Source organism: Flavobacterium ginsengiterrae, assembly GCF_039539785.1.
Lineage (GTDB): Bacteria > Bacteroidota > Bacteroidia > Flavobacteriales > Flavobacteriaceae > Flavobacterium > Flavobacterium ginsengiterrae.
The window spans coordinates 461371-519041 of record NZ_BAABDU010000006.1; the positions used below are offsets into that span (position 1 = coordinate 461371).

General features: G+C 34.4%; 45 protein-coding genes (1 of these 45 running past the window's edge). 13 read left to right on the top strand and 32 right to left on the bottom strand.

Going from position 1 to position 57671, the window contains the following annotated elements; genetic code table 11:
- The 14 genes from ABD859_RS18240 to truA all read right to left on the bottom strand — a co-directional run.
- On the bottom strand, positions 1-444 hold the 5' end (the start) of the coding sequence (locus ABD859_RS18240) for a hypothetical protein (protein ID WP_345146034.1). It extends 519 nt beyond the left edge of the window; the window shows 444 of its 963 coding nt (coding positions 1-444); its start codon is at positions 442-444; the stop codon falls past the left edge of the window.
- A gap of 13 nt (positions 445-457) precedes the next feature.
- Positions 458-700 carry a hypothetical protein gene (locus tag ABD859_RS18245; protein WP_345146035.1) on the bottom strand — a complete coding sequence of 81 codons (243 nt, stop codon included), beginning with the start codon at positions 698-700 and terminating at the stop codon, positions 458-460.
- Positions 700-1653, bottom strand: coding sequence for an SPFH domain-containing protein (locus ABD859_RS18250; protein WP_345146036.1), 954 nt, complete (start codon positions 1651-1653; stop codon positions 700-702). The genes ABD859_RS18245 and ABD859_RS18250 overlap by 1 nt, the downstream gene beginning before the upstream one ends.
- Before the next feature lie 137 nt (positions 1654-1790).
- On the bottom strand, positions 1791-1973 hold the full coding sequence (locus tag ABD859_RS18255) for a SymE family type I addiction module toxin (RefSeq protein ID WP_345146038.1): 183 nt from the start codon (positions 1971-1973) through the stop codon (positions 1791-1793).
- A 573-nt stretch (positions 1974-2546) separates the two neighbouring features.
- On the bottom strand, positions 2547-3374 hold the full coding sequence (locus ABD859_RS18260) for an Imm26 family immunity protein (protein WP_345146040.1): 828 nt from the start codon (positions 3372-3374) through the stop codon (positions 2547-2549).
- A gap of 157 nt (positions 3375-3531) precedes the next feature.
- A complete protein-coding gene (lpdA, locus tag ABD859_RS18265; RefSeq protein ID WP_345146041.1) occupies positions 3532-4920 on the bottom strand; it encodes a dihydrolipoyl dehydrogenase in 1389 nt (462 codons plus the stop codon).
- Between the two features lie 347 nt (positions 4921-5267).
- A complete protein-coding gene (locus ABD859_RS18270; RefSeq protein WP_012026640.1) occupies positions 5268-5852 on the bottom strand; it encodes an NUMOD4 domain-containing protein in 585 nt (194 codons plus the stop codon).
- Between the two features lie 225 nt (positions 5853-6077).
- The gene (locus ABD859_RS18275) at positions 6078-6842 is read right to left on the bottom strand and encodes a LytR/AlgR family response regulator transcription factor (protein WP_345146042.1); all 765 of its coding nucleotides are present in this window, start codon (positions 6840-6842) and stop codon (positions 6078-6080) included.
- Between the two features lie 201 nt (positions 6843-7043).
- On the bottom strand, positions 7044-8366 hold the full coding sequence (locus ABD859_RS18280; RefSeq protein ID WP_345146043.1) for a RagB/SusD family nutrient uptake outer membrane protein: 1323 nt from the start codon (positions 8364-8366) through the stop codon (positions 7044-7046).
- Positions 8367-8376: 10 nt separating this feature from the next.
- Positions 8377-11706, bottom strand: a complete 3330-nt coding sequence (locus tag ABD859_RS18285) for a SusC/RagA family TonB-linked outer membrane protein (protein ID WP_345146044.1) — start codon at positions 11704-11706, stop codon at positions 8377-8379.
- Between the two features lie 18 nt (positions 11707-11724).
- Complete coding sequence (locus ABD859_RS18290) at positions 11725-14316, bottom strand: zinc-dependent metalloprotease (RefSeq protein ID WP_345146045.1); 2592 nt, start codon at positions 14314-14316, stop codon at positions 11725-11727.
- An 85-nt stretch (positions 14317-14401) separates the two neighbouring features.
- Positions 14402-15976: a histidine kinase gene (locus ABD859_RS18295; protein ID WP_345146046.1), complete on the bottom strand. Its 1575-nt coding sequence runs from the start codon at positions 15974-15976 to the stop codon at positions 14402-14404.
- Between the two features lie 20 nt (positions 15977-15996).
- A complete protein-coding gene (locus tag ABD859_RS18300; protein WP_345146047.1) occupies positions 15997-17751 on the bottom strand; it encodes an ABC transporter ATP-binding protein in 1755 nt (584 codons plus the stop codon).
- A gap of 148 nt (positions 17752-17899) precedes the next feature.
- A complete protein-coding gene (gene truA / locus ABD859_RS18305) occupies positions 17900-18640 on the bottom strand; it encodes a tRNA pseudouridine(38-40) synthase TruA (protein WP_345146048.1) in 741 nt (246 codons plus the stop codon).
- A gap of 372 nt (positions 18641-19012) precedes the next feature.
- On the opposite strand from truA, the gene ABD859_RS18310 reads away from it, so the two are divergent.
- Positions 19013-19507: a metallophosphoesterase family protein gene (locus ABD859_RS18310; protein WP_345146049.1), complete on the top strand. Its 495-nt coding sequence runs from the start codon at positions 19013-19015 to the stop codon at positions 19505-19507.
- Between the two features lies 1 nt (position 19508).
- On the opposite strand, the gene ABD859_RS18315 is transcribed toward ABD859_RS18310, so the two are convergent.
- From ABD859_RS18315 to ABD859_RS18325, 3 genes are all read right to left on the bottom strand, one after another.
- The gene (locus tag ABD859_RS18315) at positions 19509-20426 is read right to left on the bottom strand and encodes a sensor histidine kinase (protein ID WP_345146051.1); all 918 of its coding nucleotides are present in this window, start codon (positions 20424-20426) and stop codon (positions 19509-19511) included.
- Positions 20427-20452: 26 nt separating this feature from the next.
- On the bottom strand, positions 20453-21112 hold the full coding sequence (locus tag ABD859_RS18320; RefSeq protein ID WP_345146053.1) for a response regulator: 660 nt from the start codon (positions 21110-21112) through the stop codon (positions 20453-20455).
- Between the two features lie 152 nt (positions 21113-21264).
- Positions 21265-21681, bottom strand: coding sequence for a DUF4293 domain-containing protein (locus ABD859_RS18325; protein ID WP_345146055.1), 417 nt, complete (start codon positions 21679-21681; stop codon positions 21265-21267).
- A gap of 183 nt (positions 21682-21864) precedes the next feature.
- On the opposite strand from ABD859_RS18325, the gene rho reads away from it, so the two are divergent.
- Positions 21865-23685: a transcription termination factor Rho gene (gene rho / locus ABD859_RS18330; protein ID WP_345146056.1), complete on the top strand. Its 1821-nt coding sequence runs from the start codon at positions 21865-21867 to the stop codon at positions 23683-23685.
- Positions 23686-23842: 157 nt separating this feature from the next.
- Here rho and ABD859_RS18335 read toward each other — a convergent pair whose 3' ends face one another.
- From ABD859_RS18335 to ABD859_RS18350, 4 genes are all read right to left on the bottom strand, one after another.
- Positions 23843-24862, bottom strand: coding sequence for a M28 family peptidase (locus ABD859_RS18335; RefSeq protein ID WP_345146057.1), 1020 nt, complete (start codon positions 24860-24862; stop codon positions 23843-23845).
- An 8-nt stretch (positions 24863-24870) separates the two neighbouring features.
- The gene (locus ABD859_RS18340; protein WP_345146058.1) at positions 24871-25848 is read right to left on the bottom strand and encodes a DUF3667 domain-containing protein; all 978 of its coding nucleotides are present in this window, start codon (positions 25846-25848) and stop codon (positions 24871-24873) included.
- A 42-nt stretch (positions 25849-25890) separates the two neighbouring features.
- The gene (locus tag ABD859_RS18345) at positions 25891-26664 is read right to left on the bottom strand and encodes a dienelactone hydrolase family protein (RefSeq protein WP_345146061.1); all 774 of its coding nucleotides are present in this window, start codon (positions 26662-26664) and stop codon (positions 25891-25893) included.
- Between the two features lie 107 nt (positions 26665-26771).
- Entirely contained in the window at positions 26772-27224 is a 453-nt protein-coding gene (locus tag ABD859_RS18350; RefSeq protein ID WP_012026623.1) for an Lrp/AsnC family transcriptional regulator, read from the bottom strand.
- Between the two features lie 194 nt (positions 27225-27418).
- Here ABD859_RS18350 and rocD point away from each other — a divergent pair, with 194 nt between their 5' ends.
- Positions 27419-28672, top strand: a complete 1254-nt coding sequence (rocD, locus tag ABD859_RS18355; protein WP_345146064.1) for an ornithine--oxo-acid transaminase — start codon at positions 27419-27421, stop codon at positions 28670-28672.
- Positions 28673-28861: 189 nt separating this feature from the next.
- Entirely contained in the window at positions 28862-29314 is a 453-nt protein-coding gene (locus ABD859_RS18360; protein WP_345146066.1) for a DUF1810 domain-containing protein, read from the top strand.
- A 166-nt stretch (positions 29315-29480) separates the two neighbouring features.
- On the opposite strand, the gene cysK is transcribed toward ABD859_RS18360, so the two are convergent.
- From cysK to ABD859_RS18400, 8 genes are all read right to left on the bottom strand, one after another.
- A complete protein-coding gene (cysK, locus tag ABD859_RS18365) occupies positions 29481-30401 on the bottom strand; it encodes a cysteine synthase A (protein WP_345146067.1) in 921 nt (306 codons plus the stop codon).
- A gap of 44 nt (positions 30402-30445) precedes the next feature.
- The gene (locus ABD859_RS18370; protein ID WP_345146068.1) at positions 30446-32101 is read right to left on the bottom strand and encodes an arylsulfatase; all 1656 of its coding nucleotides are present in this window, start codon (positions 32099-32101) and stop codon (positions 30446-30448) included.
- 524 nt (positions 32102-32625) lie between these two features.
- On the bottom strand, positions 32626-34242 hold the full coding sequence (locus ABD859_RS18375) for a sulfatase-like hydrolase/transferase (protein WP_345146069.1): 1617 nt from the start codon (positions 34240-34242) through the stop codon (positions 32626-32628).
- Between the two features lie 33 nt (positions 34243-34275).
- Complete coding sequence (locus ABD859_RS18380) at positions 34276-34989, bottom strand: rhodanese-like domain-containing protein (protein WP_345146071.1); 714 nt, start codon at positions 34987-34989, stop codon at positions 34276-34278.
- A gap of 2 nt (positions 34990-34991) precedes the next feature.
- On the bottom strand, positions 34992-36056 hold the full coding sequence (locus ABD859_RS18385; protein WP_345146073.1) for a sterol desaturase family protein: 1065 nt from the start codon (positions 36054-36056) through the stop codon (positions 34992-34994).
- 231 nt (positions 36057-36287) lie between these two features.
- Complete coding sequence (locus ABD859_RS18390; protein WP_345146075.1) at positions 36288-38204, bottom strand: arylsulfatase; 1917 nt, start codon at positions 38202-38204, stop codon at positions 36288-36290.
- A 27-nt stretch (positions 38205-38231) separates the two neighbouring features.
- Complete coding sequence (locus ABD859_RS18395; protein WP_345146077.1) at positions 38232-39704, bottom strand: RagB/SusD family nutrient uptake outer membrane protein; 1473 nt, start codon at positions 39702-39704, stop codon at positions 38232-38234.
- A 15-nt stretch (positions 39705-39719) separates the two neighbouring features.
- On the bottom strand, positions 39720-42845 hold the full coding sequence (locus tag ABD859_RS18400; RefSeq protein ID WP_345146079.1) for a SusC/RagA family TonB-linked outer membrane protein: 3126 nt from the start codon (positions 42843-42845) through the stop codon (positions 39720-39722).
- 913 nt (positions 42846-43758) lie between these two features.
- Between ABD859_RS18400 and ABD859_RS18405 the strand changes: the two genes are divergently transcribed.
- The 9 genes from ABD859_RS18405 to moaA all read left to right on the top strand — a co-directional run bounded on the left by ABD859_RS18405 (position 43759) and on the right by moaA (position 51422).
- The gene (locus ABD859_RS18405; protein WP_345146081.1) at positions 43759-44931 is read left to right on the top strand and encodes a molybdopterin molybdotransferase MoeA; all 1173 of its coding nucleotides are present in this window, start codon (positions 43759-43761) and stop codon (positions 44929-44931) included.
- A 369-nt stretch (positions 44932-45300) separates the two neighbouring features.
- Complete coding sequence (locus ABD859_RS18410; protein WP_345146083.1) at positions 45301-46047, top strand: sulfite exporter TauE/SafE family protein; 747 nt, start codon at positions 45301-45303, stop codon at positions 46045-46047.
- A 175-nt stretch (positions 46048-46222) separates the two neighbouring features.
- Positions 46223-46795: a molybdenum cofactor guanylyltransferase gene (locus tag ABD859_RS18415; RefSeq protein ID WP_345146085.1), complete on the top strand. Its 573-nt coding sequence runs from the start codon at positions 46223-46225 to the stop codon at positions 46793-46795.
- A gap of 5 nt (positions 46796-46800) precedes the next feature.
- Positions 46801-47589: a uroporphyrinogen-III C-methyltransferase gene (gene cobA / locus ABD859_RS18420; protein ID WP_345146086.1), complete on the top strand. Its 789-nt coding sequence runs from the start codon at positions 46801-46803 to the stop codon at positions 47587-47589.
- A gap of 2 nt (positions 47590-47591) precedes the next feature.
- Positions 47592-47831: a MoaD/ThiS family protein gene (locus tag ABD859_RS18425; RefSeq protein WP_345146087.1), complete on the top strand. Its 240-nt coding sequence runs from the start codon at positions 47592-47594 to the stop codon at positions 47829-47831.
- Between the two features lie 3 nt (positions 47832-47834).
- Positions 47835-48908, top strand: coding sequence for a molybdopterin-synthase adenylyltransferase MoeB (gene moeB / locus ABD859_RS18430; RefSeq protein WP_345146088.1), 1074 nt, complete (start codon positions 47835-47837; stop codon positions 48906-48908).
- 172 nt (positions 48909-49080) lie between these two features.
- Positions 49081-49512: a molybdenum cofactor biosynthesis protein MoaE gene (locus ABD859_RS18435; RefSeq protein ID WP_345146089.1), complete on the top strand. Its 432-nt coding sequence runs from the start codon at positions 49081-49083 to the stop codon at positions 49510-49512.
- Position 49513: 1 nt separating this feature from the next.
- On the top strand, positions 49514-50428 hold the full coding sequence (moaCB, locus tag ABD859_RS18440) for a bifunctional molybdenum cofactor biosynthesis protein MoaC/MoaB (protein ID WP_345146090.1): 915 nt from the start codon (positions 49514-49516) through the stop codon (positions 50426-50428).
- Positions 50415-51422 carry a GTP 3',8-cyclase MoaA gene (gene moaA, locus ABD859_RS18445; RefSeq protein WP_345146091.1) on the top strand — a complete coding sequence of 336 codons (1008 nt, stop codon included), beginning with the start codon at positions 50415-50417 and terminating at the stop codon, positions 51420-51422. Before moaCB ends, moaA begins: the two co-directional genes overlap by 14 nt.
- A gap of 179 nt (positions 51423-51601) precedes the next feature.
- On the opposite strand, the gene ABD859_RS18450 is transcribed toward moaA, so the two are convergent.
- The 3 genes from ABD859_RS18450 to ABD859_RS18460 form a co-directional block, all read right to left on the bottom strand.
- Complete coding sequence (locus tag ABD859_RS18450; RefSeq protein WP_345146093.1) at positions 51602-52249, bottom strand: hypothetical protein; 648 nt, start codon at positions 52247-52249, stop codon at positions 51602-51604.
- Between the two features lie 297 nt (positions 52250-52546).
- The gene (locus ABD859_RS18455) at positions 52547-53977 is read right to left on the bottom strand and encodes a rubredoxin (protein WP_345146095.1); all 1431 of its coding nucleotides are present in this window, start codon (positions 53975-53977) and stop codon (positions 52547-52549) included.
- A 123-nt stretch (positions 53978-54100) separates the two neighbouring features.
- Positions 54101-57619: a molybdopterin-dependent oxidoreductase gene (locus ABD859_RS18460; protein ID WP_345146097.1), complete on the bottom strand. Its 3519-nt coding sequence runs from the start codon at positions 57617-57619 to the stop codon at positions 54101-54103.
- Positions 57620-57671 lie beyond the last annotated feature (52 nt).

Consider the following 57671-nt stretch of genomic DNA (forward strand, 5'->3'; position numbering starts at 1 on the left):
TTTATCAATTTGTTTTCGCCAATAATCGTATTTGTTGTCAAATTCTTCGTGACGATCTGAACATGCACTTCTAAAATCTGAAAGCAGATTGTGATTGTTATCTAAAACCGAAATTCTTGAATCGAGATCGTAATAAATACTGCTGATTTTTTCTTCGTAAGTGTTTCTGGCTTTTTCACGAATATTGTTAAGCTGACCCATAACGCCAGAATATACTCTATGAAAAGTTCTTTTATAAAGATCTTCATCTTCCTGTAAAATCTGTTTTAGTTCCGGAATTGAAGCTGTTGCCAGTTCTTCCATTTTTTCTTCCAGTTTTTCTAAGAAAGTAAACCATCTTTGTTGTGATTCCTGAAGTTCTGCATACCATTCTGGAAATGCTTCCTGTCTTGGTTTTTCTTTTTCCTTTTGATTGTCTTTTGATTTGTTGAATAGTCCGAACACGTTATATGATTTTTTAAATTGAATTATCTTCTTTTTTAATATATACTCCGTCTGTAAGTTTTACGGTTAAGAATTCAAATCCGCAGTAAGCACAGTGGGTTAAACCATCTTGTTTGGCTCTTCCTGCGCCGCAGTTTGGACAGTCTTTTGCATTCATTTTGGCGTCGGTCATTTCTGTTTCACCGCCGTAATTGGTTTGGTTCTGCGCTTTTTGTTTTAGTCTGTCTAAAAACGAATTGACTTTTTTCTCTTCCATTATAATTGACTTAATAGTTCTGATTTTTTGGATTTGAATTCGTCTTCGTCTATTAAACCGGCATCAAACAGCGATTTTAATTTTTGAAGTTTTGAAGTTAAATCGTCTGCTGTTTCCTGTTTTGGAGTTTCTTTTGTTTGTTGTAATTGATTTAAAAGAATTCCCATGCTCAATGCATTTTGAGTAGCATCGTGAAGCGCGGTTCCTTTATCTCCAATGGCTGTGGCGGTGTTGAATTTGGTAAATTTATCCATATCAGTCACCATATTCATGCTTGTAATTTTATCGTAATGTGCTGTAACTTCTTCCGGAAGGGTAACGCTTGTAATTACAAACTGGGTTAGTTCAATTCCTAATTGAAGAAAATAGGGTTGTAAATACGGTTCGATTTTTTTTCCTAATTGAGTAATGTTTCCGGCAATATCAGTTACGGTGATATTTTCATTAGCGAGAACTTCTCCAAATTTTGGAGCAACAAAATCTCGTAATTGATTTTGTAATTCGAAAATGGTCAATTGATGATAAGTTCCTGCGTATTGACGAAAGAATTTAGCAGGATCTGCAATTTTTATATCGAAACTTCCAAAAGCACGAACTCTGATTTGTCCAAATTGAGGATCGTTTAGCAGAATAGGAGCAGGAGTTCCCCATTTATTATTAATGAATTGATGGGTGTTGAAAAAGTAAATATCTACTTTAAACGGACTTTCGAATCCGTATTTCCAGCCTTTAAGTCTGCTTAAAACGGGGACGTTTTCGGTAGATAAGGTATGAAGTCCCGGCGAATAAATATCTGCAAGCTGTCCTTCGTTTAAAAGCATAACCTGCTGACTTTCACGAACGGTTAATTTAGCTCCGTTCTTGATTTCTTTATCTTCATCATAAAACTTCCACATCAATAAATTAGGATCGCTTGTCGTGGCTTCGATTATTTCTATAAAAGGTAATTTCATTGCTTTCTTATTTATACGGAATAAAAATAAGAATTTTAACACGATGTCGAACTTTTCTTATGTCAAGTTTTTAACAACTTTTTATTTATTAAAATTAAAGGCTTGTATGGTGGTTTTGTGTTTGTATTTGGTTTGCCTCAATTATTTTCGACAGTAATGATCAGTTTGTTTTTCATTTCTTCTACAATAATCGTATGATTTTGTTTAAAACCGAGTTTCTCAAGCCATTTGCCTTCAAGCCTTATTTCTGGAATTGTAATGTCTTTGTAAGTGCGTTTTTGGTATTTAGAATGGATTTTTAACTTTCTAATAGTTGTCATGGTTTTTATGATTTTTGTTTTAGATAAAGCATGCTCGTATTTGTTAATTGAAAAAGTTTGTCATTTCGACAAAGGAGAAATCTCCGTAAAGTTTATCATAAGTTTTGTCGATAAAGTTTTGCCATTTTCAACCTTAGGAAAAAAAATAGCATTAATAAGTTGCTAATCTTTGTCGAGTTACTGGCGGAGATTTCTCCTTCGTTGAAATGACAAAAGTGTGTTGATTATTTGTTTTCAAAGGAAATGGAAAAACTTCTTTACTGTGAGTTTTTTAGTGGTTGTGCAAATCTCAAACAATTTTTTGACAAAGTTGTCAACTTAAAAGCTGACAAACCAGTTTTTTAAATAATTTAAATTCGTAATACACTGAAAATGTGATGTTTTTTTCCTGCTTTAAACAAAAAAATCCGATTTGTGAAACAAATCGGATTTTTAAATTGAAAATTATATATAACTCAGAGCTGGTTGATATATAAATAATAGCCCATCTTTGTCGAGTTTCTTGTGAAGATTTCTCCTTCGTCGAAATGACAAAATTGAATTCATAAACGTACATAATTTTGTAATATCTATCTATTTTATGAAATTGTTGTTTTCGTCTATTTTGAATTTTTCTCTTCTGTATTTGCTTCTTTCAGTTTCATTCAGCCATATTATATTTTTTGGCCTTTCCATTCCTTCAAATAATATTTTATCATAATATTTTTCGTCACCTAAAGTATTCCATGGTTCAAATCCATAATAAGCATTAGCTAGTAGAATTAAAATATTATCTGATGTTGAATGTCCCTTTTTAGCTTTTAAAGGATCTACCAGGATATTTATGTTTGTTATTATTTTAAATGTATGATTTGAAAGATATTCTGAATCTAAATTTTGAATGGTTATTATTTTGGCATTCTGTAATTCTTCTATCGAAACATTTTGATCCTTTTTTAGTATGTCAATTAATATACATGTTGGAGAAGTTTTAGTTATGTGCGTGCCAACTACTTGTCCAAATGAAAAATTGTTTTCTAATAAAGGAACAGAAAATACATCACCTATTTTCCATTTTTGCCTTGGTGGTCTTTTATGATTTTTTAGTTGATTGTAAATTTCATTAAATTCCGACTCAGAAATTTTTTGATGTTTTTCTTGAACACAAAGTTCGTTAATGATTTTAGCGACTGCAAAAATAGTATCAGCACTTCTACTGTCTATGTGTGTATAATCACTTTCGTAATTTATATTAGGTTTTGGTTTTAATACAGTTTCTTTTAGTTTGTTATTTAATAAGTTTACTGCTTCTGATTGATATTCGGTATCAAAGAAATCTGCTAAATTTTCAAAAATAGTAAATACTGCAGATGTTTGATTTGGAAGTGATATACTAAGAGGACCAAGTTGAATCTCTTTCATGAGTCTTTTATTTTAAATACAAAAATAAAGAAAATTACTACTTTTTGTATGATTATAGAAATAAAAAAAATCCGATTTGTTTTCACAAATCGGATTTTATAAATTGAAAATTATATATAACTCCGTAAAGGTTTATTAATCTTTACTTTGTATATTTTTACAAGTGAATTACTTCGCCGTAAGCGTCTGCAACAGCTTCCATAACAGCCTCGCTCATTGTTGGGTGAGGGTGGATAGATTTAAGGATTTCGTGACCAGTAGTTTCTAGTTTACGAGCTACAATTGCTTCTGCAATCATATCTGTAACACCAGCACCAATCATGTGGCATCCTAACCATTCTCCGTATTTAGCATCAAAGATTACTTTTACGAATCCGTCTGCAGCTCCGGCAGCTTTTGCTTTTCCAGAAGCTGAAAATGGGAATTTACCAATTTTTAATTCGTATCCTTTTTCTTTTGCTTGTTTTTCTGTTAATCCTACAGAAGCGATTTCTGGAGTTGCATATGTACAACCAGGAATGTTTCCGTAATCGATTGGGTCTACGTGTAAACCTTTGATTTTTTCTACACAGTTAATTCCTTCTGCTGAAGCTACGTGAGCTAAAGCCTGACCTGGAGTAACGTCTCCAATTGCATAGTATCCCGGAATGTTAGTTTCGTTGTAAGCATTTACTAAGATTTTATCTCTGTCTACAGCGATTCCAACTTCTTCTAAACCAATATTTTCGATGTTTGTTTTGATTCCAACTGCCGAAAGTACGATGTCAGCCTCAAGAATTTCTTCTCCTTTTGCTGTTTTTACAGTTGCTTTTACTCCGTTTCCTGTAGTATCAATTTTTTCTACAGAAGAGTTTGTCATGATTTTTACACCCGCTTTTTTCATAGAACGCTCCATTTGTTTAGAAACGTCTTCATCTTCTACAGGAACGATGTTTGGCATAAATTCTACAATAGTAACGTCTGTTCCCATTGAGTTGTAGAAGTGAGCGAACTCAACTCCAATTGCCCCAGAACCTACAATAATCATAGATTTTGGCTGTGTTGGCAATGTCATTGCCTGACGGTATCCAATTACTTTTACACCGTCTTGCGGTAAGTTTGGCAATTCGCGAGAACGTGCACCAGTTGCGATGATAATGTGATCAGCGCTGTATTCTGTAACTTTATTATCATTATCAGTAACGTCAAGTTTTTTTCCTGGTTTTAGTTTTCCAAAACCTTCGATAACGTCAATTTTGTTTTTTTTCATTAAGAATTGAACTCCTTTGCTCATTCCTTCTGCAACACCACGGCTGCGCTGAATAACTGCTGGGAAATCTTTATCGAATTCAGAAACTTTTAATCCGTAGTCAGAAGCGTGTTTAAGGTAATCAAAAACCTGAGCAGATTTTAATAATGCTTTTGTTGGGATACATCCCCAGTTTAAACATACACCACCTAAGTTTTCTTTTTCTACTACAGCTACTTTAAAGCCTAATTGTGAAGCTCTAATCGCTGTTACATATCCTCCAGGACCACTTCCTAAAACAATAACGTCGTATTTCATTTTTTTGGTTTTTAATATTAACTATCGAAAATGAAGTTTATACTTTTCCGAAACTCATTTTTCGATGATTCTTTTGTTATTTGTGCTTGCGAATTTAAGGATTTATTTTAAATGAACGCCTGAAAATTTGTTTTTACACAAACAGATATTGTTCTTTTCACAGAAATCGATTGAATTGTGAATTGCAAATTGTGAATTATGAATTGAAAATTATATTTTTTACTTAAAATCTGCAAAATAAAACTTTCATTAACTGAACGAAGTCGGAAATCTTTAGTGTTTTAAAGATTTCCGACTTCGCTTAGAGTGATAAAAATTGAATTATAAGTTTTGTTAAGTTTCAGTAATTAAACTTTCACATGTCCCCAGTTTTCGCCGCTTGCAATTCTGCGAATCTGCATTTCGCTTACGCCAAATTGTTTGGCAATCATTTTTAGACGTGTTTTTTGTTCTGGTCTTGCCAGGATTTTTTTGATTAACATGACTTTTGTTGTAGTCAGTTTTCTTCCGTCGGCTTTTAAGTTGTGTTCAATCAGATTCTTTTTGGCCTGAATAACTCTTGGGCTTTTACGGCTGTGTGCCATCATTTCTTGTTTTGTAGCCCAGCGTAAATTGCTTACATCGTCGTTGCTTCGGTTGTAATCCAGATGCAGAACATAGGTTTGATCTTCAGAATCTTTTGGTATAAAATATTGGGCAACTAATTTGTAGAGAAATAAATATTTGTTGATGATTTTATCGTCTTTTTTGACTTTAAATCTAAAGGTTGGGTAACCATCGCTTAAACCGCCTTTCAGGATGCGGCCGTTTTCAATTTCGTCAGTAAAGCTTATTAATCTTCCTCTGTTTGAAATGGCATATTTAAGTTGTAATGAGGCGTTTATTTCTATTTCTTTGAATACTTCGTTAGGATAAAATCTATTATGTGGCATTTTCTTTTTCATTTAAATTTTGTCTCTCAAAGATAAAGAATTCCAAAATGAAGAATGCTATTGTGCTGGTAATGAAGTGTCAAATTTATGATTCTTATAACGCTATTTTAACGTTTTAAAATGGTTTTGACAGTTTTTAGACAGATTTTGGTGCCCAAATTAAGAATAATTCAGTTTTATGATTTTGGGTGAAAGTTAAAAAATTAAGAAAATGTTATGTCAAAATTATTGATCAAGCCAGTTTTTGAAATTATTTATTTCTTTTTTGCTGATCAAAATCGGGTCATTTTCGACAGCAGGAACATTTAGAATCAATTCTATTTTTTGGTTGGAATGTTTTACGACTTCTTTTATAATGTTTCGGTTTACGATATATTTTCGGTTTACCTTAAAAAATGTAAAAGGATCGAGGCTGTTTATAATGTCTGTAAGTGTGTTATTGTACAAAAAACTGTTTCCTGATTTTACATATATAAACAAATGTTTTCCCGATGCTGCAAAATAGGTGATTTCAGACTCGTTTACTGAAATTAGTTTATATCCGTGGTTAACGAGAAAATGACGCTGGATTTTGCTCGTTTCAGGGTTTTCTAATGCTACTAAAGATTGAATCGTATTATCGGCATTAAAACTGTCTTTAATTTTTTTGAATTTAAAAAGAGCTTCAAGTAATTCTTGTTCTTCAAATGGTTTTAAAAGATAGTCTATTGTAAAATGTTTGAAAACCGAAATGGCGTAAGAGTCATAAGCGGTAACAAAAATAACGGGGCAGGAGATTGTGGTTTTTTCAAAAATTTCAAGACTTTTTCCGTCGCCAAGGTGAATATCCATAAAAGCGAGATCGACACTGTTTTGTTTAAAAAAGTCGACGGCTTCTTTTACCGATTTTAAAACTGTAATTTCTGCAATCTGTAAAATTTCCTGCTGTTCTAAAATTGATTTTAGATAACTGGAAGCAAGATATTCGTCTTCGACAATGGCAATTCTCATTATTTCTTAAAGTTAAAAAAGTTTCATTTTTACGTAAGAACCCTTAAATGATTTTGCAAATATAATTTTCTCTGGTTTTTTTGCAATATGTTTTTAATGTTGTTTTAATTTTTGTTGTGATTAAAACATTCTTTTTTGGCAAAAAATCAAAAAAGGCCCAGTTTTGCAACTGGACCTTTTTCAAAAAAAACAATAGGTAACTTATAGATTGGGATTGTTTAATCTCGCGTTTGCCGGAAAAGGAATGGTGTATCGCGGATCGTTTTGTCTTAAAGTATATTCTTGACCTCCGAACGTGTGAATGATTTGTTTTTGAGTTGTTCTTCTTAAATCATACCAACGCTGTCCTTCAACAGCAAATTCACGTTGTCTTTCTGCTAAAATGAAGGTTGTTAAATCTGCTGCATTCATTGCTGCGATTTCGCTTTCAAGCTGTGTAAATCCAGATGCTGTATATCTGTTTTTAATGAAAGTTAAAACAGTAGATTTAGCATCGGCAAGATTGTCTAGTTTTAATGAAGTTTCAGCTTTTATTAAATACAATTCAGATGTTCTGAAAGAACATTTTTGCTTATCATTAACACCTTTTTCGATTATGAAATTACTTCCATCTGCTGAAAAGTAAATTGGAAAACGTAAATCTGTTGTTTGGTTGTAAGCAGCAATTAAATCATCTGATGCAAATGATAATATCTGAATATTATTAGCATAGTTTATTTCAAGAGCTAAAATAGATTCTTTTAAATCGTATTGGGTTGCTAAAACCGGAGTTGCTTTTAAGTCAATTAAAGCATTGTTTATAGCCAGAGCCTTATTAACTGCGTCCTGAGATTTCTGCCATTGCTGCATGTATAAGTAAATACGGCCTTCTAAGCTATATAAAGCTGATTTTGAGAAACGATAGTTTAATCCTTTTGTCTGTTTGTCTAAAGTAAGTAAACTTTCTGCTTCTTTAGTATCAGAAATAATTTGATTGTAAATTGTTTCTACACTTGCAGCAGGAAAATTTTGCTCTAAATCTACTTTTAATGCTAATGGAACTCCTTTGTCAGAACCTGCTGTTGCAGCATTGTAAGGTTTTCCAAATAAGTTAATCAAATCAAAATAAGCCATTGCTCTTAAAGCGTAAGCTTCTCCAATTAATTGATCTTTTTCAGGAGAATCAGTCAGTTTTCCTTTAGCATCATTAATGATAACATTTGTATAAAAAATTACAGTGTATAAGTTTGCATATGGAAAACTTACCGCTCGGTAATCTGTTCCTGCATCTTTCCAAGTGTAGATATCCTGATATAACGGAATATCGTTCTCTCTATCTGACTGTAATATTAACTCATCAGTACGAACTGCTGTTAATGATTTGTGATCAGGATAAGTTACATATCCTGATGTAAGCAGACCGCGATAATCTTGTAATGTTTCAGGAATAACTTTTCCCATAGGCTGGACGTCTAAATAGTCATCGCAGCTTGTTACAGCAATTGCTGCAACAAAAAGTAGTATATATTTTGAGATTTTTTTCATTTTTAATTTGTTAGAAAGTTACATTACATCCTAAAGTGAATGATTTAGGAACTGGTTGCGCATAAATGTTTCCAAAAGTTTCAGGGTCAAAGTAACCTTTATAATCAGAACTTATTACAAATAAGTTTCTAGCTTCAACATTTAATCTGATACTTGCTATATTGATATGATCAGTAAATGTTTTTGGTAATGTATAACCTAAACGCATACTGCTTAATCTCATATAGCTCATTTCGCTTGCCCAAGTATCTAAGTAATTCATCGTAGGAATAGAATTGATTGTTGAGAAATATTGGTATGCCATCCAAGAATCTCCACTACCACTTGTTTCACTTGTAATTCCAGGTAAATTAGATTTATTTGTAGACGATGCAGCATTTAAAATATCTCTGCTGTAATTTTGTCCTCTGTCTACTTGTGTTCCATTGTATGGAGGAGTTCTTGTAACTGTTTGTTTTAAGTTAAAAGAAGCTGCAATTGTAAGGTCGAAATTACTTACTTTAAATGTATTGGTAATACCTCCTGTAAACTTAGGATCTCTGTCTCCTAAATAAACAAATAAATCTCTAAACTCAGCAGGTGTTAATTGTGTGTCTGATATAAGTCCAGGGAAATCTGGCAAAGTATCTACTAATTTAAAGAAAGTCTGAGCGTTTACTGTTTCACCTTGTTTGTTTACAAATAAAGGATAACCGTTTTCGTCGATACCATTTGTTTTAAATCCAAATACAGCGTTTACTGCATAACCTTCCTGATTTGGTAATAAGCTGTTATCTCTAACTTGTAAACGATCTACATTACTCTTGTTGTGAGAGAAGTTGATGCTTGTGTTCCATTTAAAGTTAGGATTGTCTATATTTTTTGTAGATAAAGTAATCTCGTAACCTTTGTTGCTTACTTGTGCCCAGTTCATGTTTGTAAACTCAAAACCATTTTCTAACGGAAGTGATCTTAGACCAATTAAGTCAGTACTTTTTCTTCCGTAAAAATCAGTTACAATGCTGATTCGGTTGTTGAATAATCCAATATCAGCTCCAATATTTGTATTGGTAGTTTTTTCCCAACGTAATTTTTCATTTGGCGGACGTAAAACTACAACAGTAGGTTCGATTTGGCCAGGAAGAATTACACCTGTATTGTTTTCACCTACTACATAAGGAGATGTACCTTTGTCAATATTACCTTGTAAACCGTAAGAAGCACGAAGTCTTAAATTAGAAAGTGTTAAATTATCTTTTAAGAAATTTTCTTCAGAAACCGCCCATGAAGCAGAAGTTGAATAAAGTGGTAAGTATTTATATTTTGGATCTACACCAAATAAATCAGAACCATCATATCTAACACTTCCAAAAATACTATACTTTCTGTCGTACGTATACGATGCTGTAGCAAAGAAAGATGCAAATGCATTTTCGTTTTGAGTTTTAGCATACGGTGTCCAGATTTTTTCTACTGCTGAAGATGCATTTGGGAACAAAATTGGCTGTGTAGTTAAATTCTTTTCATTATATCCAAAACCTTTAGTTGCAATAGAAGTTGCGTAATTACGTCTTAATTCATTACCAACCATAGCTTCAATTTCATGTTTTTCTCCTAAAGTTTTAGTGTAATTCACCATTGTTTTTAGGTTATACTGAAAGAAGTCTGCATTTGTATTTTGGATGATACCACCAACAGGAAGAAAATATTTTTGACCGCTTTGGTATTTTGATCTTTCTCTTTGTACTCTTGTATAATAGCTGTTCTCACCAGCATATTTTTCGCTAGATGTATTGTCTAATTGTAAACCTAATTGAGAAGTTACTTTTAAATCTTTAGTAACTTTATATTCAGCATCTAATAATGCTTTTATAGATCTTGTTTTTAAATCGTAAGAAGTATTTTCTCTTTCTTCTAAAAAGTTAAATGGAATATAATTACCACCAACAAGTCCAACTACCTCTTTGTCATATTTATAACTTCCATCTTCATTGTAAGGAGTTAAATATGGATTTACGTTTCTAGAGTAGTTTGCAGGATTTGTATATGCGTTTGTATCTGTTAGATAAGATGTAGTCTTGTTTTCTGACCCAAAAATACCAACTCCAACTTTGAATTTATCTGTAATTTCGTAGTTGTTCTTTAATGTCAAGTTGTAACGTTTGAAACCAGTTCCTACAGTTGTCCCTTTTTCGTCATAGTAACCTAAAGAGAAATAGTAATCTGATTTTTCACCACCACCAGATAAACTTAAACCGTGCTGTGTATTAATTGCAGTTTGGTATAATAAGTTGCCCCAGTTTGTATTGTTACTTCTTAATGTATTGATAGATTGTTGTGTAGCAGCACTTAAAGCAGAAAATCCTCCGGCTCTGTATGCATTTAATTCATTTGCTCCATTTAAGATACGTGTAACTTCACCAGATGAATCTCTGAAAGTTAAATCTTCACGTGCAGCAAGACCAAGTTCGAAATCAACTTTTTCATTTGAATTCATTAAGTTTAATTTAGAAAACTCAGGTCTTTGAGTAATAAAGGTATTAGTATTAAAACTTACAACCATTTTACCAGCGCGTCCTTTTTTAGTAGTTACTACGATTACACCATTTGCAGCACGTGCACCGTAAATAGCTGTTGCAGCAGCATCTTTTAAAATAGTAATATCTTTAATATCGTCTGGGTTTAAGCCAGCGATAGAGTAGTTGTTTAGTACATCGATATTATCTTTATCGAATGTTTTAGGAATATCATTTCCTTCTAATGGTAAACCATCAAGTACCCATAAAGGATCTTGTGAACCGTTTAAAGAAGCCGTACCCCTGATTCTAATTTTAGCAGGTGCTCCAGGTGCTCCAGATGGAGTACTTACAGCAACTCCGGCAATTTGTCCAACTAATAATTGGTCAATGCTCGAAACCCCTGTCTGCTGGATTGCAGCCATGTCTATTTTAGAAACTGCAGCAGTAAGTTTTCTTTTCTCGATTTTTTGGTAACCAGTTACGACAACCTCCTGAAGTTTTGCAGTTTCAGATTTTAAGTTAACTGTATAATTTTTTTGACCGTCTAATTCAAGAGTATACGATTTGTATCCCATGAAAACAACTCTCAATGAAGTAACATTTTTTGCGATTTTCAAAGAGAATTTACCATCAAAATCTGTAGTAGTTCCAATAGCTTCACTTTGAATAATACCTGCCATAGCAGTTTTGTTTGAAATGGAATTATTCTCAACGAAGATAGACGCACCAGGAATTGGCGACAAATCTGCTTCATCTTGAATGATCCCCGTAATAGTTCGGGTTTCCTGCGAGTATCCTGCGATGGCCAGGAACAGCAGTAAGGCATGTAGAATTTTTTTCATGTTTTGGGTTTGTAATTATTAAAAGGTTGTATTATTCAGGGCTTTTTCGATTCGTTGTATTAAATCGAGGTAATGGTTTTGGGTCGATTGATCACCTGTGCTTTTCTTTATTTTTAATAATTGAAGCACTTTATATAATTCTCCCTTTTTATCAGAAGTCACTTCTGCAACTCTTTTTAAGAAAGTGTTATTAATATTTCTTGCCATATGTGCATCATCTAAAGAACATAAATGAGGCATTTGCAATGTTTCTTGTATTTGGATTGTTTTTTTAGCATCTGTTTTTTCAAATAACTTGTTGGTAGAAATAATCAAAACATCCACATAATTTTTTTGTGTCATACGCTCCAGAATAGTAAGCGATTTGTTCTGAATTGTTCCTGCAAACACATTTTGGTGTATTTTTTTAAACAAATCATTTACGGTAAAAACCTTCTCATTGGTTTTATTTCGCTGGTATAATTCGTTTTCAGTCATTCTAAGCAAACGGTCATCACTAAACAGATTATACAAAATATCGTACTGTAAGTCTCTCGAAAGTGTATAAGGAGTATATTCGTAAGGTCCAATAGGAGAATCTTTCAGCGGATTTGTTTTGTCTAAAATGTCATTAAAAAACAACCATTGCGGTAATGTAATTACGTTTTTAGTCAAATAATCAGCAGCTCTTTTTTGCATAGATGCCGGAACCGGAACATAACTTTGTTTGTTGTCGCCATGAACAGTTCTATTTAAATAAATACCGCCAATATTATTCATTACATGCTGATTGTACATTTGCCATTGACCAATAGCTCCTATATAAAGTTTACCGGTTTCGTTATATGACTGATCTTTATCATAAGTCCAGTTTAAGATATTGTCTACAACACGTTTTAAGTTTTTTAAACCATATTCGCTCGCTTTAACTGCGTCGTTTCCTAAATCTTCAGACTGAGAACGCGGATCAATTACATTTCCCTGTTGTTCGCCATAAAAGTAAATGGGGTCATTTTGATGTTTTGTAATTAAGGCGTTTAGTTTTGCTGTTTCGTTTTCGTTAGGCGAATACCATCTATAACCCCATTCAATAGCATATTTATCGTATTCTCCAATTTTTGGAGTAATTACTGTAACGTTATCTTCTGGCTGTGCTACATAATTGTAACGAGCGTAATCCATGATAGAAGGCGCAGTTCCGCCCATTTTTGCTGTAAATTCTTTAGATCTTAAAGACTCAACATCATAAGCAAAAGAAGAACCCATGTTGTGTTTTAAACCAAAAGTGTGTCCAACTTCATGAGACGAAACAAAACGGATAGCTTCTCCCATATGTTCCTCGCTGAATACATTTCCTCTTGCTTTTGGATCAATGGCTCCAGTCTGAATTCTCATCCAGCTTTGTAATGAAGTCATTACATTGTGCCACCAAATAATATCAGCCTCGATAATTTCACCGCTTCTAGGGTCAACAACCGATGGTCCCATAGCGTTTGATTTTGGAGATGCCGCATACGTAATAACCGAATAACGTACATCATCAATATCAAAATCTAGCTCTTTTTCAGTAGGTTCTTTTGCAATAATGGCATTTTTAAATCCTGCCTTTTCAAAAGCTGCCTGCCAATCGTGTACCCCATCAATGATATACTTTCTCCATTGTTTTGGAGTCGACGGATCGATGTAATAAACGATTGGTTTTTTCGGCTCTACTAATTCACCTTTCAAATAACGTTCTTCATCTTCCTTTTTTGGTTCTAAACGCCAGCGTGTAATCAATTCTTTTTCAAGCATTGCCTGCTGGGCATCGGTAAAATACCAATGCTTTTCGCTAAAGAAACCAATTCGGTTATCAGAAAAACGTGGTTTCATTGGAGTTTTATCCAATAAAATAATATTACTTGTCACACCAAGCGTTACCGATAATGAGGAACCGCCTTCGCTGATAGAAGTTGTCAGCTGTGATTTTACTACAATGTTTTTAGGGAAAGATTTTAATCCTTCTATATATGATAAGTCAGATTTTAAAGAACCATTAAGACCAACGTTGCTCAAAACATCATTGAAACTTTTCTGTTTTCCGTCAAAAATCTTATTTACTTTAATTACAACAGCTGTCGAATCATTATTTTTAGTTTCAATATCAAAAACTTCAATAATAGATTCGGCAAAATTATTTTTTACAGATTCAGTAATCGCATCTTCTTTTGGAGAAGAAACTTTAGGGACATACGATTTAACCCAAACTTTCTTTGCAATTGTATCTTTATAAAAGGAAATAACTTTATTCTCATAATTCATTCCTTTATTTAATCCAGCGTCATTAATTTCATAAGGAACCTGAGATAATTTGTTTACAACCAGAAATTCTCTTTGAAACAAACTGTCGTGAATTTCGAAATACACATCAGTTTTAACCTGAATAATATTAAACAGTCCTTTTTTAATAGTACCTTTTTTTACAAGGTCATTATATTTTTTACCTTTTTTGGCGTCAGTAGAATCTTTTACAATTTCAGTCTCTGTTCCTTTTTTCTTTTTCTTTTGGGCAAGAACTGTAACAGGAATGAATAATAATAAAATTAGTAAGCAGAATAATTTTACATTATGCAGGAATGCCTTTTCCTTCATTTTGATGTTAAGTTTAAGTTAATTTTCGCCGAAACTATTCGATTATAGCTCAGAAAAAAAACAAAACGGAGTGAATGGCTTTTTTTTAGGAGTGAATGGATATTAAAGGCAGAATACATACGAAATTACCGTCTTTTTCATAAGTTTTTAAAACGGTTCTTGAATAGAAATTATAAATGCTCAGAAGGTATTTTAAACCAAAATTAGTGCTGGGTTCACTATGAGCCTTTTTTTGAAGATTATTAGTAATGATTACCTGATCTTTTTGAACCAGTATTTGCGTCGTTAACGGATTTTCCTGTGTAGCCATATTATGCTTAATAGCATTTTCGACCACTACCTGAAATGCCAGATACGGAATATATTTTTCGAGAGCTTCATCATCTTCTATTTTAATAGAAAAAATGAGCTCTTCTTTAAAACGGGTCTGCTGTAAAAAGATGTATTTTTCGATAAACAATAATTCATCTTTTAACGGTACAATATTTTTTGCCGGCGGATCGATTAAATAACGATAAATACGCGAAAGATTTAAAGTAAACTTTTGCGCTGTTTTTACGTCGCTTCCTACTAACATATAAAGTGAGTTGAGCGAATTGAATAAAAAGTGCGGATTAATCTGATCCTTTAAATGCTGAAGCTGAATAAGTGCTTTTTCTTTTATGATTTTTTCGTTCTCAACAAGAAGTCTGTTTTTTTCCTTAATTGCAATTCCTTTTTCTTTATAAGCACGTCTGTTTGCATACGAGAACAAATAAAAAATCAGCAAAAGCATAACCGTGGTTATAGAATATATCCATGTCGAATATCTTTTTATCAGCGATACATTTTCGTCGCTGACATTTTTTGGAAAATTGACACATATAAACCAATGCGAATTTTTAAGATCTAATTTTTTTGTAAACCTGATTACATCCAGTTTTAAAAATTCAGATATAGCAACCCTTCTTACATAATCCTGCTTTTTAGTAAAAATAGTATCTATTGATCGCGTAGAAGAAATCGTATAAACATTTTTTCCTATAAAGTCAGATTCAGGATGATAAATACATGTTCCTGATTGATCAAAAATGAAAGCATAATTTGTTGCCAGCTTAGACTTGTCTACACTAGAGAAATAATCGTGAAGTTTTTTTAAATTGATGTCATAACCATAACGAACAATTGTGTTTTTTGAATTGAGTTTAAAATAAATTCTCCAAACCCATTCTTTTCCCTGCAAAAAAACAGTGCTGCTATGATCAGTGTTTTTGTTTTTAAGAATAAAATCTTCGGCATCTTTTTTTACAGCATCAGAAATAGAATCTGTTCCAAACTGGATTTTATTATCGTTAATCTGAAACCAGTTATCAGCGATTAATAAATTAGTATTTTGTACCGAAGACAAAACATGTAAATTAGAAGCCAGATTTTCTGGACTGCTTATTTTTAAAACGTGTTTGATCCTGTTTTCATGTTCCAGAAATTTCGAAAATTCCTGCGACATGAATTCTTGTTTTTTAATAAAGTTGCGCTGCGACGTTTCTTCATTTGCCTTTTCGGTAAGATCAGTAATTAAATTACTTAATATGTAAACAGAAGAAACGGTAATGAAAATAGAAACGATTACGTAAATTACGAAAGCGCGTCTGGATGTTATTTTTTTTAATTTAAATTTCAAAAAAGTATTTATAGTTTAATCTAATTCGCGGCAGAAAACTGCGAATCATATAAGTTTTTATAATAACCATCAGTTTTAGAAAGCAGTTCCTGATGTGTTCCTTGTTCAACAATTAATCCTTTATCCATAACCACAATTTTATCTGCATTTACAATTGTTGCCAGTCTGTGCGCAATAATAATAGAAGTTCTTCCTTTTGTAATCGTTTCCGTGGCACGCTGAATTAATTCTTCAGAATACGTATCGATAGACGAAGTTGCTTCATCCAAAATTAAAATACTTGGATTACTGACATACGAACGTAAAAAAGCAATAAGCTGTCTTTGTCCGGACGAAAGCATAACACCGCGTTCCTTTACGTCAAAATCATAATTATCAGGAAGACTCATAATAAAATCGTGAACACCAATTTTCTTTGCCGCATCTAAAACTTTTTCTCGTGTAATTTCAGGATTATGAAGCGTAATATTATTGTAAATCGTATCGGCAAACAAAAACACATCCTGTAAAACCACAGCAATTTGTTTTCGAAGCGAAGCCAAAGTATAATTTTCGATATTTTCGCCGTCAATATAAATCTCGCCGCTGTTTATTTCATAAAAGCGATTCAGTAAATTAATAATAGTAGATTTTCCGGCTCCCGTAGAACCTACAATCGCAACCGTCTGTCCGGAACTTACAGAAAGGTCGATTCCTTTTATAACTTCTTCTTCCGGAATATAACTAAAACGGACTTGTTTAAATTCGATACTTCCATTAAAAACAGGAGCTTCAAGAGTTCCCGTATCCTGAATATGATCTTGAGTATCGATAATATCAAAAACACGATTTGCTGCAATCATTCCCAACTGCATCTCGTTAAATTTATCAGCAATCTGACGAAGCGGGTTAAAAAGCATTCCTATAAACATCGTGTACGAAAACAAATCTCCAAAAGTGGTAAAGTTATCGCCGTTTAAAATTTTAAAACCGCCAAAAACAACAACCAATCCTAAAGTAATCGACGAAATAATATCGGCAATAGGAAAGAAGATCGAGTTGTATAAAATCGTTTTAATCCACGCCACTCGGTGTTTGTCATTGATGACTCTGAAATTTTCAGCCTCGATTTTTTCACGGTTAAAAAGCTGAACGATTTTCATTCCCGTAACACGTTCCTGTACAAACGAGTTCATGTTTGCAATCTGCGTTCTCACTTCCTCAAAAGCCACCTGCATTTTACGCTGAAAAATTCGGGTAATGTAAACCAGAATCGGCATAGCAACCACTACAATCCAGGTTAGTTTCCAGTTCATATAAAACATAAAAATCAAAACCACCAGCATTTTCATCAAATCACTTATAATCATAAATAATCCCTGACTGAAAATACGTGCGATCGATTCAATATCAGAAACAGATCTGGTAACCAATTGTCCAACCGGAACCAAATCAAAATATTTCATTCTAAAACTTAAAATATGTTTGAAAAGTTTATTCCGAATATCTTTTACAATATCCTGTCCCAGCCAGTTGGCCCAATACACAAAGTAAAACTGAGAAAAAACCTCCATCAGCAAAACGGCTCCCATTAGAATAATGTACAGTAACAATCCCGTTTTGTCGTGCGTCTTGATATAGCCGTCAACTGTTTGTTTTAGTAAATAAGGTCTAAGTGCGGCAAAAACCGATAGTGAAATCGCAAAAATAATAACGCCGTAATAGCGCCATTTATAAGGTTTGGTATATTTTAAAATCCGTTTAAATAATCCGGTATCAAATGCTTTTGCTTTCATTTATATTTAGGAGCTGTTTCCTACTTTCCGTTACAAGTTTTTTTCAAAAATATGTTTTTGTATTGTTTTGCTAAGAGCTTCCGCTGGTCGCTTTATCAAAACACAAAAACTATATTTTTTTCAAAAAAGCTTTTCACTTCAATCAGGGCTATTTCATGATGTAATCGTAATAAATTTTGGTTAAATACAAACCATGTGCCGGGACAGAAAACCCAGCTTTTTCTCTGTTTTTACTGGCAATGATATTTTCAAAATCATCCAGTGTAATTTTATGTAAACCTATATTAATTAAAGTTCCCACAATCGCCCGAACCATATTTCGTAAAAATCGATTGGCCGAAATGGTGAAAACCAGTTTGCTGTTTTCTTGTTTCCAATATGCCTCAAAAATCGTGCAATCGAAAGTATTTACATCCGTATTTGTTTTTGAAAAACATTGAAAATCAATATGCTTTAATAAAATCTTCGCGGCTTCATTCATTAAATCCACATCGAGTTTCTGACTTACATACCAGCTTAACTCTTCTAAAAACGGATTCTTGACTGTATTTATATGATATTCATAAGTTCGTTTTGTTGCATCAAAACGACAATGAGCATCATCGTGAACCTCAATAATATCAAAAATGGCAATATCTTTTGGTAAATACGAATTCAGCTTATGAACCAAAACCGGAATATCGATCGTTTTTTCAAGATCAAAATGAGCATACATTTCTTCGGCATGAACTCCAGTATCTGTTCTTCCGGCACCCATAACATTTATGTTAGAATTCAGTAAAACAGACAATGCCTTGTTTAGGGTTTCTTGTACAGAAGAAGCATTTGGCTGTATCTGCCAGCCGTGATAATGCGTTCCATTATAAGCAAATCGAATAAAATATCTCACTTTCGAGGTTAAAGGTTCAGAGGCGCAAAGGTACAAAGGTTTTTTTTAAAAGTGGCTTTCATAGTTGCTAAGGTTCTAAGATACTAAGGTTCTAAGTTTTTTTTATCATATCGATTTGTAGAGACGCACCGCAGTGCGTCTAACTGCCAGATTGAACACAATCAATAAAAAGTATTGGAATGTAGAGACGCACCGCAGTGTGTCTCCCATTAAATTGAAAAACAAATTGGCAAAAAATGTATGAAAGCAAAATCTAACGACGCATTGTGGAGTCTTTCAATATAAAATCTTTTCAATAAAAATCTTTGTCTTTTGTGACTTCAGATTAGAAAAACTTAGAAACTTAGTATCTTAGCGGCTTAGAACTTTTGAATGAAAAAAATCCTTCTTCTTTCCGATACTCACAGTCATATCGACGATACTATTTTAAAATATGTAAACCAGGCCGATGAAGTCTGGCATGCCGGAGACATAGGAGATTTGCATGTAACAGATACCATTAAAAAACTAAAACCGCTTCGTTGTGTTTACGGAAACATTGACGATGCAAAAGCCCGATTAGAATTTCCGCTTCATAATCGGTTTATGTGCGAAAATGTTTCGGTATGGATTACGCATATCGGAGGTTATCCGGGCAAATACAATCCGGCAATTAGAGAAGAAATGGCATTAAATCCCCCTAAATTATTCATTTGCGGGCATTCGCATATTTTAAAAGTAATGTTTGATAAAAAGAATAATTTACTGCACATGAATCCAGGTGCTGCAGGTAAAAGCGGTTTTCACCAAATGCGAACCATGCTTCGGTTTGTGATTGATGATGATAAAATAAAAGATTTAGAAATCATTGAAATTGGTAAAAAGTAGTTTACGAAACAGGCACTTTAATTTTAACTGAAGTTCCTGTGTTTTCATTAGCTCTCGAAATAATAGAGAAAATTCCTTTTAGTTTTTTAATTCTCACTCTAATTCGGTTTAAACCGAAACCTTCAATTTCGTTTAGTTTTTCAGCATCAAAACCTTTTCCGTTATCGTGAATTATTATAATCAGCTGATTACGATTTTCGTGCAGAGAAATCTGTGCCGTTTGTGCTTCGCTGTGTTTAATTATATTATTCAGTAATTCTGAAACAATAAAATAAAGCTTCATTTCAAATTTTTCAGAATATCTCGTATCTGTAGGCACAGAACTTGAAAACTTAAACTGAATACTCGAATTAGAGTTTCGTTCGCATAAATCTTCTAAAGCATAAATTAATCCAAAACGAACCAAAAGGGTAGGGACAAGGTCGTGTGATATATCACGTAAAAGATCATGCGCTTCTGTTAAAATATTTTTTGCTTTTTGAATTTCTTCAGACTGAATATTATGCTTGGTTGTAAATACATTTAAATGCAGTCCGGCCGAAGACAAAAGAGAATTTACATTGTCATGTAAAAATGATGCAATCTTTTTTTGTTCGGTTTCGTGGCTGTCAATACCTGTGTTTATTATATTTAAGAGGATTTTTTGCTTAGTGTCTTTTCGTTTAATTTTTTGCTTTAACCTGTTGTTTTGATAAACAAAATAGAAAAGAAAAAAAAGTAATACAATAAGAACTGCAGATAAGCTGACCACTTTTTTATTGCGTAATTGTTCCAGTTTAATTTGAGATACTGTACTTGTTCTTTTTTGATTTTCAGAAACAGTTTTTAATTCCTGAGCAGAAACCGGATGCTGGCTCAAAGCCATATTTGGAACAGAAAAAAAGAAAAAAACTAATATGAAAATTCGAATAAAAAACATGAGTTTGTCTGGTTTTGAATAATGGCTTATTCGTTAATTAAATGATTTTTTAAAGCATATTTTACAAGCCCTATTGTGTTTTTTATGTTGAGTTTTTTCATGATATTTTTTCTGTGCGTTTCGACAGTATTTACACTTATAAAAAGTTTTTCGCTTATTTCTTTTCCGCTGTATTCCAGGCAGATTAATGTTACGATTTCAATTTCCCGCGGACTTAAAATGGGATTTTCGATGTAAACATTTTTGTTTAGTTTCGGGTTGTTTTGAGAAAACATGCTGAATATTTTTTCTCTTACAGCATCAGAGAAATATTCCTGTCCCTGATTAACCGCTTCAATAGCTTCAATTATATTTTCGCCCGCGCATTTTTTAGTTAAATAACCTTTGGCGCCTAATTTCATTACTTCTTTTATGATTTTTAAATCATCATAACTCGATAAAATAATGACTTTGCATGGAAGCCCTTTTTGATGAAATTCTTTCAAAACTTCAATGCCGTCTTTTTGAGGCATGCTGATATCTAAAATTAAAATATCGGCCTGATTTTGAATGACATCGTTATATATAGTAAGGCCGTTCAATGAACTTCCTACAATTTCAAAGTTTGAAACTGTTTGGAGTAAATTGGTCAGTCCATCAATCAGAACCTGATGATCATCGGCAAGATGTATTTTAATTTTAGTCATAAATGCTTTTTCGAACAAAATGCAAATTTATGAATAATTTATCTTACAAAAACGGTATTTGAAAATGATTTGATTTGAGGAAAAATAAGCCATAAAAAAAACCCGAATAAAAATTCGGGTTTCTCTTCGCACAAAAAATTAAGTTTATAGGTTTATCTCAAACGGTCTACAGATTTTACAAGATCTTCATCCTTTTTGATGGCCTTATTAGCTAAAACTAATAACACGATAGCAACAATAGGAAGAAACATCCCAATACCTTTCTCAGAAACCACATCAGTAGTTTCTCCAGATAAATTTAGAGAACGATATACAAACAATCCTAATAAAATTAAATTTAATATTATGTTCAGTCTGCCCATAACAAACTGATTTTGTCTTTTTTTGTATGAAATAATGCTGATAATTGTCAACATTGTACTTAAGCCTAAAATTACCGTGTAAAGCTGGCTTTGCATAAAATAAAATGGTTTGCCTGTATTTAATGTCCAAAGCGGCATAAAAAACATTAAAACCCCAGTAATTACAAAGGTAAGAATTAAATATACGGTTTGAATTCGTTGTAACATAACTTGAAATTGTTTTACAAAAATATATTTTCTTTTTTTAAAATACTATTGTATGATTAAATTTTATTCGTATTATTGCATCAAAATACCGTAAGCACTTCATACTGCGGTTAATCGAAAAAAAATATCTACCTATTCTTTTTACAGTATTTCCTTTAAAATAATTAAATTCATAGAACATTCATGTTTGATATTTCTGCATTAAAAGAAATGAAGCTTTCTGAGCTTCAAGAAATAGCTAAGTTAGCTAAAACAATAAAAATTAATGGCGTTAAAAAAGATACTCTGATTACTCAGATATTAGCGCATCAGGAGGCGTCATCAGCACCGCCTGCGGAAACTATTGCAGAAAAGGAAGTACACACTGAAAAACCAAAAAGAGCCCGAATTGCTCCTGCTAAAAAAACAGCAAGTAAAACTGCTCCTGTTCTGGAATTTGATAATGCAGAGGAAGCGCCAAAGGAAATTGAAACTCCTGCAGCCGTAGAAGAAAAACAGACTGTTCCTGCTGAGGAAGCATCTGAAAACGTTACACAAGAGAAAAAAGGCACAAAAGTTGTCAAATTCAATAAGTCGGCTTATGAAAAAAAGGTCGCAATGCAAAAGGAAAAAGAAGCAGCAAAAGAAGTAGTTTCGACAGAAGAAACTACAGAAAATACCACTACAGCGCCTGTTGCTGAAAAAACAGAAAATACTGCTCCGGTTAAAAAGATTAATCCTAATCAGAATAAAAACCAAAATCCCAACCAAAATCAAAATCCGAATCAAAACCAAAACCCAAATCAAAACGGGAACGGAAATGGTAACAATGGGAATCAAAACCAAAACCAAAACCAAAATCACAAAAACAAAAAGAACAACAACAATTTCAGAGATTCTGATTTTGAATTCGACGGAATTATCGAAAGTGAAGGTGTTCTTGAAATGATGCCGGACGGTTACGGATTTTTACGTTCTTCTGATTATAATTATTTAGCTTCTCCGGATGATATTTATTTATCGACTTCACAAATCAGATTATTTGGTTTAAAAACCGGAGATACTGTAAAAGGAGTGGTTCGCCCTCCAAAAGAAGGTGAGAAGTTTTTCCCGCTTGTTCGTGTATTAAAAATCAACGGACACGATCCGCAGGTTGTTCGAGACAGAGTTTCTTTTGAACACCTTACACCGGTTTTTCCTTCTGAAAAATTTAAATTAGCCGAAAAGGGAAGTTCTATATCAACTCGTATTATCGATTTGTTTTCTCCAATTGGTAAAGGACAGCGTGGTATGATCGTTGCGCAGCCAAAAACGGGTAAAACAATGCTTTTAAAAGATATTGCGAACGCAATTGCAGCAAATCACCCGGAAGTTTATTTAATTGTTCTTTTAATTGATGAGCGTCCTGAAGAGGTTACAGATATGCAGAGAAGTGTTCGTGGTGAAGTTATCGCGTCTACTTTTGACAGAGAACCGCAGGAACACGTGAAAATTGCTAATATCGTTCTTGAAAAATCAAAACGTTTAGTAGAATGCGGACACGATGTAGTAATTCTTTTAGACTCAATTACACGTTTAGCAAGAGCTTATAATACCGTTCAGCCAGCGTCTGGAAAAGTATTAAGCGGGGGTGTTGATGCAAATGCATTACAAAAACCAAAACGTTTCTTTGGAGCGGCTAGAAATGTAGAAAACGGAGGTTCGTTAAGTATTATCGCAACAGCTTTAACTGAAACTGGTTCTAAAATGGACGAGGTAATCTTTGAAGAGTTCAAAGGAACAGGTAACATGGAGCTTCAGTTAGATCGTAAAATTGCAAACAAACGTATTTTCCCTGCCATCGATCTTACATCGTCAAGTACTCGTCGCGACGACTTATTACTAGACGAGAAAACATTACAAAGAATGTGGATCATGCGCAAATACTTATCTGACATGAATCCTGTAGAATCAATGGATTTTGTAAACGACCGTTTCAAGAAAACCAAAAACAACGAAGAGTTTTTGATTTCGATGAATGACTAGGAAAGTGGCTAAGGTTCTAAGATGCTAAGCTTCTAAGATTTATCAGGTATATAAATAAAAAAAAGGATGAGTCAAAAACTCATCCTTTTTTTATAAAAGTGTTCCTAAAAGAAAACTCAGCATCTTAGAAGCTTAGCATCTTAGAACCTTAAAAAACTTATTTCTTATCAACTACCGGTCTGTTCTCTCTGTTTGCTAAGTCCCATGCAAGTACAAAAGCAAGTTTTGTTCTTTTGGTTAAAGCGTCGTATTCGATTTTTTGAGGTTCGTCGCCTTTTCCGTGGTAATCTTCGTGAACTCCGTTAAAGAAGAAAATTGATGGAATACCATGTTTTGCGAAGTTGTAGTGATCAGAACGCTCATAAAAATGATTTGGATCTTTAGGATCATTAAACTTAAAATCTAAGTCCATTTTAATGTATTTCTCGTTTTGAGCAACAACCGCATTATGTAAATCAGATGATAATCTGTCTGCACCAATTACGTAAACATAATTGTTAGTATTTGCATGTTCTACATCACGGCGTCCAATCATATCAATGTTGATGTCGGCAATAGTGTTTGTAATTGGGAAAAGAGGATTTTCAGAGTAAAAACGAGATCCGTGTAATCCATGTTCTTCACCAGTAACGTGTAAAAACAAGATAGAACGTTTTGGTCCGTGTCCTTGTTTTTTGGCTTTTGCGAAAGCTTTAGCCATTTCAATAACAGCTACAGTTCCAGAACCATCATCGTCAGCTCCGTTGTAAACTTCACCGTCTTTAATTCCTACGTGATCGTAATGTGCCGAAATAACCAAAACTTCCTCTGGTTTTTCAGAACCTTCAATGTAAGCCCAGATGTTTTCAGAATCCGGTAAATTTTGGTTACGTCTTGCATTTAAGTAAGATGCCGGAATGTGCTGGTAAAAATCAGAAGCACCTTTTGGGAAAGATACACCGCTTTTTTTGTATTGGTCAATCATATAAAGACCCGCTTTTTTCTGCCCTGCAGATCCTGTTTCACGACCTTCCATCTCATCTGAAGCAATAACATAAAGCATTTCTTTAAGATCTTTTTCAGAAATAAGCTTCACATATTTAGATGGATCTGAATTGTCTTTAGACGCTGTCGACTGTGTATTCTTGCACGAAAAAGCAGTTGAGGCAATTAAAAATAAAATGAGTAATTTTTTCATTCTAATAGTTAGTGTAAATTAATAAATGTGTAAAGAACGTAAAGGGTTAGTAAAAATAGAATAAAAAGTGAGTTTATTACAAACAGAAATACGCTTTTAACAAATGACACTATTCTAGATTCACCATAAAAACGATGGTGTGCAGGATAAAAATAATAAAACATCCAAATGGTTCCCGCAATTGATGTAAGCCCGGATATAAACTGCAACGGACTGTCTTTTCCAAATAAACTTATAATTCTGTCTACTATAAACATAATCAGGAAAATGAGAAGCAGAAAGGAAAAATAATGGAGTGTAAAAATTCCGTGATCAAAATAATACCACTTTTTTTTGTTGTGAAATATCCAAAGAAAAAAAGCAAAAAAAGGCATAATGATAAATAAGATTTTCGGCAGATTATGAAAAAACGATTCTGCGAATTTCTCAATAATTTCTCTTTTGGTGTATTTTTTTGTTACGTGAACCACTTTTTCATAAGTCCAATAACTGAGTGCATTCATCTTTTGACTCTCTTTTCCGTATTTTTGGATAGAGTCAACTTCTCTCATTTCCTTAAAATGGAAATATTTATTATCTTCTTTCTCTGTCAGCTTTTTAGTCGTTTTATCAATTTGTTCGCTTAGAGTTTTTTCGCTTTTTTCACTTTTATCAATGTCTGTATTTATTTTGCTAGGAAACATTGCAATTAGTAAAAAAGTAATAAAACTGATAAAAATATAAAGACGAACAGGTGCAAGATAAGACAAGCGTTTCCCTGAAAGATATTCCTTAGTAAGCGTTGCAGGCTTAAAAAGAAGATTTTTTATAGTTTTCCAGAATGCATTTTCATAATGCGTTAAATCTTCAAAGAAATGAACAAATAAATGATGAAAAGTTTTTCTGGAATCGCTGTTTTCCTGTCCGCAGTTAGGGCAGAACTTTTGTTCTACAACATGCCTGCAGTTTAGACAGGTTTTGTCTTCTCTAATTTTATTGTGTGACATTGGTTGTTTTTGCGGTTTGGTTTTGATGTAGTTATTTTGGTTTTATTTTTTAAGCACTTCGTTTAAAAAAAGCTGTAAATGCTCAAAAGATCTTTTGGCAGCAACGGCATTATATGCAGCGCCTTTAGAATTGTCGTTTCCAGCTTCAGGATTGGTAAATGAGTGAACAGAATTTGCATAATAAATCATTTGCCAGTCAGCTTTTGAGTCGCGCATTTCCTGTTGAAAAGAAGCGATTTCTTCTTTAGGAACAAACGGATCATCGGCTCCGTGGCAAATTAAAACTTTGGCACTGATTGGTTCTGTTTTTCTTGCTGCATCTTTGCCTAAACCGCCATGGAAAGAAGCAACTCCTTTTACGTTTAAGTGTCCACGTGCAGCTTCTAAAATTCCGGTTCCTCCAAAACAATATCCAATAGCAACAATATTATCAGCATTGGCTCCGGATTTTACTAATTCCTGTAAAGCTGCATTAATTCGTTTTTGATAAGCTTCGTAGTTTGTTTTGTAAAAACCGGCTTGTTTTCCTGCTTCGCCGGTGTTTTTAGGATAATTTCCTTCACCATAGATATCAGCGATAAAAACATGGTAACCTAATTTAGATAAATCTTCAGCAATGCTTTTTGATGCATTATCGATTCCAAGCCAGGCTGGTAAAAGCAAAATCCCAGGATTAGCCGTGCTTTTTTTAGCAGATTTTATAAATAAGCCATTTAAAGTCTGGCTTCCTTCTGAATATTTTACGGGTTTTAGTTGTGCATTCATAGTATTTGATAACAATATTGCAGCGAAAATGAGTAAGATCGAATTTTTCATAATTTTACAATTTTTAACAAATATCTGAAATAAAATGTTACAAAAAAACCTCACAAGTTATTTCTTATGAGGTTTATATTCTTAAAATTGAATAAAATACTGATTCTTTACAAAGAGACATTTCTTTTAAAAGCACATCCCAATTCTACCATCGAATCTGTCTTTGCAATTCCGGGAATATTATCAATTTTATCGTATAATATTTTACGCATATGTTCGTGGTTTCGCGCCGTAATTTTTAGATAAAGCGTAAACGAACCGGTTACAAAATAACATTCTGTAATTTCGGGAATTTCTTTTAAAGCTTCGATAATTCTTTCAGAATCAGAATCTTTATTAAGTGTAATTCCGGTAAACGAAGCCCAGTCGTAACCAATTTGTTTTTCGTTTAAAATAGGTTTTATACCTGTAATTATGCCTTGTTCAAACAAGCGGTTTATACGCTGATGAACCATAGTATTTGAAATTTTTAAATTAGAAGCAATTGTCGAATACGCAATTCGGCCGTCTTTTTCTAATTCTTTGATGATTTTTACGTCAAATTCATCTAACATATCCATGCCGTTGTATTTAATTTTGGTAAAGATAAAAAAACTCTGGTTTGAATTTTAAGTTGAAATTTTAAAAATGACTTTAAAACAGAGGCAAATAAGTGATATTTTATTTTTAATCTTATTTTGAAGTTAAAAATAATTGTTTTTTACTTAAAAATAAATAATTTTTATATTTTTGTTTCACCAAAAAGAAAATTATTATGGCAAATACTCAAGAAATACTTTCATCAAAATCTGAAGTTTTGATTGAAAAAGAGAATAAATACGGAGCACATAACTATCACCCGCTTCCTGTTGTTTTAGAAAGAGGAGAAGGTGTGTATGTTTGGGATGTAGACGGAAAAAAATACTACGATTTTTTATCTGCTTATTCTGCAGTAAATCAAGGGCATTGTCATCCTAAAATTGTAAAAGCAATGGTCGATCAGTCACAGAAATTAACGTTGACTTCCCGTGCTTTTTACAATGATAAATTAGGAAACTACGAAGAATACGTAACAAAATATTTTGGTTTTGATAAAGTTCTGCCAATGAATACGGGTGCAGAAGCTGTAGAAACGGCACTTAAAGTATGCAGAAAATGGGCTTATGAAGTAAAAGGCATTCCCGAAAATCAGGCTCAGGTAATTGTGTGCGAAAATAATTTCCACGGAAGAACTACTACTATTATTTCATTTTCAAATGATGAAACGGCACGCAAAAACTTTGGTCCGTTTACAGATGGATTTATAAAAATAGAATACGATAATCTTGAAGCTCTTGAAAAAGCTTTAGAATCATCAAAAAATATCGCAGGATTTTTAGTTGAACCTATTCAGGGTGAAGCTGGAGTTTATGTTCCGTCTGAAGGTTATCTGGCAAAAGCAAAAGCATTATGCGAAAAACATAATGTTTTATTTATTGCAGATGAAGTTCAAACCGGAATTGCGCGTACAGGAAAATTGTTAGCAGTTCATCATGAAAGCGTACAACCGGACATTTTAATTTTAGGGAAAGCAATTTCGGGTGGCGTTTATCCGGTTTCGGCAGTTTTATGCAACAACGAAATCATGAACGTGATTAAGCCGGGACAACACGGATCTACTTTTGGAGGAAATCCTGTTGCTGCTGCCGTAGCAATTGCTGCTCTTGAAGTGGTAAAAGAAGAAAAACTAGCCGAAAATGCAGAACGTCTTGGAATTATTTTAAGAGAAGGATTAAATAAGATTGCCGAAAAGAATGATTTAATTACACTTGTTCGCGGTAAAGGACTTTTAAACGCTATTGTAATTAACAGTAACGAAGAATCAGATTTGGCATGGGAAATCTGTCTGAAATTTAGAGATAACGGATTGTTGGCTAAACCAACTCACGGAAACAAAATTAGATTTGCACCGCCGTTAGTTATGACAGAAGACCAAATTCATGAATGTCTTGGAATTATAGAGAAATCTTTAAACGAGTTTAAAAACTAAAGTCAATTTCAGTTTATTATAAAAAGGTTAAAGCTGCAAGGATTATATCTTGCAGCTTTTTTTTTCGGAATTGAAATTATATAATGAAGCTTACTAATTATATAAATTTTAAATCGAGATACTGAGTAGTTTTGACTGTCTTTAAAAAAAGACCTTTATAGAATTTGTTTAACCTTAATTTTTTTTCAGATGGCTTACTCAAATAACGATTTAACACGTTTTTTAGATGCACAAAACAAACTTTATCTTACAGCTTATTCAGAGTTAAAAAAAGGAAAGAAAGAAACACACTGGATGTGGTTCATTTTTCCGCAGATAAAAGGTTTAGGAAAAAGTACAATCTCAAAGTACTATGCTGTTGCCGATCTTAAAGAAGCGGAAAATTTTCTCAATCATCCTGTTTTAGCAAAACATCTTATTGAAATTTCGAAGGTTTTACTGGAGTTTAAAAGAAAATCTATTGAATCGATTCTTGGGGAATTAAATGCAAGAAAACTGTGTTCTTCAATGACTCTTTTTTCGCAGGTAGAAAATGCTGATCCTGTATTTCAGGAAATATTAGATGTGTTTTTTGCCGGTTATTCATGTCCGCTTACTTTAACAAGTTTAGCAGCACCAATAGAAATTGCTATGGCATCTTAATTTTACTATCTTTTGTTATATATTTAAAAAAGCGATTGTTTCGTAACAATCGCTTTTCGCATTATAATTACTTAAAATATCAAAAAAAGTAATTATCTCGTTGAGAACAAATTCTCTTTACAAGTTTTTAGAATCTTAATTTTGTTTGATGTTTGATATTTATAGTTTATGAGAAAAAGTCAAATAGTTCTTCAACAGAAAGATAACGTTCTCCGGTATCATAATTAAAAGTCAGAATTACGGCGTCCTGAGGAATATTTTTTATTTTTTTAGAAACCGCAGCCAATGCAGCTCCTGTCGAAATACCACCAAAAATACCTTCTTCTTTTGCTAATTTTTTGGCGAAAGAAAAAGCATCATTTTTTTCAATCGTAACAATTTCATCGACATATTCTTTATTAAAAACCTCGGGAATAAAACCTGCACCAATTCCCTGAAGCGGGTGTGGAGCAGGTATTCCGCCGCTTAAAACCGGAGAAAGTGCAGGTTCTACCGCAATTGTTTTTAAATTAGGAAAATGCTGTTTTAAAATTTTAGAAACACCTGTAATGTGTCCGCCAGTTCCAACTCCCGTAATCAAATAATCAATTCCATCCGGAAAATCAGCAAGGATTTCTTGTGCTGTTGTACGCTCATGTACTTCAACATTTGCACGATTGGTAAACTGCGACGGAAGAAAGGCGTTTTTAATTGTGGCCGCTAATTCGTTTGCTTTTTCAACCGCTCCCGAAGTTCCTTTCTCTCTTGGCGTTAAAACATATTCTGCACCATAAGCTTCGATAATTTTTCTGCGCTCAACACTCATCGATTCCGGCATAACAATAATTACTTTGTAACCTTTTACGGCGGCAACCAGCGAAAGTCCAATTCCGGTATTTCCGGAAGTAGGTTCAATAATAATCGAATCGGGATTTAAAAGACCTTTTTTCTCGGCATCTTCAATCATCGCCAGAGCAATTCGGTCTTTAATGCTCGATCCCGGATTTGCTTTTTCCAGTTTAATCCATACTTCATGTGTTGAAAAAAGCTTGTTTAGCCTTATGTGCGGCGTATTGCCAATCGTTTCCAGAATGTTTTGATACTTCATGTGTTTTGATATTTTTTGTTTTGAATAAAGATAGCAGTAAAATTTTACTTTTTAAGCGGTGCACCGCCGGGCATTGTTTCTGGTTTTAATTTGAATTTACTGTATTCAACTACTCCGGTTTTTTCTGCCCAGTCAAAATACGCGGCCGAAAGCTGGTTTACGATTCCCGGATTTTGCTGTGCGACATTAGTGGTTTCGCCTCTGTCGGTTTCAAGATTATAGAGTTCCCATTCATACGACGGATAAATAGAAACTAATTTCCATTTTCCATCGCGAACAGCTCTATTTCCTGCTCTTTCCCAAAATAATGGTGCGCCTCTGTCGACCTGTGAAACATTATTAAATAAAACAGGTAGCAAACTTTTTCCAGCCAAAGCGTTTGTTGTCACACCATTATATTCTTTTGGGTATTCAATGCCTGCTAATTCATAAAAAGTAGGAGCGAGGTCAATTATATGTCCGGTTCCTTTATCGATTCTTCCGGCTTTAATTTTTGATGGAAACCAGGCAATAAAAGGCGAACTAAAACCGCCTTCGTGCATGTTGTTTTTGTATTGAAGCAAAGGCGTGTTCGATAAATAAGCCCAGTTTTGTTCCTGATAATCAAATGAACCTGATGTGCCTACTGGTCCGTCGTTTCGAACCAAATTTCTTCCCAACGGATTATAGGTATTAAAACCGCCTTGCGCTCCATTATCTGAAATAAAAATAATCAGCGTGTTTTTATCTTTTTTCAGAGCTTTTAGTTTGTCTAAAACTTTACCCACATTTTGATCCATGTTGTCAACCATGGCGGCATAAACTTCCATTTTGGCTTTCCAGAATTGTTTTTCATCATAAGTCAGTTTACTCCATTCCGGCACTTCTGGATCTCTTGCAGATATGGTCTGGTCTGCTGGTAAAATACCGCTGGCTTTTAATTTCTGAATTCTCTTTTCTCTTAAAACATCCCAGCCTTCATCAAATTTACCTCTGTATTTGGCAATATCAACAGGTTTAGCTTGTAAAGGCCAGTGCGGTGCCGTAAAAGCCAGATATAAAAAGAAAGGTTTGTTTTCTTTATTTTGTTCATCTAAAAAGGTCACAGCATTATTTCCAATTTCATCTGTAAAATAATACGAATCATCTTTTGGATGCAGTTCTTCATTATTGCGGATTAATTTTACCGGATATGGCGTTTTTCCAAACGGAAGCGGTTTTGTATCAAAATAATTAGATGCACCTTTTAAGATTCCATAAAATTTATCAAAACCTCTCTGGTTAGGCCATTGCGACTGATCTTCAGAACCAACGTGCCATTTTCCTGATAAAAGTGTGCTGTAACCGCCGGAACGAAAAACTTCTCCTAATGTTAAAGATTCTTTATTTAAATAACCCTGATAAGCTGGTAATCCTAAATTAACATCAAAAAATCCAACGCCGGCTTTGTGCTGATATTGCCCGGTTAGGAGAGAAGCCCGTGTTGGCGCACAAATTGAATTGTTGTAAAATTCACGTAAACGTAAACCTTCTGATGCTAGTTTATCCAGATTTGGAGTTTTAATTTCTGACCCATAATTTCCTAAATCAGAATAACCCATATCATCTACTAAAATCAAAATTATATTAGGTTTTGATTGTGTCTGTGCATTTGATTTATATATAGTAAAAGTTCCTGTTATAAAAACTGAAAGCAGAAAACGGATAAATATTGTATTCATTGCAATGATTTTGCTGGTTGTTTTTTGTTTTTGTTAGTGATAAATGTTCTTTAAAATCAGGTCATTTCTGTTGCCGCAGAAATGACCTTTTGGAATCAAAAGAAATTAGCTTACCGCTGCTATTTTCATTTTTGATTTTAGTATGACATTACAGCTTTAAAGCAAATACTTTAAATTATATTACAGTAAAATTTATGATAAAGGCTGCCGGTCTTTTTTTTATTTGAGTTTAAGCCGAACAATTGGATAGAATTAACAACAACAGCACATATAACGAAAAGTGTTATATGTATACTTTTTTGGATGGGAATATTGTATTCTGCTTTTTGTTGTTTTCAAAATGTAAGTTTTAAAATTAAACTCTACTAATTCTATAGACAAAGTTAGTTTTAAAATTGTAATATCCAAATGAATCTTAATTTTTTTCTGAGATGCTTTAAAAATTTTAGTTGTAAAATTTGAACAGAGATAAAAAAATAAACCCGGCAAGTCTTAAAACATGCCGGTTTTTAAAATAGTATAGATTATAAATCAACAAAGTATTTTTGTGTTCCAAAATCAAATTCATAATGCATTAAATTAGGCCATAAAGGTTTTATAAGTCCTTTTTCCCATGTTTGTAAAGCACTTTGAAGTTCTTTTACTTTTTCTGGATTTTGAGCAGCGAGATCTGTTTTTTCAAATTTGTCTTTAGATAAATCATACAGCCAGGTTTCATGTGTTTTACCGCTTATAAGTAATTTCCAATTACCACTTCTTATGGCTTTTGCATCGCCGGAACGCCAGTATAAATTTTTATGGGCTTCTTTGTTATTGTTAACAAAGTCTACCAAATCAACACCGTCGTAAACACGGTCTTTAGGAAGATCAGAATGTATAGCCGAAGCAATTGTGCTGAAAATATCCAAAGAAATTACAGGCGTTTTATAAACAGTATGCGGTTTTATTTTCCCTTTCCACGAAAGTGCAAAAGGAACATTTATACCGCCTTCAAAATGAGAAAATTTACCGCCTTTTAATGGCGCATTTGTAGTAGCAAAAGTATAATCGGCGCCGCCGTTATCGCTGGCAAAAAAGATAAGTGTGTTTTCTTCCAGACCTTCTTTTTTTACTTTTTCGCGAATTCTTCCAATGGCATCGTCAAGAGCACTTATCATAGCAAAATAAACACGTTTGTTTTCGTCTTTTACATTTGGAAAACGATCATAGTATTTTTTACGGACCTGAAACGGCGTATGCGGCGCATTAAACGGTACGTAAAGCAGAAACGGTTTGTTTTTATTTTTATCAATAAAAGCTTCGGCTTCGTCAGCAAATTTTTCAGTAAGATATTCTTTTTCGTCGATAATAGTATTGTTTCTGCGGATTTTTCCAATTCCAACTCGTCCCTGACCCCAGATTACTTTATCGGTAAAATCTTTATGATGATGATTGATAATATCCTGATTATCATCTTCGGGAGCAAAAAGCGAAAATGCCTGATAAAATCCGTAATGATAATCGAAACCTCTGTCGAGAGGAAAAAAGCCTTTATTGTGTCCCAAATGCCATTTGCCAATAATTCCGGTGCTGTAGCCTTTTCTTTTGGCTAAATCAGCAAACGTGATTTCAGACTGCGGTAATCCCTGCGTGGCGATTGAAGCGTCGCTTGGATATTCGATTTTAGGATTAAGTCTCCAATTATCGGTATTAATTAAATATTTAAAGGCATAATACTCTAAATTGTTTTTTGGATAACGATCTCCGGGTTGAAATTCATGTCCAAAACGTTCCTGATAACGTCCTGTAAGCAGTCCTGCGCGGGAAGGCGAGCAGATAGGAGCCGAAACATAACCTTCAGTAAAAGTAACTCCTGATGCAGCAAGAGAATCAATTTGAGGTGTAGGCGTGGTTTTTCCTCCATATAATGAAATATCATATTTGCCTAAATCATCGGCAAGAAGAATGATAATATTAGGTTTCTTTTCTGAAGAAGAAGTGTCTTTTTGAGAGAGAAAAGCGGTCTTTCCTTCGGCTAGTTTTTTATCGGCTAGTATTAAATTCTCATTGGTATTTATAGGCCAGAACAGGAAAGCCACCGCCAGCAGAAGTGCGATTAAAATGGGTATAACGATTTTGGTTATTTTATTATATGCTGCCATGTGGTTAGTTTAATGTTTGTGTTAGCATTTTTGTTATCTCGAAGCCAGTGCCGAATCAACATCATTTTTCAAATCGCCTAAACCGTCTTTTTTGAAAATGATTTTACTGTTTTGATATAAAATTAAAGTAGGGAAGACTTTTACGTTTTTTAAATCGGCAATAACCTGCGGACTTTCTTCCAGTTCAATTTCTATGATTTTTAGTTTTTCTCCGTATTGGCTTCTAAGCGATTCCAAAATTGGTTTTACCGTTTTGCACGTGGCACAATATTTAGAACCAATGTCTACTAAAACATACTGATTGTCAGAAAGTACCTTTTTGTATTCTTGTAATGATAATTTACTTTTTAAATTGCTGTAAAAAGGTTTTCCGCCTCCAATCCAGCTTGCAATGCCTCCTTCTAGAATATAAACTTCAGTAAAACCTCTTTTTCCAAGATCGGCTGCTAAAAGTCCGCTTCGATAAGCAGCAATTGAATAAATAAAAACAGGTTTAGCAGGATTTAAAGCTGCAACGTGCTTTTCATAATCTTCTGATTTGAGATTGAAATTAACTGCGCCTTCAATATGGTTAAGAGCAAATTCTTCCGGACCTCTGGCATCAATTATCTGCGGTTGTTTCTGGCTTTTCACTTTTGTATAAAAAGCATCCAGCAGTAAATTGGCACTTTGTCCCTGTGAAAAAACAGCAATTGTAAATAGACATACAATTGCTGTTAAACTGAATTTTAGTTTAGATTTTTTCATCTTTAAGACTGAACCTGTTCTAAAACTGGTAAAGGAGTTTCTTCAACCTGAACTGGTACATGTTTTGTTGGAAATGATAATACACCTTCGGCAAGAGAACTTCCTTCTTTTTTAGATTTGAATATCGGCCATAAAAACTGTGCATACCATTCTTCTTGCTTATATGATTTTGTTCCGTATGATTCTGGGAATTTACGGGTGATTAATCCTGTTCCGAAGATGACATCCCAGATAAAAAACATATTTCCAAAGTTTCCTTTAAAATGTCCAACACCGTCGCCGCTTGTGTCTGCGTGGTGTGCGTGGTGTGTTGCCGGTGTAGAAATTAATCTTTCTAAAACCCACGCAATTGGATGTAAAACTTTGTATTTGTAAAAAGGTTTGTCCCATGCAATGCTCGAATGCGCTCCTAAAGTGATGAAACTTTTAATTACCAAAACAAACAAAGCCGGTAATCCTAACCCCAGATACGTTAAAGTTGCTGTTAGATAAATCTGTGAAAAGAAAACAGTATAAATAAAATTTTGTCTCGAAGCCATTGCCATTCCCATATACGGAGCCGAATGGTGTGTTCTGTGAAAACGCCATAAAAATGGCACCTGATGGTGTAATCTGTGATACCAGTACTGCGTTAAATCATCGGCAATGGCAATTAAGAAAAAGCCTCCCCAAAACGGAACCCATGATAATGAGTTTTCCAGATTTGGTATTAAGTAAGGTAAAACGGTTAAACTGAAAAATGCAATTACGGGAGGTAAAAGTAATTTTGGAGCAAGAAAAGAAACAATATCAATTTTGCGTTCTTCTCCCGTCCATTCATCATCGTATAAACCTGCTGCAAATTCGATGATTCCCAGTACAATCATAAATACAATTAATCCCCAAGATCGAATGTTTACGAAAGCAGGCTGAAGAAATTCTAAAAATGAGGGTACAGTTATATGTGATTCATTTACAGATGTACCGCCCAGCTGAAAATAAAGATAAATTGCCACTACAGGCAATGAATAAATAAAGAAGCTTATTGTTAAGTCTCTTACTAATTTTTCTTTTTGAACTATTGCCATGATTTTTTATTTTAAAAATTGATTAATAATGGTTAATCCTCCGGCTAAAATGGCCAGCGGCACTAAAAACAAGATTATCCCAACGACAATCTTTTTTCCTATGATTTCATAATCTACTCGTTTCATAATGGTTCGTTTTTTGTCCTGCAAGGTTTTCAAAACCTTGTAGGTATAATTTTTTTTTCAGACTTTAAACCTACAAGGTTTTGAAAACCTTGCAGGTTGGTTATGCTAATTAGAGCTTCCGCCCGGTTTTGTAGCCTGTTTGATTAAATCAGAAACTGTTTTTCCTTTGTCGGCTCCGGTGTTGTGTATTCTTCTGTTGTAAACATCCTGCCAGTCAATCAATGGGTAAACATTGTTTTCTTTGGCTTGTTCATCAAATAGTTTTTGAAGTTCAGCCAGTTTTTCAGGATATTTTTTTGCCAGATTGTTACGTTCGTTAAAATCTTCGTTTAAGTTGTATAATTCCCAAACATCAGTGTCGAAGTTGCTTGGGGCAGGTTTTTCGTTGCTTCCAATAGATTTTTTTACTGCGAAAGAATCCGGTAAATGAGCAGCCGAAGCTTTCCATCCGTCTTTGTAAATCGCTCTGTTTCCAAAAATGTAATAATACTGTACTTTGTGTAACGATTCTGCTTTTGGATTATCGATAGAAGCTTTAAAGGTTGAACCCTGAATAATGTCTTGTTTAATACCTTTAATAGATTCCGGAGCTTTGATACCTGCGATATCTAAAGTGGTCGGTAAAAGATCAGTTACGTGGCTGTATTGATTTCTAATGCCTCCTTTATCTTTAATTCCGTTTGGATAAAAAACAATCAGCGGATTACGAGTTCCACCTTCTGAGTGTGCGTCTTGTTTCCAGTTTTTAAACGGAGCGTTTGTTGCCTGCGCCCATCCTAACGGATAATTGGTATTTAAACCTTTTGCAGTTCCAATTTCTCCAATGTTGTTCAGGTTGCTTTGGAAGTTCTCTTCGTCTGTTTTTCCCTGAGAGAATAAACTTTGGTTGATTGTTCCCTGAAGAGTTCCTTCTTTACTTGCTCCATTATCGCCAATGGCAACAAAGATTAAAGTATTGTCAAGTTGTCCGCTTTCTTTTAAATAATTTACAACTCTTCCAATTTCATAATCTGTATACGTCAGGAATCCGGCGTAAACTTCCATGAATCTTGCGTAAACTTTCTTTTGATCCGGAGTTAGTTTTTTCCATTCTGTAATTAAAGCATTACGATCTGGCAGTCCTGCATTTTGAGGAAAGATTCCTAATTTCTTTTGGTTTGCCAATACTTTTTCGCGGTAAACATCCCAGCCTTCATCAAACTTTCCTTTGTATGGTTCAACCCATTTTTCGGCAACCTGATGCGGTGCGTGAACGGCTCCCGGTGCATAATACAAGAAGAAAGGTTTTCCCGGCGCAGCTTTTTGCTGTTTTTGAATATAACTGATCGCTTTATCTGTAATCAATTCATTCAAATGGCGTCCGTCAGGTTTAATGTGAGTCTGATCTTCAACTAAATCAGGATTGTACTGATCTGTCTGCGAACCTAAGAATCCGTAGAAATGATCGAAACCTTTTCCTGTCGGCCAGCGGTCAAATGGTCCTGCATCTGTTGCGTCTTCATCCGGCGTAACACCGTATTTTCCAACTGCAAAAGTGTTGTAGCCGTTCTCACGTAAAATCTCGGCAATGGTTCCTTTATCAGATGGAATTCTTCCGTCCCAGCCAGGGAAACCTGCTGATAAAATAGTATGAGAAAATCCGCTTACGTGAACTCGTCCTGAATTTCTTCCAGTCAGTAAAGCTGCGCGGGTAGGAGCACAAATAGCTGTGGTATGGAAGTTCGTGTAACGAAGTCCGTTATTAGCTAAATTATCAAAAGTAGGCGTATTGATTAAACCTCCAAAAGTGCTTGAAGCTCCAAATCCAACATCGTCTAATAAAATCCAGACAATATTTGGAGCGCCTTTTGGAGCGGTTACAGGATCCGGCCAGTATTCTTTAGAATCGGCTAAAGTTTTTCCAATAGTTCCTTTAAATTCTTCTTTTTCTTGTGCAATTCCAAGCTGTACAGCAAGCAATGCAGTAATCAAAAGTCCTTTCTTTGGACTTTTGAAAGCATTATTGATTTTTAATTTTTTCATTTTAATAGTTTTTAGGTTTGTGGTTTATTAATATCCAGGGTTTTGAGGTAAACCCACGGGGTCAATATTTCTTTCGCTCTGCGGAATTGGGTAGAGGTTATTTTTTTCTGTAACAGAATTTTTAGCTGTTACTTTTTTAACTTCGGTAACCAGAGTTCCCCAGCGCACTAAATCGTACCATCTTTGCCCTTCCTGAACAAATTCTTTTTTGCGTTCTTCCTGCAGTGCCGCTCTAAAACCCGCTTGGTCTAACCCTGCTAAATCAATGTTTGGGTCAGGCGTTGTAATAGGTTTTCCAAATGCTCTTCTTCGTATCTGATTAAGAAGTTCAAATGCTTCCGGAGTTGGTGTTCCCTGTTCGTTTATGGCTTCTGCCAAAGACAATACAATGTCGGCATAACGAATTACAGGAAAGTTAATTGCAACGTTTGCCGGAGTTGCCAGATTGGTTAAATCCAGATATTTTTTAAAAATAGGTTTAGGAAACGTATATAAAGTTCCCGTTGTTGGGTTAAGAAGCTGTTTTGCGTAGCTTACATCTCTTCTTTTATCTCCTGCCGCATAAATATCATAGAACAAAGCAACATCTGAGATTATATCAGCAGGCTCTGTTGCTGTAAATCCAGTAAATGCTGTTGCTTGAAAAGTGCTTCCGCTTGAACCGTTTCCGGCCTGATTTGGCTCAAACTGAACAGAGAAAATATGTTCTTTTCCGTTCTTTTTGGTTTTAGTAAAAATGTCCTGAAAGTCTTCAAACAAAGCATATCCGTAACCACCGTTCATAACTTCTCTTGATTTTAAAATGGCATTTGGCCAGTCTTTTCTTGTCAGGTACACTTTTGCTAAAATAGCTTTTGCAGCTCCAGATGTTGCGCGTCCGGCATCGGCAGAGGTATAAGTGGCAGGTAAAGCTTCGGCATCAGTTAAATCTTTAATAATCTGAGCGTAAACTTCATCTACAGTGGCTCTTTTTGATTTTAAGCTTTCCAGCTGAATTGAAGTTGGTTCGTGCAATACAATCGGCACACCGCCCCAAAGACGAACAGCCTGAAAATAAAGAAGCCCTCTAATGAATTTTGCTTCGTTAATTAATCGGTTTTTAATGACTTCAGATCCTGAAACTTTCGGAATATTATCGATAGAAACATTGGCTCTGTTTATTCCATTATAAATTTGTCTCCACGCTACCTGAACACGATCTGAAGTCGCATCATGCGTTAAACTGCTCAAGGCCCGAACCTGCGGATTTGTAGCCGAAACTCCCGCTGCAGCATAATCTGTTGCCATATCGGTTAAGAAATACAAATTTCTTCCAAATAAACTCTGCTCGCCCGGATCTATGCTTAAAGAAGCGTATACTGCCGTTACACTTGCAACAGCGTCATCCTGAGTTACGAAGTATTTATCTTCGGTAGTAAAAGAGGTTGGTGTTACCTCCAGTTCGGTGCACGATACCAATAAACCGGCACTCAATAAGAATGTTATGATAATCTTTTTCATTTTATATTTTTTTACTTAGAAAGTTACGTTCAGACCCGAAATGAATGTTTTTGAGTTTGGATAAGAACCAAAATCAATTCCCGGATATAAGTTATTTTGTTCGTATGAACTTACCTCCGGATCATATCCGGTATATTTTGTCCATGTAATTAAGTTTTCGGCAGATACATAAAACTTTACGCTTTTGGTTCCCAGTTTTTTAGAAACACTTTTAGGAAGTGTGTATCCAAGCGTAATTAATTTCAAGCGTAAGAAAGAAGCATCTTCTACATATCTTTCAGAAACAATTCCTAACGGAGAACTGGTTGCTCTGGGAATTTCGTTACTTGGATTTGTTGGTGTCCAACGGTCGTTTAAAGTTGCTGCAGCATTGGTTCCAAGAGTAGAAATTTCTAACTGCTGGTTTAATGCATTGAAGATTTTGGCACCGTAAGATCCCTGAAAAGAGAAGTTTAAATCAAAATCATTATATGAAATAGTGTTGCTGAAACTCCCCACAAATTTTGGCTGAGACGACCCTAAACTTCCTTTGTCTAAAGCGGTAATAACGCCATCGCCGTTTGTGTCGACATATCTTCTGTCTCCCACTTTTGTATTGGCTAAACTGTTGATTTTTGGCTGTGTATTTACTTCTTCCTGAGTCTGGAAAATTCCATTGGTTTTGTATCCCCAAAAAGTTCCCAAAGGCAGTCCCACTTTTACAATAACCGGTTGCTGCTGCAATAAAGAGCCGTTTGGCACTACAGGAAAAAATTCATTTACGCCGTTTCCAATTTCAGTCACTTTATTTCGGTTCGCAGAAAATACAATATTAGAATTCCATGAAAATTTTTCAGTTTTGATATTTTCGGTATTCAAACCAATTTCGATACCTTTATTTTCAACACCTCCAATGTTTTGAAGAACAGTTGCGTAACCAGAAGTTAAAGGCACAGGAACATTGATTAATAAATCTTTGGTCTGTTTGTAATACACATCAAAAACAAAATTGATTTTTCGATCCAATAATGATAAATCTAATCCAACATTGTACTGATTGGTTCTTTCCCATTTCAAATCAGGATTTGCCAGTCGGGTAGGAGCTAAACCCGTATATGTTGTACCTCCAAAAGAGTAATTTACAGAACCCATAGAAGCGAGTGACAGGTAATTTCCAATTTCCTGATTTCCTGTTGTTCCGGCACTAAGTCTTAATTTAGCTTCGGTTACGCCTTTAATATTGTTAGCAAATTCTTCTTCTGTAATATTCCAGGAGAAACCGGCCGAAGGGAAATAACCCCAAAGCGATTCAGCTCCAAATCTTGAAGAACCATCGGCACGTCCGGAAAGTGTAAAATTGTATCTTCCTTTGTATGAGTAATTTATTCTCGCCAGCCAAGATTTTAAAACACTTTCAAAAGCATCACTTCCAGGTTTTGTCGGCACGCCGTCTTGCAAAGCATTATACGTTGTATTATCGTTTACAAAAGTATTTGCACCTGCCGTAACTACCTCGCCTTGTGTATATTGAAGTGTGTAGCCTGCTAAAGCCGAAAATTTATGGTTTTCGCCGAAGTTGGTATTGTAATTCAGCGTGTTTTCATTTAAAACAGAACTTACCAAACGATCTCCCACAGCAGCAGAACCTTTTGTTCCGGCTCCGTTTGACGTATTTGCCGGAGCATAATAGTTTTGTTTCGTATTTAGTACATCACCGCTTACTGCGACTTTTGCCGTTAGTTTTTTAGTGATTTTATATTCACCAAACAAACTCGTTAAAATTCGGTTGATTTTTGTTTCGTTAATAGTATTCTCTAAATCGTTAATTGGATTTGGAACAAAACCGTTTACAGAAGTGGCGTATGGATTGTTGGTTACGTTGTAGGTTCCATCTTCATTTCTAATAGGAACAACAGGTGCCGTAAGATTTACACTGCTCAGCGGGTTAGGATTTCTACCGCCGCTTGAGTTTGATGCAATACCATTAGAAATTGAGTTTGTATAGTTGGCATTAACGCCAAATTTAAAATTCTGAGAATAATTTCTTTCGTAATTAGCACGAAGTGAAATTCGTTTAAAATCAGAACCTAAAACAATTCCTTCCTGATCAAAATAACCAGCCGAAACTGCATATCTCGATCTTTCGTCTCCGCCTGAAAATGATAATTGGTGATTTTGAACCGGAGCTGCTGTTCTAAAAGCCGCCGACTGCCAGTCATAATTCCCAGATGTTTTAAAAGCTTCGATTTGAGCAGCTGAAAAAGACGGCGCCTGACCAATACTTGCCTGAACATCGTTACGTAAACTTGCCCATTCGCTGGCATTCATTAGTTTTAGTTTCTTTGTGATATTCTGAAATCCGAAATAACCCTGATACGAAATATTGTCTTGTCCTTTCGTTCCCTTTTTAGTTGTAATAATGATGACTCCGTTTGCACCGCGTGAACCGTAAATAGCCGTTGCCGAAGCATCTTTTAAAACTTCCATAGATTCTATATCAGCTGGATTTATGGTAGATAAAACGTTTAAACTTGCTCCGGCATTTGCAACTCCGGCAGAGCTGTTAGAATTATCGTTGTAAATCAAAATACCGTCTACAACATACAACGGTTCGTTACCAGCTGTAATTGAGTTTCCGCCTCGAATTCGCACGCTTGAAGATGCTCCGGGGCGTCCGGAACTTTGTGTAACTACCACACCCGAAACGGCACCGCGTAATAAATTATCTGCCGATGAGGTAACCTGCGATAAATTTGCCTTTGGAACCGAAGCTACAGAACCCGTAATATCTTTTCTTTTTTGAGTTCCGTAACCTACAACCACTAATTCATCGAGTTCCTGACGCTCTTCTTTTAAGTGAATAATAACCGGATTTTTTTCGACTACAATTTCCAGTTTCTTATATCCAATGTAACTAACGATTAATGTATAAGGAAATTTCTGACCCGTTTGAAAATAAAATTTTCCTTCTGCATCTGTCTGTACACTATGTGTAGTACCTTTAATATTTATTGATGCGCCTATAATTGGCTGATTTGTAATGTCATCGACTACCGTTCCGTCGAGTTTAGACTGAATAAGCGGTGTTGTATTTTGTGCCTGAAATTGCAGGGATGTTAACAAAATTGTAACCCATAAAATGAGGTTTATATTTTTTTTCATTTCTTTGTAATGGTTTAAATAATTAACAAGGCGCCCTGAGCGTTGAATTTTCAACCCTCTAACTGTTTCCTTGATTTAGTGATAAATGTTCTTTAAGCCCCGCCATTTCTGTTGCCGCAGAAATGGCTTTTCTTTTTATTTACAGCAGCAGCTTTGCATTGTTTTCATTTTAGTTTTTTTAGTTGGTTAATTTTTTTCTTTATAAAACATACATATATTCAAAATCTTTTGCTGCAGTTTATGCATCAATCAGATATTTGCAATTCAGTAAAATAATCTTGTGGTGAAATTGAGATTTCGTTTCCAGACTTTTGGTAATCTTTAAAACGAAAGGATTATGTTGGTCATTAACAACAGAAACACATATAACAAAAAGTGTTATACGTATATTTTTTAGGAAGAATGTAATATGATGTGCTTTCGGTTGTTTTCACAATATAGTTTTTTTAGTTTCAAATAATCATTTATAAACTCTACTAATCCTATAGACAAAGTTAATTTTAATATAATAAAAACCAAAAATTTCATGTGTTTTTTTTGAAAATAATGTGATAATTAGATAGTTAAGTTTGTTTTAGTCGTCGTAATGTATTGTTTTATAAAGGTTTATGACCCAACTGGGTAGTTTTTGCAATGTTAAAATTATTTTGAGGTTAAAATAAAATTGTAGTATTTTATCTTTAATTTCTTTGTTTTTAATTCGCTAAAAAATTAAAAATGAGCAGTCTAAATATTAATTTTTCATCTTGTATTAAGATTTTTAATGAATATATTACGCTATTTTTAAGATTGACTTTAAGTAAAATGAAGTAATTTTATAGATATTAAAATAAAATGAAATTTTTTAATCAAGCTATTAATAAATACTTATATTTGTAAATAAGTATTTATACGTAGTTTTTAATTCCGAAACATGATAAAAGTACAAGAAGCCATAGCGGTTATTGAAACAAGCAGTACTAAAATGCCTGTAAAGCAAATCTCGATAAAAAAAGCATTTGGATATGTTTTGGCAGAAAAAGTAATTTCGCCTATTTCTATGCCGCCATTTCGCCAGTCGGCTATGGACGGATATGCTTTTACACACAGCATTAGACATCAATACGATATCGTGGGCACATCGCAGGCAGGAGATCATAAGAATATAAAGCTGCAAAATACAGAAGCAATTCGAATATTTACCGGTGCTTATGTTCCCGACAGTGCAGATACAGTTGTCATGCAGGAACATGTAATGTCGAACAAAAACTCGATTTTAATTGCTTCAATGCCCGAAAAATTTTCAAATGTTCGTCCAAAGGGAGAGCAGATAGAAAAAGGTGCTGTTGTTTTTGAAGCAGGTACTTTAATAACACCAGCGGCTATTGGTTTTTTAGCCAGTTTAGGAATAACAGAAGCAGCGGTTTATAAAAAGCCAAAAACAGCTATTTTAGTAACAGGAAATGAATTAGTTGAGCCGGGTAAAAAACTTAAAAAAGGAAAAATTTTTGAGAGTAACTCTATTATGCTTCAGGCCGCGTTACAAACAGCGGGAATAAATAAAACGAAAGTTTACAGAGTAAAAGACAATTTAAAAGCGACTAAAAAAGCTTTAAAAAGCATTTTGAAAAATAATGATATTGTTTTGATTTCCGGCGGAATTTCAGTTGGCGATTATGATTTTGTAAAAGAAGCTTTATTGCAGAATGAAGTAAAAGAACTCTTTTATAAAATCAATCAAAAGCCGGGAAAACCAATGTTCTTTGGTTCAAAAAATGAAACTTTAGTTTTTGCGCTTCCCGGAAATCCGGCTTCATCGCTGACCAATTTTTATATTTATGTTTTACCAGCGATTAAAAACAGAATGGGATTTTCGGAAATTCATAAACCAAAATTAGTCCGAAAATTAAATTCGGATGTAATAAACGATACAGGCAAAACATTGTTTTTAAAAGCAAAATACGACGAAACTAATGTAACTGTTTTAAACGGACAAAGTTCAGCGATGTTAAACACCTTCGCAACAGCTAATAGTTTATTGATTGTTCCGGATGATATAGAAAATTATAAAAAAGGAGAAGAAGTAATTTTACTGCCGATTGATTAGATTTTTTAAAAAATAGAATAAAGAAAGTAGATTTTTATGGTGAATGATGGAAAGCGCTGTATAAATAAAAACATATAGCATTGATCCGAATCCTAAATTATAGTAGTCTATCGTCTAGTTTGTCATTTCGACGTAGGAGACTCGAGCGATAGCGAACAGGCGAAGCAAATCTCCGCAAGTAGCTCGACAAACAAAATCGCCAATCTTTGTAGAGTTTCTCGCGGAGATTTCTCCTTCGTCGAAATGACAAGATTGCGGAGAAACGTAATTGATTTAGAATGCGCACCCAAGGTTGAAACCATTGAAATGCAAAGATTGAAAACCTGAAACCTGAAACCTGAAACAAAAACAAATAAACCAAAAACAAAAATGAACCTATTAAGTTCCGAAAATATAATCCTATTCAGTTTTGCATTAATTATAATAGCCTTTTTATATTCTAGCGTAGGGCACGGCGGAGCATCGGGATATCTGGCATTAATGAGCATTTTTGCGTTTCCCATTTCGATTATGAAACCGTCGGCTTTGTTGTTGAATTTATTTGTTTCGAGTATTTCATTTTTGTTTTATTATCGAAAGAATTATTTCAAACCCAAGCTGTTTTATCCATTTGCTATTGCCTCGATTCCGGCGGCATTTATCGGAGGCTTTATAACTTTAGACAATACGATTTATAAAATAATTCTAGGAGTTGTATTGGTTTTTGCAGCACTGAGATTATTTGGAATATTTAATTTTAAAGAAAAAGAAGAAGTAAAAATAAACCTTCCGTTTGCTTTAGCAATTGGTTTCGCCATAGGATTATTATCCGGAATGTTAGGAATTGGCGGGGGAATTATTCTAAGTCCGATTCTATTATTTTTAGGGTGGGCGAATGTAAAAGAATCAGCGGCAATTTCGAGTTTATTCATTTTTGTGAATTCGACAGCAGGAATGTTGGGTTTCTTTTTAGGAGGAAAATCAATCCCCATGGAAAGTTTTTATTTAGTGCCAATTGCGGTTGTAGGAGGAATGTTAGGAGGATTTTACGGAAGCGGTTCTTTTTCGAACAGAACATTAAAAATGGTTTTAGGAACGGTAATTTTAATGGCGAGCATTAAATTGATTTTTCCATAACAAATAAAGATATACGCCCAGTTTTGTCATTTCGACGAAGGAGAAATCTCCGCAAGAAACTCTACAAAGATTGGCGATTTAGTTTGTCGAGCTACTTACGGAGATTTCTCCTTCGTCGAAATGACAAGATTGGGGTAAACGTGAAACTTGAAACCTGAAACAAAAAACAAAAACAATGAAAACACTAACAGTATTTATTCTTTGCGGAGGAAAAAGCACCAGAATGCAGTCAGAAAAAGGATTGGTTTTGTTTCAGGAAAAGCCATTCATAGAGCATATTATAAAAGCCATTCTGCCAATAACCGATCAAATAAAATTGATTACAGGATCAAAAGAATATGATTATCTGGAATATGAAAAAATACCGGATATTATTTTAGATAAAGGACCTTTGGGTGGAATTTACACGGCATTGTCTAATTCTGGAACTGAATTTAATTTGATTTTAAGCTGTGATATTCCGTTAATTTCGACTGAATTATTGCAGGAATTGATTTCAAAACATACCAAAGAAGCCGGAATTACGGTTTTTGCTTCCGAAAGTAAAACGCATCCATTAATTGGAATTTATTCAAAAGATATTTTGCCAATTATTAAAGAAGCAATAGATTCTGACAAGTTAAAAATGATGGATTTACTAGCAAAAGTGCCACATCAGATTTTAAATATAGAAGAAAGCGAAAACTTTCCTTTGACTAATATCAATTCGGCAGACGAATTAAATGACCTGAATATCAACTCAATTTAAAGACTATGCGAAATTTAAAAACACCAAAATTGACAATTGTAGGCGCAGGTCCGGGCGATGTTGAATTAATTACTTTAAAAGCCATCAAAGCTTTAGAAAGTGCTGATGTTGTTTTGTACGATGCTTTGGTCAACGAAGAATTATTAGAATATGCATCAAATGCTGAAATAGTTTTTGTTGGTAAACGATTGGGATGCCACGCTTATACACAAGATCAAATTAATGATTTAATTGTATCGATGGCCAAAAATCATGGACATGTTGTGCGTCTAAAAGGCGGAGATTCTTTTGTTTTTGGAAGAGGAAGCGAAGAAATTGATTATGCCGTAAAATTTGGTTTGGAAACAGCTGTCGTTCCGGGAATTTCATCAGCTTTGGGCGTTCCGGCTTCGGCGGGAATCAGTTTGACGCAACGTCAGATTGCCGAAAGTTTTTGGGTAATTACGGGAACAACTTCCGATCATAAATTATCAAAAGATGTTCATTTGGCTTCAAAATCAAATGCGACTGTGGTGATTTTGATGGGAATGCATAAGTTAAATGAAATCATTTCAATCTATCAGGAAAACAGAAATGATGATTTACCAATTGCGATTATTCAAAACGGAACAAAAAATTCAGAGCAAAAAGTAATCGGAACTATTAGTACAATTATTAAATTGGTATCCGAAAAAAATATTTCTTCGCCCGCAATTATTGTAATTGGCGAAGTCGTGAAAAATACATCAAAACTGACAGAATATTTTCAGGAACATTTTGATGATGAATTCATTTTTCAAAATTTAAATTTATAAAAATGATTGAGGTAAAATATTTTGGAGCTGTCGCTGAAAAAACGAAATGCGAATTCGAAAAGTTATCTTTTTCGGAAGAAGTGTCACTGCAAAAACTTTTGAGTGATTTAAACGAAAAATATGAATTTGAATCTTTGACTTTCAGCGTTGCAGTAAATCAAAAAATAGTTCCAAAAACAGCAGATTATAATTTACAAACCAGCGATATTGTTGCTTTGCTGCCGCCATTTGCAGGAGGATAATGTATGAATTCAGACAACCGATATAATAGACAAATCATACTTCCCGAAATAGGAGAGGAAGGCCAGCAGAAATTATCGAAAGCGAAAGTTTTGGTAATTGGTGCAGGAGGTTTGGGCGCGTCGATTTTGCCGTATTTAGGGTCGGCTGGAGTTGGTGAAATCGGGATTGTAGATGACGATGTTGTTGAGGTTTCGAATCTGCATCGTCAGGTTATTTATAAAACTTCCGCTGTTGGAAAATCGAAAGCGGAAGAAGCGAAAGGAATGATTTTAGAATTAAATCCGGAAATAAAGGTAAATTCTTTCGCTGAAAAATTATCAGGAAAAAATGCCATTTCGTTATTCGAAAAATATGATATAATTGTTGATGCAACAGATAATATTTCGATTAAATATTTAATAAATGATGCTTGTTTGATTACCAATAAACCAATGGTTTACGGTTCTATTTTTAGATTTCAGGGACAAGTTTCGGTTTTTAATTATCAAAACGGACCAACGTACAGATGTTTGTATCCTGATGAAAGTACCAATGCTTTAAACTGCGAAGATGCCGGCGTAATCGGAATTACAGTCGGAATTATTGGAATGCTTCAGGCAAATGAAGTTATCAAAATGATTCTCGGAATTGGAGAAGTTTTGAGTGGAAAAATATTGGTTTATAATATTTTAAAAAACGAACAACAGAAATATGATTTTGAAAAAAGTTCAAATCTTGAAATAACAAAAGAAGATTTTGACACAAAATATAATTCAGAAGAAGATCAAATTCAGGAAATAAAATTTGAATTGATTTTGGATGAAATTGAAAACGAAAGTATTCTGTTTTTAGATGTCAGAAATATTGACGAATCGCCGAAAATCAGTTTCAAAAATCAAATACAAATTCCGTTAATGCATTTAGAAAATGAAATTGAAAAACTGGATAAAAACCAGACTATTTACGTTTTCTGTCAATCTGGAATTAGAAGTAAAATTGCAGTTGAATTGCTTCAGAAATATGAGTTTAAAAAAGTGAAAAGTGTTTTTGGCGGAGCTTTAGCAATGAAGAAATTATTAAAAGAAGAAAAAATATAGCCACAGATTACACAGATTTAAAGGATTTTTTCTATGTGTATATTTTTAGCCACGAATTGCGCGAATTTTATTTAATTTCAAAGAAAGAAATTAGTGAAATTCGTGTAATTCGTGGCAAAAGAAAAAAATCAATTTAATTCTTTTAATCTGTGGCAAGAAAAAAACATAAACAATGAGTAAAAATGTATTTGTAGAAGGACCAATTTCTCCCGAATTTATTGCAGAATCGATTGCCAAACACCAATCGAAGCACACAATTGGGGCGCACAATATTTTTCTGGGACAAGTTCGTGCCGATGTAATTCACGACAACACAGTCGTAGCGATTGATTATTCGGCTTATAAAGACATGGCGAATGAAGCTTTGTATACGATTCGTGAAAAAGCTTTTGCAAAATTCAATTTAACCTGCATGCACATTTACCACAGTTTAGGCGTTGTAAAAGCAGGCGAAATCTGTTTGTTTGTCTTTGTTTCTGCCGAAAGAAGAAAACAAGTTTACGAAGCCACAGAAGCAATCGTTAATTGGATCAAAACCGATGTACCAATTTTTGGTAAAGAAATGTTTGAAAACGATACATTCACCTGGAAACAAAACACCTAAAATGGTAGATATTACGCATAAAATAAGCACATTAAGAGAAGCAACCGCAACGGCAATTGTAAAAGTCAGCAGACAAGAAACAATTGAAGCGGTGGAGAAAAACCTTGTACCAAAAGGAAATGTTCTTGAAATGGCTAAAACTGCCGGATTATTTGCGGTAAAAAATACACATTTGTCTATTCCTGATTGTCATCCTTTGCCGATTGAATTTACTTCTGTGAATTATAAAATTGAAGGTTTAGAGATTCATATTATTTTCAAAGTAAAAACGGTTTACAAAACGGGAGTTGAGGTTGAAGCGATGCACGGAGCGTCGATTGTGGCGCTGACGATGTACGATATGCTGAAACCAATTGATAAAGAAATCGAAATTTCGACTATAAAACTGATTAATAAAGAGGGCGGAAAATCGTCCTTCAAAAATAAATTTAGAGATACAATTAAAGCAGCTGTTTTTGTTTGTTCTGATTCTATTTTTGCGGGAGAAAAAGAAGATCGTTCTGGAAAAGTTATCGTAGAAAAATTAGACACTTGTGGTGTTGAAACTTCGCATTATGAGATTATTCCAGACGAATTAGATATTATTCAGGAAAAAACGAAAGCTTTCGCTAAAGAAAATCAGTTAGTTATTTTCACGGGCGGAACAGGTTTATCTCCTAGAGATGTAACGCCTGAAGCTTTGGAACCATTATTAGAAAGTAGAATTCCAGGAGTTGAAGAAGCAATTCGAAATTACGGACAGCAAAGAATGCCATACGCAATGTTGTCGAGAACTGTTGCAGGAACTTTGAGCAAAAGTATAGTTTTGGCTTTGCCGGGCTCAACAAACGGAGCGAGAGAATCTATGGATGCTGTTTTTCCGCATTTGCTGCACGTTTTTCATATTTTAAAAGGTAAAAATCATGACAGCCTCTAACACGGTTTTAACGGATGATTTTGGGCGAAAACACAATTATTTGCGTATTTCGCTGTTGGAAAAATGCAATCTGCGTTGTACGTACTGCATGCCTGCCGACGGAATTGCCTTGTCTCCAAAAGCCAGTTTAATGACGGCTGATGAGATTTTTGCAATTGCCCGGACTTTCGTGAAAAATGGTGTGGATAAAATTAGATTAACAGGCGGAGAACCTTTATTAAGAAAGGATTTTCCCGAAATAGTATCGAAATTATCAGATCTGGAGGTTTCACTTTCAATCACAACAAACGGAATATTAATTGATCGTCATATTGAGGTTTTAAAGCAATTTAACGTCAATAAAATCAATTTGAGTTTAGATACTTTGGTTTCGTCTAAATTTCATTCTATAACGCTCAGGAATCAGTTTGAGAAGGTTATTGACAATTTGCATTTACTTTTAAATAATGATTTTAAAGTTAAAGTAAATGTGGTTTTGATGAAAGGTTTTAATGAAAACGAAATAATCGATTTTGTAAAACTGACTCAGTTTTTGCCCATTTCAATTCGTTTTATCGAATTTATGCCTTTTGCAGGAAATGAGTGGGACAGAAGTAAAATGGTTTCGCAGAATGAAATTCTTTCTCAGGTTTCAACTGCTTTTTCATCAGAAGAAATTCAAAAATTAGAAGACGAAAAAAACTTCACTTCTAGAAATTATAAAATAAAAGATTTTCAAGGCGATTTCGGAATTATTAGTTCCATTACAAATCCGTTTTGTGATTCCTGCAACAGAATCCGCCTGACGGCAAACGGAAAAATTAAAAACTGTCTTTTCTCAAACTCAGAAACTGATTTGCTTACTGCTCTTAGAAATGACGAATCTATTGAAGAGTTGATTTCAAAATCGATAAAAAACAAGAAAAAAGTACGCGCCGGAATGGTGAGTGTTTCAGAAATGGATGATCCGGCAAAACATTTTGATAATCGCAGTATGATTGCGATTGGAGGATAATTTTGTTTTTGAAGCTAGAATTTCCAGTATTTTGTCATTTCGACAGAGGAGAAATCTCCGCTGGAAACTCTACAAAGAATATACTTTACGGAGCTGCTGGCGGAGATTTCTCGTTCCTCGAAATGACAAACAGTATCTCTAACTGGAGTTTGGAATTTTAAAATTTGGAATTTAATCCCTTATTTTTTCTTTTTTGCTTTTACCTTTTTTTTAGACTTTGCTTTCTTTTTAGCAATTTTTTTGGCTTTAGCTTTTTCCTTTGCTTTTTTAGCTTTAGCTTTTTTCTTCGCAGCTGCTTTTAGTTTTGCCTTCTTAGCTTTCTCTTTCTTTTTATCTTTTTTAGCCTTTGCTTTTTTCTTGGCTTTCTTTTTAGCTTTCGATTTTTTGTCTTTCTTCTCTTTTTTATCAGCAGTTTCGTCAGCAGAAATTACTTCAACGGGAGCAGCTGTAGTTTCTTCTACAACAGGAGTTTCTACCACGATTGGTTTAATAGTTGGTGCCGTAACCTGTTTAGACGGAGCTTTACGCACTGGCGTTTTAGCTGTAGCTGCAGCAGGTTTAACAGGCGTTTTTGTTGCTATAGTTTTAGATGCTGTGGCAGTTGAAGCGGATTTAACTGGAGTTTTGGTTACTGCTGTTTTTGATGATGCAGTGGCTGGTTTTGCAGTTGTTGTTTTTGCAGTTGTTGTTTTTGCAGGAGCTTTACGAACCGGAGTTTTTACAGGTTCTGTGCCTTCCGTTTTTGTGTTTTCTGCGGCTGGCTGATTGCTTTCTGCTGCCGGAGAATCAATTTTCTCAGGAGTAGATTCTGTGGTCTTGTTTTCCATATTTAATAAGTGCTTTTAGATGAGGATATAATTAACGGTGTAACTAAATTGTTAAGTTTCAGTTAAGTAAAGATAATTATAAAACAAGGTTTCTAATGTTAAGTTTTTTAGTAATTTTTTAGATTAAAAAACTGAATTCTAAATAGTTAATTTTTATTCTAAAAATCGAAACTAAAATTTCTTAACAATTCTACATGAAAAAAAAGAACAAATTGCTGTCTAATTAATGATTATTGATAATAAAAAGTGCAATTTTTTAATTGACTTATCATTCAAATAAATATCAGACTATGAAAATTAGTTCGCTGCTATTTCCAATATTTTAAAATTACTTTTTGGTGCTTCGCAAAGTGAACAGCAATAGGTTTCAGGAAGATTTTCGAATAAAAGACCTTTTGGAATTCCCTGTGTTTCATCGCCGTATTCTGAATTATAAAGCGTTAAACATTCCTGACATTGGTAAATATCCAATTGCGGTTTTTCTTTTTTCTGTTTGGTTTCTGTTGTTTCTGAAACTGAATTTCCGAGTTCTTCAAAATATTTCCTGCTTAATTCAATCAAAATTGTCGGAAGTTCCAGTTTGTCAATATCTTGTGAATGCACAATGTATTCGCGCGTATTCGGATCGAAATTTTTGGCAAACAAAACATTGTAAGTATCTCTGATTTTAATAGATTCTAAAGCTGCTGGAAGTTCGTTTTTTTCAATGACAATCGAAGTAAAATAATGACCATCACGATTGTATTCTGAAATTCCGAAATTTAATCCATAAGTACTAATGTCAAATTGATCAAGCGTACGAACCAGAAAGGTTTTAAGGTTCAAAGCCCATTCCATTGCAACGGGCAAATGCCAGTTAAGTTCTAACAAAGAATGGCGAACGTTGATTCCTCTTTTTCCTAAAAATTTTTCCCATTCCAATTTTCGATCTTTCGGAATTCCTTTTATAATGAATGATTTCCAAGGCGTAATACAGATTTTCCCGATTTTGCATTCAAAACACAAATCGCACATTTCCTTTAGAAAATCCAAATCGTAGAGATTATTTCGCCAATAAAGACCAAGCCAATATTGATCGATTCCCATTCTGTTCATTCCTTCGTAATACGGAAATGGATAAAACGGAATATTCAAAGGTTTGTCAATCGTTCGATTATTGGTGTCTAAAGCTTCGCTGACCAAAGTAAAAAGGATTTCAATATCAATTGATTCTTCTTCAGAAATCTTTTCGATTTCGTAATATATTTTAGCCAAATCCCAGCTATAAATTAAAACGGGATATACTTCCATTTTCTCCCATTTCGGAAGACGAATGTACAAATACCAATAATCTTCGTGCTCTGAAGCAATAAAATTCAAATGCCCAGTAAACAAAGGAACCAATTGCTGCTTCGGATCTGTTATATTGACTTTTAGTTTTGGTTGTTCTTTAAATTCTTCTAAAACATATAAAAATCGGTTTCCGGTAAGCCAATTCGTGTTTCTGAAAATATCAGTTGAAACGTAAGAAGAAACGATATTGTTTCCGCTTTTTTGATCGGGATAAACAAAATGATGTTTGCCGAGAGTTGTTTTTTCTAATGATTTAAACCCCTTCGGAAAAATAATATCCTGTCTAGAACCAAATGAAATTGAATCTAAACCTTCTTCCAAAGCAATATTTACCACTTCTCGTAATTCTCCCGGCGATATTACGCCACCTTTTACTATAAGTCTTGTTAGTTCCATTTTTTTTAGTGTTCAGTGTTCAGGTTTTTAGTGTTCAGTCTCGGAGTTCAGTATTCAGATTTTTAGTGTTCAGGATGAGTTACTGTTAATGCAACTGACCACTAAAAACCTGAATACTGATCACTAAACTTTACATTTCGCCAATATCTCTTTAACTTCTGTTTTACAGCTTCCGCATCCTAAACCTGCGCCTGTATTTTTACATAATTCGGTAAAATCGTTTACGCCGCTTTTAATTGTATCTTCAATGTTTCCAGCTCCAACCTGACTGCACGAACAAACCAATTTACCTAAAACCGGTTTTGCATTTGAGCTCCCTCTTAAAAGTGTATTTCGTTTGTCTGATAATTCGATTTTGCTTTCGATCATGGTTTTGAATTCGGCAAATTCGTTTTTATCGCCCATTAAAATAGCGCCGACTAAAAGATCGTCTTTTACGATGCATTTTTTGTAATAACGCTGTTTTAAATCGGTGAAAACAATTTCTTCGTATGAATCGTCATTTTCTGGAATTTCGATATCACCAATGCTGCATAGATTAATGTCTTCCAGTTTTAGGATATTCATTAAAATTGACCCTTTGTAATAGCTGCTGATATCTCCGGCAAGAAAGTTGGCCAGAATATCGGCTTGTTCTTCTGCGGCAGAAGTGATTCCGAATAGTTTATTATTGAATTCGGCAATTTCACCAATCGCAAAAATATCCGGATTTGAAGTCTGTAAATACTGATTTACTTTTACGCCTCGTCCGCATGAAAGACCGCTTTCACGAGCAATTTCGATATTTGGAATTGTTCCAATGGTATAAACGATGGCATTTGCAGTGATGATTTTACCGCTTTTTAAAGCAATTTCAATTTCGTTTGGATTATCAGTTTCAAAAACGGTGCTGACTTCATTATCAAAATAAATCTGAATGTCGCGAAGCTGTACTTCTTCGGCCAATAATTTACTCGAAATTCGATCCAACTGACGCTCCATTAAACGAGACGCTCGCTGAACAATAGTTGTTTTTACTTTTTTATGTTTTAAAGCTGCTGCCAATTCTAAACCTAATAATCCACCGCCGATAATGACTACATGTTGTTCTTCTGGCGGAAGATTTGTACTGTCTAAATGTTTTTTCAAACGATCAGCATCTTCTTTTTTTCTAACTGTAAAACGGCCAGAAAGATGAAGCTGTGCATTTTCTGGAACAAATGGACGGCTTCCGGTTGCGAGAATCAAAGAATCAAAAGTGTGGATTTCTCCGTTGCTGTCTACAATTGTTTTTTGTTTTGGATCTAGTTTTTCAATCGCAGTTCCGGCTTTCATGGTAATTTTCAGTTTACTGAAAGCTTCGCCGTCTTTAACTTTTAAAAGCTGTTCCCAGCTGAATTCGCCCGTCATATATTCTGGCAGTAAAACGCGATTGTAAAACGGATTTATTTCATTCGAAAAAACAATAATTTCGTCGGTTGAATTGAATTCGCGATAGTTTTGAATGAATCGGAAAGAAGCCGCTCCAGCGCCTACAATCGCAATTTTCTGAAATGGTTTTATATATTTTTTTATCGAAACGGTTGTGAATTTAAAATCGGGTTCTTTTGAAATGGGATCAACAACCGTGTTCGTTAAATTATTGGTTCGGTTTAAATCATTTTCAAGTTGTTTTCCCCAATGCATTGGCAGGAACAACACTTTTTCTTTGATAGCATCGGTCACTTTTGCTTTTACGCGAACTTCTCCATTTTTGCTGGAAACAACGACAATATCACCGTTTTTGATATCATTTTTAAAAGCATCAATCGGATTAATCTCCAAAACCGGACTCGGAATATGTGTCAACAATCGCGACACTTTTCCGGTTTTTGTCATCGTATGCCATTGATCGCGGATTCTTCCTGTTGTTAGAATAAAAGGAAATTCGGCATTTGGCGGCACTGATGTATTTTCAATAGAAACAGGAAGATTAAAAATCGCTTTTCCAGAAGGCGTATAGAATTTTTTATCTGTAAATAATCTCGGCGTTCCCGGATGATTGTAATCGGGCACAGGCCATTGAAAAGTTCCTTCGTTTTTGAGACGATTATAATTTAAAAAGGAAATATCAATATTGGTGTTTTTGGTAAGCGCACAATGTTCTTTATAGATTTCTTCGGCACTATTGAAATTGAATCCGTTGAAATTCATTTTTTTAGCAAAACGAATTAAAATCTCAATATCTGGCAAAGCTTCTCCAGGCGGATTAATTCCTTTTGGTAAATAAGAAATACGACGTTCTGAGTTCGTCATCGTTCCTTCTTTTTCAAGCCATCCTGCTGCAGGTAAAAGTAAATCGGCAAATTTGGCCGTATCTGCATTATGAGAAATATCCTGAACGACTACAAATTTAGCATTTTGAAGTGCTTTTTCGGCTCTTCGTGAATCAGGTAAACTTACTAATGGATTGGTGCAGATAATCCAAACGGCTTTCATTTTTCCAGATTCTAAGGCTTCAAACATTTCTGTAGCCGTTAAACCGGGTTTGTCTGAGATCTCGTCAACGCCCCAAAAATCGGCAACTTCTTTTCGATGTGTAGGATTTGCAATGTCTTTGTGTGCGGCTAAAAGTGTGGCCATGCCGCCAACTTCGCGTCCGCCCATCGCGTTGGGTTGTCCCGTTAATGAAAATGGTCCAGAACCGGGTTTCCCAATTTGTCCCGTTAAAAGAGACAGATTCAATAAAGCCGTGTTTTTATCAACGCCGACAGCACTTTGATTTAATCCCATTGCCCAAAGCGAAATAAAACCTTTTGCTTTCCCAATAAGATCAGCAGCAAGTTTGATGTCTTGAACAGAAATACCACAAAGTTTGGATGCTTTTTCAAGCGAAGTACTTAGAACAAGATCTTTATATTGTTTAAAATTCTCAGCATGGTTTTTTATAAAATCGTGATCTACGTAACCTTTTTCGATGATACGTTTGGCAATGGCATGATATAAAATAATATCTGAACCTGGAATAATCTGCAAATGTAAATCAGCGAAAGCGGCAGTATCTGTTCTTCTCGGGTCGATACAAATTACTTTCGTTTTCGGATTTTTCTCTTTGTGTTTTTCTAATCGTCTAAAGAGAATAGGGTGGCACCAAGCGGGATTTGCTCCCGTAATCAAAAAAGTATCAGCCAATTCAATATCATCATAAGCAATAGGCACAGAATCTTCTCCAAAAGTTTTTTTATAACCGACAACGGCAGAACTCATGCAAAGTCTGGAGTTGGTGTCTATATTATTGGTTTTCAAAAAACCTTTTACGAGTTTGTTAACTAAGTAATATTCCTCCGTTAAACATTGACCCGAAATATAAAAACCAACGCTGTCTGGTCCGTGTTTTTTAATTATCGAAGAAAAAACAGCTGCAGCGCGATCAAGAGCTGTATCCCAGCTTACACGTTCCAGCGGATACGATTTGCTCCCGCGCATTTCCGGATATAAAATTCGGTCAGAGGTATCGTTAACTACGTAATGCAGATTCATTCCTTTAGAACATAACATTCCTTTGTTTACAGGATGATCTTTGTCGCCTTCGACCATCACGCCGTTTTTAGCATCGTTGGTTACGATTATACCACAGCCAACGCCACAGTAGGAACAGGTAGTTTTGATCTTCGCAGTTTGCATTAGAGTTCTATTTTGAGATACTACTTTAATTGAATGGTCTGACTTTAGAAAA

Excerpts from the sequence above, each read along its gene's own strand:
- moeB (WP_345146088.1), top strand. The coding sequence starts at position 47,835 with ATGAATTCAGACAACCGATATAATAGACAAATCATACTTCCCGAAATA.
- ABD859_RS18435 (WP_345146089.1), top strand. The coding sequence starts at position 49,081 with ATGAGTAAAAATGTATTTGTAGAAGGACCAATTTCTCCCGAATTTATT.
- ABD859_RS18245 (WP_345146035.1), bottom strand. The coding sequence starts at position 700 with ATGGAAGAGAAAAAAGTCAATTCGTTTTTAGACAGACTAAAACAAAAA.
- ABD859_RS18425 (WP_345146087.1), top strand. The coding sequence starts at position 47,592 with ATGATTGAGGTAAAATATTTTGGAGCTGTCGCTGAAAAAACGAAATGC.
- cobA (WP_345146086.1), top strand. The coding sequence starts at position 46,801 with ATGCGAAATTTAAAAACACCAAAATTGACAATTGTAGGCGCAGGTCCG.
- ABD859_RS18360 (WP_345146066.1), top strand. The coding sequence starts at position 28,862 with ATGGCTTACTCAAATAACGATTTAACACGTTTTTTAGATGCACAAAAC.
- ABD859_RS18400 (WP_345146079.1), bottom strand. The coding sequence starts at position 42,845 with ATGAAAAAAAATATAAACCTCATTTTATGGGTTACAATTTTGTTAACA.
- ABD859_RS18310 (WP_345146049.1), top strand. The coding sequence starts at position 19,013 with ATGAAAAAAATCCTTCTTCTTTCCGATACTCACAGTCATATCGACGAT.
- cysK (WP_345146067.1), bottom strand. The coding sequence starts at position 30,401 with ATGAAGTATCAAAACATTCTGGAAACGATTGGCAATACGCCGCACATA.
- ABD859_RS18345 (WP_345146061.1), bottom strand. The coding sequence starts at position 26,664 with ATGAAAAATTCGATCTTACTCATTTTCGCTGCAATATTGTTATCAAAT.
- ABD859_RS18450 (WP_345146093.1), bottom strand. The coding sequence starts at position 52,249 with ATGGAAAACAAGACCACAGAATCTACTCCTGAGAAAATTGATTCTCCG.
- ABD859_RS18385 (WP_345146073.1), bottom strand. The coding sequence starts at position 36,056 with ATGGCAATAGTTCAAAAAGAAAAATTAGTAAGAGACTTAACAATAAGC.
- lpdA (WP_345146041.1), bottom strand. The coding sequence starts at position 4,920 with ATGAAATACGACGTTATTGTTTTAGGAAGTGGTCCTGGAGGATATGTA.
- ABD859_RS18370 (WP_345146068.1), bottom strand. The coding sequence starts at position 32,101 with ATGAATACAATATTTATCCGTTTTCTGCTTTCAGTTTTTATAACAGGA.
- ABD859_RS18270 (WP_012026640.1), bottom strand. The coding sequence starts at position 5,852 with ATGCCACATAATAGATTTTATCCTAACGAAGTATTCAAAGAAATAGAA.
- ABD859_RS18320 (WP_345146053.1), bottom strand. The coding sequence starts at position 21,112 with ATGACTAAAATTAAAATACATCTTGCCGATGATCATCAGGTTCTGATT.
- ABD859_RS18390 (WP_345146075.1), bottom strand. The coding sequence starts at position 38,204 with ATGAAAAAATTAAAAATCAATAATGCTTTCAAAAGTCCAAAGAAAGGA.
- ABD859_RS18315 (WP_345146051.1), bottom strand. The coding sequence starts at position 20,426 with ATGTTTTTTATTCGAATTTTCATATTAGTTTTTTTCTTTTTTTCTGTT.
- moaA (WP_345146091.1), top strand. The coding sequence starts at position 50,415 with ATGACAGCCTCTAACACGGTTTTAACGGATGATTTTGGGCGAAAACAC.
- ABD859_RS18285 (WP_345146044.1), bottom strand. The coding sequence starts at position 11,706 with ATGAAAAAAATTCTACATGCCTTACTGCTGTTCCTGGCCATCGCAGGA.
- ABD859_RS18260 (WP_345146040.1), bottom strand. The coding sequence starts at position 3,374 with ATGAAAGAGATTCAACTTGGTCCTCTTAGTATATCACTTCCAAATCAA.
- ABD859_RS18375 (WP_345146069.1), bottom strand. The coding sequence starts at position 34,242 with ATGGCAGCATATAATAAAATAACCAAAATCGTTATACCCATTTTAATC.
- ABD859_RS18280 (WP_345146043.1), bottom strand. The coding sequence starts at position 8,366 with ATGAAAAAAATCTCAAAATATATACTACTTTTTGTTGCAGCAATTGCT.
- moaCB (WP_345146090.1), top strand. The coding sequence starts at position 49,514 with ATGGTAGATATTACGCATAAAATAAGCACATTAAGAGAAGCAACCGCA.
- ABD859_RS18255 (WP_345146038.1), bottom strand. The coding sequence starts at position 1,973 with ATGACAACTATTAGAAAGTTAAAAATCCATTCTAAATACCAAAAACGC.
- ABD859_RS18290 (WP_345146045.1), bottom strand. The coding sequence starts at position 14,316 with ATGAAGGAAAAGGCATTCCTGCATAATGTAAAATTATTCTGCTTACTA.
- ABD859_RS18340 (WP_345146058.1), bottom strand. The coding sequence starts at position 25,848 with ATGTCACACAATAAAATTAGAGAAGACAAAACCTGTCTAAACTGCAGG.
- ABD859_RS18415 (WP_345146085.1), top strand. The coding sequence starts at position 46,223 with ATGAAAACACTAACAGTATTTATTCTTTGCGGAGGAAAAAGCACCAGA.
- ABD859_RS18335 (WP_345146057.1), bottom strand. The coding sequence starts at position 24,862 with ATGAAAAAATTACTCATTTTATTTTTAATTGCCTCAACTGCTTTTTCG.
- ABD859_RS18350 (WP_012026623.1), bottom strand. The coding sequence starts at position 27,224 with ATGGATATGTTAGATGAATTTGACGTAAAAATCATCAAAGAATTAGAA.
- ABD859_RS18325 (WP_345146055.1), bottom strand. The coding sequence starts at position 21,681 with ATGTTACAACGAATTCAAACCGTATATTTAATTCTTACCTTTGTAATT.
- ABD859_RS18460 (WP_345146097.1), bottom strand. The coding sequence starts at position 57,619 with ATGCAAACTGCGAAGATCAAAACTACCTGTTCCTACTGTGGCGTTGGC.
- rocD (WP_345146064.1), top strand. The coding sequence starts at position 27,419 with ATGGCAAATACTCAAGAAATACTTTCATCAAAATCTGAAGTTTTGATT.
- ABD859_RS18380 (WP_345146071.1), bottom strand. The coding sequence starts at position 34,989 with ATGAAAAAATCTAAACTAAAATTCAGTTTAACAGCAATTGTATGTCTA.
- ABD859_RS18405 (WP_345146081.1), top strand. The coding sequence starts at position 43,759 with ATGATAAAAGTACAAGAAGCCATAGCGGTTATTGAAACAAGCAGTACT.
- ABD859_RS18455 (WP_345146095.1), bottom strand. The coding sequence starts at position 53,977 with ATGGAACTAACAAGACTTATAGTAAAAGGTGGCGTAATATCGCCGGGA.
- ABD859_RS18410 (WP_345146083.1), top strand. The coding sequence starts at position 45,301 with ATGAACCTATTAAGTTCCGAAAATATAATCCTATTCAGTTTTGCATTA.
- rho (WP_345146056.1), top strand. The coding sequence starts at position 21,865 with ATGTTTGATATTTCTGCATTAAAAGAAATGAAGCTTTCTGAGCTTCAA.
- ABD859_RS18275 (WP_345146042.1), bottom strand. The coding sequence starts at position 6,842 with ATGAGAATTGCCATTGTCGAAGACGAATATCTTGCTTCCAGTTATCTA.
- ABD859_RS18300 (WP_345146047.1), bottom strand. The coding sequence starts at position 17,751 with ATGAAAGCAAAAGCATTTGATACCGGATTATTTAAACGGATTTTAAAA.
- ABD859_RS18250 (WP_345146036.1), bottom strand. The coding sequence starts at position 1,653 with ATGAAATTACCTTTTATAGAAATAATCGAAGCCACGACAAGCGATCCT.
- ABD859_RS18395 (WP_345146077.1), bottom strand. The coding sequence starts at position 39,704 with ATGAAAAAGATTATCATAACATTCTTATTGAGTGCCGGTTTATTGGTA.